This window comes from Clostridium sp. BSD2780061688st1 H5, from assembly GCF_005845155.1.
GTDB lineage: Bacteria > Bacillota > Clostridia > Lachnospirales > Lachnospiraceae > Claveliimonas > Claveliimonas intestinigallinarum.
Genome location: NZ_SPGT01000009.1, coordinates 57672 through 114336 on the forward strand (window position 1 = coordinate 57672; position 56665 = coordinate 114336).

Sequence of the window (56665 nt, forward strand, 5' to 3'; positions counted from 1 at the left end):
CCGCTGCGTGTCTGTCATAATCATAATAAATTGTTTCCGCATATCCTTACTCCTCTTTTGTCGCTTCATAGAATTCTTCCAGAAGGGCTGTCCGGAGCTTTTCTAGAAGTTCCCGGTTCTTCCCTCCCACCGGCCTGCCGTCAATCTCATCCGCATGCAGGCAGAGATTGCTGGAGCTGGTCACAATGACTTCCTGGGCGCTGAACAGGTCTTCCAGCGTGTAGGGTGTCTCGCTGACCGGGATTCCCAGTCTCTCGCACATCCTGATCAGATGAGCTCTCGCGATCCCCGGAAGGATCAGGTTGTCTGCCGGCGCTGTCACCAACTTCCCATCCCTGATAATGTGCACATTGCTGTGGGCACACTCTGTCACTCGTCCGCCCGGCCTGTAGAAGACCGCCTCCTGGCATCCTGCTTTTCGCGCCTTCTCTGATGCCATGCAGGAAGGGATCAGGTTCAGCGTCTTGATATTGCAGTGTAAAAAGCGGGTGTCCTCTGTGGTGATCAGCTTGATGGGCTTCTCCCCGTCTGAGATCTCCGCAGGCCGCAGCGTGATCCACAGATTTCCGGGGCCCTCGGTAAATACATGATTGCGTATCCCTGTTCCCCGTGTCACCTGATAGTAGACAAACAGGTTGCCCGTGTCCATCTTGTTCACCATCTCCTGGAGGATCTCTTTCAGCTCCTCTTTTGTCACCGGTACCTGGATATCCAGCAGCCCTGCGCTGTTGAAAAACCGGTCCACGTGCTCGTCAATAGCAAAGATCTTATAGTTCCTGGCCGGCCCCGCATCGTAGACGCCATCCCCGAACCAGCACACCCTGTCGTTCATAGGAACCGTCATCTCCTCCAGCTCGCCATATTTTCCGTTATAGTAGCCTAATGTTTTCATGGTCTCTTCTCCTCTGCTTTTTTCACATATTCTGCCCTCACATCCGCAGGAACAAGGGAGCCGCCTGTGGCCCAGACAAGGTGCGCCGCCTGTTCCATCCTCTCCTCAAGTCCCTGCTCCTTGAGATAAGCCCGACAGACCTCCTCTTTTTCTATCCTGGCCGGCCCCGCAAAAGCCGCGCAGGAGCTGGGCTCTATAAAGATCCCTTCCCGGTCCAGCAGTTCTTTCATATACACATAGAGCCGGTCATCCTGTACCGTCACCTCACCGCTCAGCAGGTGTTCCACTGTCTTGCCCACAAACTTTGACGGTCTTCCCACAGCCAGCCCGTCCGCCTCTGTCATGCCGGAAAGGCCGATATCTTGGACGCAGATCTCATTGTGAAGGCCTGTAGTCATGCCAAGGATCATGCAGCAGGCCTGGATAGGCTCCGCATAAAAGACATGCACGTGATCCCCGTAGATCAGCTTCAGGCCAAAAGTGATCCCTCCCGGCGCGCCGCCCACTCCGCAGGGAATGTAAACAAAGAGCGGATGCTCCCCGTCCACTTTGACACCTGCCGCCTCCAGCTGTCTCTGCAGCCGCAGCGCAGACACCGCGTAGCCCAGAAACAGGCTGACAGAATTTTCATCGTCCACAAAATAGCTGGCAGAATCTCTCATGGCCTCCTCCCGGCCCTTTTTCACCGCCGCTCCGTAGTCCCCGGCATACTCGATGACCTGTACGCCCTTTGAGCGGAGCAGGTCTTTTTTCCACTGCTTCGCATCCTGGGACATGTGGACGTACACCCTGAATCCCAAGACCGCGCTGATGATCCCAATGGACAGGCCCAGATTACCGGTGGATCCTACATGCACGGCATACTGAGAAAAAAATTCCCGGAAGGGCTCCCGGGCAAAGACTTCATAACTCTGCCCTTCCTCCAGCATGCCTTCCCTGATGGCCAGCTCCTCTGCATGTTTCAGGATCTCATAGATCCCGCCCCGGGCTTTCACCGAGCCGGCCACTGCCAGGTCCGAATCCATCTTCAAAAGGAGCCTCCCCTTAAGACCGGCTCCGTGCTTTTCATTCAGCCCGTCCTTCATCTTCTCTGTCTCCCGGATGGGGGACTCGATGAGGCCACCGTCCTTCTCCGTCTCCGGGAAGGCCCGGCGGATAAAGGGCGCAAACCTCTCCAGCCGCGCCTCGGCATCCCGCACATCCTCCATAGTCAGATCGATCTTTCTCATAGCCTCCTCTGTACTCTCAAGCAGCGGGTTGATCCAGGTCACTTCCTCTGCTTTCCGCAAGCTCCCCACGATGGGGGCTTTCTCTTCCAAAACATCTGTGCTTATCATGTTCTCCCCTCCTTTTACGTTTTCTTTCATTATAGATGCTGGAGCCTCTACGCACAACCAGCTCCACGAAATTCTATAGGAATAAAAGAGCGGCAGATGGAATTTCCATCTGCCGCCCGGCATTTCACCCTACAGATTAGTCCTGAATGTATAGCATACGCCTTTTTTCCCCGTAAATCCTGTATTTTTCTCTGTGATATTTCTATTTACACCATTTTTACACCACGCCCAGAAGAGAAATATGCTTCAGCGACTCCATATCAACAATCTGCTTGTTATGGTCATAATATGCCGTCGTCTCTTTATCGCTGTGCCCTACATACGATTGGATTGTTTCATAGGGTACACCATTCATTTTACATCTGGTCACAAACGTATGCCGAAAACAATGCGGCGAAAATGGCTTTAATACAAATGGCTCCCGCTTTTCAAAACCGGCAAGCTCTTCTTCCTGCAGGTTTGCTTTTAAAACAACGGATTTTATCGTTCTGTTCACATCTCCATACCGGACCGGCGCTCCCTGCTGTGTTGTAAATACCATATCATCAAATGGCGGAGTGGTTTCCCACTGTGAACCATAGAGCATACGGTTTCGCAGCTGCCTCTTCCGTACTCTTTTTAAAATCATTTCCGTTTCCGGCAGTAATGGGATGCATCTGTCACTTGTTGTTGTCTTTGGCGAGGTAAAAAAGAAATGACATGACTCATTTTCCCGAACTTTCCCATAATGAAGAGTTCTCTGTATATGTATCATTTTCTTATCGAAATCGATATCACTCCACTTCAGTCCCAGAACTTCCCCAATCCTTGCCCCCATCGAAAGACTTACGCAGAAAATGTCATAATGATAATATTCCCTGGCCACTTCCAGAAACATTTCCTGTTCCCGTTCAGTCAGAAATCTCGGCTCATATGTAACCTTTCTGGGCATGACCACCGCATCGCATGGATTGATCAGCATATATCCATTTCCAACCGCCTTCTTGAACATTTCGTTAAACAGGGATTTCAGCAATCGGATTGTCCCATACGTAAAGCCTTTCTCATCCAGCTCATTGATCAGTCTCTGCACATGATCCGCTCTGATTTCCCGAAGACGCATCATCCCCAAAACGTTCTTCTTACAGGGAGAAAACGTCTGACGGATCCGGAACAGTGTAGTGTCTTTCACCTTTCCTTCTTTATACAGTTTCAGATATTCTTCGAACCATTCCGCCAGTGAAATATTGCCTTCCGATGAAATTATCCCCTGTTCAGATTCATATCTTTCTTTTTCTAATCTGCGGCGCAACGCTTTTAAATCTCTCCCATAAAATGTATGTCGTTTTTTATAGCGGTCCACATAGCGTGCCATGTAATTGCCGTCTGCTCTTTGAGATATACCTGTTCCTAATTCTTTCCCTTTCAGATCCTTTCCCATAATTATTTACCATCCTTTCATTTTGAGAAAGAATGGAGTAAAAGCATGACTGCATTATACCATGTATTTACTCCATTTTCTGCCCGTTTTTGTTTATATGCCGGAAATGCTGTCTAAATGTTTTTCCAGCAGTTTGCGATTGGCATACAGTCGATTCCCTTTTCTGACGACATATGGACATTTGGGATGATTCAATTCATCCCGGACAGTGTTCTCGCCCCAGCCCGTATATGCCATCATTTCAGGAACAGTCAACAGTGCTTTTTCGCATATTTTTATCTGTTCTTTCAATCAAACAATCTCCTTTCACATAATCCCCGATAATGAAAAGAATACATATCTCTCATTTACTGTAATTCCAGGCACTTTGTCAGGCAGTCTTCAGGCAGTTAAAAGCTGCGATTATCCCTGATTTTCTGCCCTTTAGGCAGTTTAGGCGGTTTATTTTTACTCTTTAGAGAAAAAATAAATCATAAAATAAAAAAGAATTCATTTTTACCCGCCTGAAGTGCCTGAAACGCCTGGATTAATTTCCGTTACTCTGTGCGGATTGCCACGTAGATCCCGCGGAAACCGCGCACTGTCTTCCCGTTGCTGCCGGGAAGGTTCTTGTCATAAGTCAGCCCCAGTGACTGCGCATTCTCATTCAAATACTTCTTGAAAGTATTCTCCGCTCTGGGCTTTTCCAGATTATCCTCGCACCATTTACGATAGGCAAAATAGAGCTGTCTGGAGCTGGCATAAGTTCCTTCTTCCCTTCTCACGTATCCGGAAGAATTCAGAAATGAAATGATGCTATTCTCATTTTCCATCAGATCCAGCAAGTTCTTCTTTGCCCGGTCGCTGATGCTGAATTCAAATCCGTTCCGGATCAGCCTGTGAAGGCCTTCCAGACACCACAGCACGATTCCTTCTGCCTCCCGGATCAGTTTGTCCCCCAGATACCGGTCGTCCTTCCGGTCAGCGGGACGCTCTTTCGTCGTCAGGAGAATTTGTCTGCGGTAGAATCCGTAGGACTGATCATGGAGCGATTTCAGTGAACCATTCCCAAAGCAGATAATGCGCACATACAAAATCCCCTGTACACTTTGTTTCCCTTTCCTTTCCAGATCGATCTTATCTTCCATCGTGACGATGCTTTTAATATTGTTTGTGGAAGGCAGGGCTTCTGTCCTCATATCATCATCCATGAACAGAAGTTTTCCTTCCTGATCGGCACGGTTAAACCGGTCATTCTCCAGTTTCTGAATGCTGCCTGTATTCATGTTGTCTCCAAGGATTGCCCGGAGTACCCGTCCGATCCGGCTTTTCCCTTCACCGCCTTTTCCAATCATAAGAAGCATTTTCTGACCGCGGTTGCTGGGGATCATCACATATCCCATGAATTCCTGAAGTACCGGAATATCCTCTTTTTCCAACAGGTCATCCAGAAAAGCCAGCCATTTCTCCGGCGCCTGAGCGTCCGGATTATACCTGACCGGAAGCCGATTCATCGTCCATTCTTTTTCTTCTGAAAAATATCCGGCCAGATGATACGTCCCGTTGTAAAAATGAATCCTGTCTTCCCTGATTGGAGGTGTTTCACACTGACACATCAATTTCAGCGTGTTCAGAATACGCTCTACAGTTTTGGCAACATTGGTTTTCTGATAAAATCGGATCTCATCTAAAATTTCTTTTCGGACGGTTTCATCTTCAATTTCGCCATCCAGATCATAAAGTCTGCCGTGAATACATTTCCGTTCTTTCTTACAAAGCAGATATTCACAGAGGGCAATCTCATCAATCTTTTTTCCATCAAACCAGTCCGCAAATTCGGAAGACTCCGCAGTGTCCGATTTGCCCAAAAGTGTTTTCAGGGCTTCCAACTGTTCCGGCTTCAGACTTTTAAAGTCTTCCTGCATACCCCGCAATCTCCTTTCCGGCGGACAGCAGCAGTTCCACCCGTTCTTCCAGCGGTGAATACAGAAGAACATCCATCAGATACTCAACTCTGGTCAACCTGTCCAGAGCTTCGCAGAATCTGGAATCCCATTCTTCATCCGGTCTCTTTGGTGCATAGTGTTCTTTCCAAAACTGAAGCTGCTCCCGATACTGCCCGAGAATAGAAAAACAGATCTGTTCCAGTTTCCCGTAATTCTGCTCCAGGGACTCTGCTTTCACCTTCTTTTTGTGTTTTCCTCTGTCCGGCGGACGCTGTACCTCATACCGGATCCCAAAATCCTTTGCCAGTTTCTCGGCAGCTTGCCGGACAGATAATCCAAAATATGCGGATGTAAAATCAATCACATCCCCGTCCGCCTGACATCCGAAACAATGAAATCTCTGATCCATTTTCATGCTGGGATGTCTGTCTCTGTGGAACGGACAGCACGCCATCCCTTTTCCCGTCACCTTGATCCCGTAATATTCAGCTGCCTGCCTTGCAGTTACAGTGTTTTTGACTGCTTCAAATACGTTCATTCCATATCCCTTCCTTTCATTTATCGACAGTCTCTGAAAGGAAAAAATATTTTTCCCTTCACTTAACCCAACAGGGAGGGGACATTTTACAAGGGAAAACCACAACTCTTTTTTTAATATCGCGATAGAGTTCCATTAATAAAATCGAGTTCTATCTTGTGATTATTCTTCATTCACTAATGTATTTTGGAATAGGAATTATAAAAAGTTTGATAGATTTTTCAAAAATAAAGCCATCAGGTTTTAATTACCCAATGGCTATAATTATCTTACTATAACTCGTGTTCTAATTATTGCAATGAAAATGCCTGTTTCCTCTTCTAAAAAGTAAGTATGCTAATGCAATCTTTATCATCATTTGAAGATTCAAAAAGGAAGAATAGCGTTAGAATGGAAAAAATATATATTAATATTCTACTGTTCACAAAAATATAGATTAATCATGGAATGTGTGTTATGACTGTAATATGGAATTGTGAATCCTTTCATTTTCAGGCCAAGTGTCATAAATTTTTGAATAATCTCTTCTATTTCTACTGAGTTTGTAAGACTTTTCAATTTGTAATAATCATTTTTCTCAAAAAGATTTTCATTTATTTGAAAATAATACTTAATTTTGTATATCTTTTTTCCAATGTCTATTCCCAACATCATTGGCTCATATTCATTGGTTGATGCAATTTTAAAAATTTTTTTATTCTATCCATCTGTTCTTTATTAATCTTTCCTATTGTACCCATAAACTCAATAATACGAAAATACTTTTCTGTATCTGCAAAAGCAGAAACAAAATTTTCCTTTTTGTATATTTTCAGTTGATAATATACTTTTATATCACGAACAACTCCTTTTTGATCTATCTTGCAACCTAAGACACAAATAGGTTCTACTTCTGTCATTAATATATTTTTAATAAAATTATTTACATCAATTATAAGATGAGCAATATTTAAATCAAACTTTGCAAGCTGGATTATGTGTTTGATTTGCAGTTCTAAATTATCGGTTTGTTTTTCTTGACAACAGTTTGGATTAATTTTATATGAAATACGATATATGTTTTCGTCATAGTTTTTTTGGAAATCCAACTGCTTTAACATAGAATGATTAGCAAATGGATTATTAGGTAATTCCAAATCGGAGGGAAAGTTTTTCAAAAATCGGTAGCATTTATATTCAAAAGAGTTTCCCTTGTTTAAGTTAATTCCAACATATTCTAAGCTATGGTCACCATTTTTGCCATATTGTTCAATATCTTTTTGTATATTCTTAAAAAAATCCATGTACTATCTCCTTTGGCATTTGAAAAAGGAACCATTACAACGTAACAGTTCCTTAAATAAGTATTATCCTCTATAGCAGCAATCACCGGTCCATGACATGTCGTTTGAGTACTGACCTCCTGCCATGTCATTTTCATCCGTGGTGTCTACTACTACAGTAATCAATGGTAATTCAAACATACTATTTCCTCCTTTCATGTACATACTTTATATAAAACATAACATTTTATATAACTTTATCAAAACACAAAAATCTTTTATAAGCTAATTTACATACATCAATTGGAGGATCCAGGCTATTTCCTGTCTCTAATTCAAATTGAGCTGGACAATAATCACAATATTTTATATATTTACAGAATGCGCATTTATTCATTTGACTATTCTTCTTCAAAACAATATCTTTCAACATACGGTCAAATCCTTCTTCAAAAGAGATATTATGTAAATCATATCCATGGCGCCGCTCTTTTGCACAACCGTATAATATGCCCTGATACGTAATAAAGAAAGTATATTTCCCTAATTCGCAGAAGTACAAATAATCTTCTTCTTTCCTTTTTCGTCTTTCTTCTGTCCGTTCGCTATACTGTTCCTTGTATTTCTTCCATTTGTTTGTTTTTCTTTCTATTTCAATAATTTGATCTAATGACAATTGATGCTCTTTCGATTTTTGATTACCGTTATTTAATGGTCTAATATCTGTATGCACATTCAATACTTTTCCAACTTTGTTTGCGAAAGTTATCATTTCGTCAAGCTCGCAAATATTCTCTTTAAGAACTACTGTTTTTAAAGAGAACGGTATCTTATTCTCAGATAACATATAAATATTTTCTCGCACCTTATCAAAGCCATCTTTCATACCTGTTACTGTTTCATATGTTTTGTTTGTAATCCCATATAACGAAATATCTATGTTATAAGGTGTAAAGTTTTCGAACAGTTTTATGTATTCCTTATCTATCAACGATGCGTTTGTTAATATGCTAACTGTAATTCCTCTTTTACGAAAGTTTCTATATATTTCAGAAAATTGAGGGTGCAGCAATGCTTCTCCGCCAGTCAAATAGACATGCATAGTACCCATTTTTTCTAATTGCTCTGCTAACTGATTGGCAAATTCATATGTCATATAAGTCACGGGTTCCATTCCGTTATAACAGTGAACACAATGAAAATTACATGCACTCAGTATTTCAATACCTCCATTTATCGGTATTCGATTTTTTTTAACAAGACAATTTGTTATTTTCTGCAGCTCCTCTACCATCGATATCTCCCCCCCTAATTAATCCCTCTTTCACTAATTGATGTACATACGCATAAATCTCTTTTGCTTCAGTATCGTCAAAACTTCGATTATAACTTTTCTCAAGATGCATAATTAATTCCTGAAAAGAGCCGCCTGTATTATAGAATCCCCAAATTCTTGCCCCTGTTTCGTTCAATTGATATACCCATTTCCTATTTACACATTTACCCGACGACATAAGGAAGTACAATCCATTTATTTTTCTAAGAACATATTCATCATTTGTTTTATACACGCTAAAGCCTTCCCTTTCTTACATCGTTAATATTACTGATATGTTTTTACTTAATAAAAGAGCCTAACATCGGATCATAATATGGACATCCGGTTCTTTCTTCAACAATTCCATTTACTTCTTTTCGGCTACATTTAAATAAAGGTGGTTCAATATTATCATTGTATATTTTTGCATTTTTACATCCTAAACAACGTCGACCATTAACTGGTACTTTATTCATTTTTTCAATTCTCTTTTGCTCAGCCATTTCATATAGTATACGTTCTTGTTCCTCCTTTACACTTTCATGGCTAGATGAAGCTTCTGATACTAAATAAAAAATTATTAATCCGATAATAATAATAATGATGATACCTGACATTCTACATTCCCCCCAAAAGCAAACAAAATCAATTATTTTTCGACTTTGAAATTATATCATATTGTATTTATAAATGCAATCTGCATTTATAGTTTGTTGTTCCGGCAAAATACACCATTTATAATATACCGAAGTATAAGTTGGCGAGGTGAAAATATGCCACCTGAAATTGATTATTATAAAATTGGGCAACGCATTAAAACTGCCCGACTTGAAAAAGGATATAGTCAAGCAGAACTAGGTGCAAGGGTTGGGTGTTCAAATAACCACTTGAGTCATGTTGAAATAGGGCAAACAAAAATATCTCTTACAATGCTTCTAAAAATCTCCATAATTTTAGACAAAGATTTGGATTATTTTTTATTAGACACCCCATATGTAAAACGCGAAAGTATAATAAATACTGAAATTGTAAAAAAAATAGAAAAGTGCAATACGACAACATTAATAACACTAAGTAAGATTATTGATGCATTGTTAGAACAACAGAACATTTTAGTAACAGATAAATATTCAGAATAAAGTTTTCTAAAAATATATTTCTAATTTACACCAAATGATTTTCTTCAACGCCTTGTAATTACAAGCATGCCATGCTTTTGAGAATAAAACTTTAAAAATTTGAGATAGAAATATTTGCGTGATAATAAGAGCAAGATCCACCCGGTAATACAAAACAGAATTTCTGTCTTTTGTATGATCCGTGGTCGGCATCTTGTTGGGGATTACAATTTCCCCAAACCCTCGTTAATCAGCTACACTTGTAGCTGATAGTGTCTGCAATAATTTACCTCGGTAACTGTATTCAAAAACGACACCGAAACGCTGCAAAATCATCAGTCAGAACAATCGGCGGGATAATCCTAAGCTGACTATACCCGCCGTCAAAAAAGCTCATGTAAACCTATGAGAATTTTAAAAAAAGATACCGAAACACGACCCAAATTCCTGCCTGTCCACAAAGCTGAAAAACCAATAAATGCGAGGAAGACTAATACGACATTCCTATTTATTATTTGCTTTCCTCATATCTTTTTATCTTCCGCATCAGTCCTCTATAGATCGGATCCCTTAGTAATTTTATTTTGTTACAATTTATCGGATAGGCGGACATAAAATTAGGGTTTTCTGCAAAGAATTTTTTCTGTTCCTCATCCGACAGATTGATCATATACTCTTCATAGAAATCCATATCATCTCCAAGAATAAATTTTTCAAAACGCTCATATTGATCTTTTGTCCATTCCATATTTCCAAAACACATATTATTCCGGTTGAGTTTATTATATTGTTTCATCTGATTATCTGATTAATAATCCATCTACATCATTCTCTCATAAATTATAGTCTTTTTAATGACTATAGTCAACAAAACAACTACATACTATCCTTTAGATATAGGAGGTATGACATGATTGATTATAGTCCATTCTGGGAAACTCTAAAGAAATCAAACGAATCAACATATACACTGATCAACAAGCATCATATCTCCAGTTCTACGATAGATAAACTGCGAAAGAATAAACCATTAAATACTACAACGCTGAATGATCTCTGCCGTATCCTGGACTGCGACATTCAGGATATTTGCAAATACATTCCAAGCGACACAGATCAGTCATTGTAAAATTGAATTCTTAAACCAAAAATGCCCTGATAGATCTCTTCTTTAACAGATTCGTCAGGGTATTTCTGTTATTAAAAAATATAGTGATCATCTTATTTTGCCTTACTCCATTCTTCCCCACTGTTTTTACACCATGCTTATTCCATACACCAAATTTTACACCATTTTCCTAAAAAATCCCAAGAACTGTTAAGAACATATAAGACTTCCCGAATACAGAAAAAGCCCTTAAACACCGGATTTCCGGTATTTAAAGGCTTTTCTTTCATTCACTCATACTCGACTAATTAAATTAGTCCTGAACATATGGCATTAAAGCGATATGTCTTGCTCTCTTGATAGCTACTGTCAGAGCTCTCTGATGTTTTGCACAGTTTCCTGTAATTCTTCTGGGAAGGATCTTTCCTCTCTCAGAGATATATTTTCTTAACTTTGCTACATCCTTGTAATCGATCTCGTTGTTCTCTTTTCCACAGAACACGCAAACTTTTTTTCTTCTGCGTCCGCCGCCTCTTCTCTTGAAGCCGCCTTCAGGACGATTTCCTTTCTCGAAAGCCATGATGGTCTCTCCTTTCTATACACAATATGTCCTTAATTAAACGGTAATTCTTCGTCTATTCCATCTGGAATATTCATGAAGCCGTCACCGGCCGGTGCGGCTGGTGCCGGTTGGGGAGCTGACTGGAAACCGCCTGCATGTGCATCGCTTGCAGCTTTGCTCTCGGCAAATTCCTGTTCTTCCACTACAACCTCTGTTGTGTATACCTTCACGCCGTCCCTGTTGGTGTAGCTGCCCGTCTGGATACGCCCGCAGACAACGATCTTGATCCCCTGTCTGTAGTATCTCTCCGCATGCTCAGCCTGCTTTCCGAAGGCAACGCAGGAAATGAAATCCGCGCTCTGCTCTCCGTCACGCTTGAACCGGCGGTCTACAGCCAGTGTAAATCTGGCGATGGCCAACGGGTTCTCTCCCTGTGAGTATCTCACTTCCGGGTCTCTCGTCAAACGTCCCATCAAAATTACTTTATTCATTCTTCTACCTCTCTGTATACTATGCCTCTTGTTTTACGCATAAATATCTGAGTACGTTGTCCATGATGCGGATTCTCTGCTCGATCTCGCCTGGAACTGTAGCATCAGCTTCGAAGTGGACGAAATAGTAATAAGCTTCTTTCATCTTCTGAATTTCGTAAGCGAGTCTTCTCTTACCCCATTCATCAACGTCTGTCACATTGCCGCCGAAACGAGTGATCATCTCTTTCACCTTCTCGATGACCTGTGCTCTCTCTTCGTCTTCGATCTTTGCATTGACTACAACAGCTAACTCATACTTATTCATGTAGTTTGCACCTCCTTCTGGTCTTTTGGCCCCTGGCCTTCGCCGGGAGCAAGGATACCCTTCCGGACGATCTCCGGTCGGATACTGATATATCACGAGTTAATATGATAGCATATGAGCCTGCTTATTTCAAGCTTTTTTCCTCAAATCTTTTGTGTTTTTCTCCACAAGCTTTCTCGCGATCATGATCTGGTGCCCGCACCCGAGACACTTCAGGCGGAAGTCCGCTCCTACCCGGAGGATCTCCCACTCAAAGCTCCCGCAGGGGTGCTTTTTCTTCATCCTGACAATATCTCCCACTTCGTATGTGTACGGTGTCATCTTCCTTCCCCCCTCTCTCCTGGCTCATCCGACTTTCCCACACTAATCGATCTGCTCCTCGCTTTCCTTCACTCCCACAACGACCATCCTGTGCTCGTCGCTGGCCCGGGTACAGGTGGACAGCGTCACCACCGTGTCCTGGGTAGTCACCTCCACGCCCGTGTCGTAGGCGGATGCCTCCTTCGTATAGTCCAGGAAAGCCTGGTAGGCAGCGTCATCGGCAAAGTCCGTCAGGTACGTGTCCGATGTCTCCGTCACCTGCCCCGCCGCATAGATGTGGTAGGTGATCTCCCGCCCGTCCGGCGTATAGATATAGAAGTATGGATTGGCCTCCCAGAATGACTTCTCCTCGTATTTGGCCAGATCGTGGAACATGGAGCTGTCGTTCATGCGGTGCCCGTATACGATGGTATTCCTGTCATTAAAGTCCGGATTGTTGTAGGTGTTGACAAAAATAGCCCCCACCGTGTTGTCACTGGCAGAAAAAGTCTTATTCAGATAGGTGCTGTTGTCCGCCGTCTGGACCAGGGGATAATTGATCTGGGCCGGTTCCGGGGCAAAGCGGATCCATCCTACCGTGTCCGGATTGATCCCCAGCAGCGCGTCAAAATCCACTTTAAAACGGGGCTCCCCTTCCGCTGTCTCCTCCTCCGTGACAGCCAGCTCCTTCACCTCGTCGTACTCCTTGCGCCCCTCATAGTAGCCCGAGAGGATGCGGAAGAGCTGGAAGGCGGACACGCAGAAGACAATGATGGCCACCACCAGGATGATGTTGCTGACCAGGCGGCCCTTCCGTCCATTCTTTTTCTCGCCCTTTCCGGGAGTTTTCCCTTTCTTTTTCCCGGCGGCCGCCTTGCCTCCGGAACCAGCTCTTCTCTTCCCTTTAGCCTTCACCTGGTCCGGTGTTCGCAGATCCTCATCTTCCTCCAGATCGATCCAATCGTTCTCCCAATCTTCTTCCGGCCGTCTCTCCACCTGACGCGCAGCCCTTTCCCGGCTGCTGTCCCGGCTGCTGCCGCGGTTCCCGGCGGGGCCGGAAGAGCGCCTTCTCCCTCTATGGTAATGCTTCTTTTCGCTCAATGTCTTAACTCCTTTTCTCCATAAACACACGTCTTATTGCACGATGCCTGTTCTTTCCCAGTATAACACATCAAAAGATGTGCTTCTATTATTTTATATATTTTTAATTTCCAGTTTATTGACTTTGCAGGCGGCGGGAGTATGATTGCAGATAGGAGGATGAGAAAATGAAAGAAAAACTGATACGATTTATGGCCGGGCGCTACGGCTTTGACTCTTTTGGAAAGGCGACCCTGATCGCCGCTCTTATCGTGATGATCCTGTCCGGTTTATTCGAGAGCGCCATCCTGTCGCTCCTTTCCTGGGCTCTGATCATCTACACATACTTCCGGCTGTTTTCCAGGAACATTTACAGGCGCTCTGCCGAGAACCAGGCCTACCTGGCAAAGACACGCCGGATCCGCACCTGGTTCGCCACCCAGAAAAACCTGATGGCACAGCGCAAGACCCACCACATCTACAAATGTCCCACCTGCCGGCAGAAGATCCGGGTTCCGAAAGGCAAGGGCAAGATCGAGATCCGCTGTCCCAAATGCCAGACCCGGTTCATCAAGAAGAGCTGATAAAGATATCATGAAAGAAGGTACGTGCATATGTTGGATTATTTAGTTTTATACAACAGCCAGTCCGGAAACACAAAGAGCGTAGCTGCCGCCATCTTCTCCGCCCTGCCGGAGGGCTCCAGAGATCTGATCGACATAGACAGCGGCAAGCCCATCCCCGAGGCTTCCACTTATTTTATCGGCTTCTGCGTTCACAGAGGCTCCTGCTGCATAGAGGTGAGCGATCTGCTCAGCTCCCTGGAGAATAAGAACATTGCCCTCTTCGGCACCTGCGGCATGGGAAGATCCGCGGAATACTACAGCCTTATTGAGAAAAATGTCAGCGCATGGATCAACAGCAGCTGCCGCTACCTGGGCTGTTACATCTGCCAGGGAAAGATGCCCATGCAGGTCCGCCAGAAATACGAGAACATGCGCACCAGCGAAAACGCCCCGCAGGTAGACGGGTTTATCCGAAACTTTGACTGCGCCATGACTCACCCGGACCGGGAGGATCTGAAAAAGGCACAGGAATTCGCATTATCCTGCATTTCCCATGCCTCCTGTGTTTAAACAGATCTGCTGATTCATTTTATCAATCTGGCATGATCTTTTACCCCTTGATAGATCCCCCTGTCATTCCTCTAACGAGAAGTTTCCGGAAGACAAGCGCTGCAATGGCCGGCGGCAGAATGATCAGCATCCCCGCAGCAGCAGTAATTCCGTAAAGCACTGTGTCTTTTGTCATAAACTCCGAGGCCACAATGGCCGCCGGCTTTGTGTCAATATTCGACGCCAGGATCAGGGGAATCTGAAACTGACTCCAGGCGCTCAGGAACATAATGAGCATACTGGCACATATGATAGGATAGGACACCGGAAGTATGATCCGGAAAAATGTCCTTAGCCGTCCGCAGCCGTCCACAAGGGCGGCTTCTTCTAATTCCCTGGGTATCGTCGAAAAGTAATTGCTCATCAGCCAGATGCTCATAGGCAGAAAGGAGCTGGCATATACCATGCTCAGCCAAAAAGTGCTGTTGAGCAGTTCCATAGCCGAGAACATCCTGTATAGAGGAATGATAGTCGCAAACACCGGAATGACCATAGTAATCAAGATCGCGTTCTTGATGATCTTCTTCCCCCTGAACTCCATCCTGCTCAAAGTGTAGGCTGTGACTGCAGCCACAGGAATCCCGATGACAAGTGTACACGCCACTGCCTTCAGAGAGTTCTCAAGCCCTCGGAAAAGCCGGATATGCTGCTGACTGATAGAATCAAACAGCGTAAGATAGTTATCCCAGGTAATCTCGCTGGGGAACATGTTCATAGTGTTTTTAAACATCTCATACTCCGGTGTGACAGAAATCGAGAAGGCCCACACAAAAGGTCCCACTGTCAAAACAAGAAAGATAACCACCGCCACCCAGTAGAGAGGAGAAACTTTTTTCTTCAAAATTCCACCTCCCTGTTCAGACTTCTAAGATAAAAGAACCCAAGCACGGCCGCCATCAGCATAATCAGATAAGTAAGAGCGCTCCCCTTTCCAAAATCCAGAAAGGAGAAGGTCGTGAGATAACTCTCGATCAGAAGATTTTTCCCCAGATCTTTGTACCCTGCAAGGGCTACGATCTCGTCAAAAATATTGATGGCCGTGATCGATGCAGATGTAATGCCAATACCGATAAAAGGCATCATGAGCGGTGCCGTTATATATCGGAAGACAGTCACCCTGCCGCCGCCGTCTATCTTTGCTGCCTCATAGAGTTCTTCCGGGATAGCGTGCAGCCCCGAGAGGCAGACGATCGCACAGAACGGAATACTCCTCCACGCCACCACGATAGCCACGATCAGAAGAAGCAGCCACCGGTCTGTCAGCCACATAATGGGCTCTTCTATAAAATGCAGCCTGATAAGGAGCTTGTTCATAAAACCATATCCTGGATGAAAAATAAAACGCCATATGATCCCATTTACAATGGGCGGGAGCGCCCAGGGAAGGACGGCCAGCGCCATCAAAAGCCCCGATATCTTTGTATCCACATTGAGCAGAAGAGCCACACCAAACCCCAGGACTGTAGTCAGGATAACAACTACGACAAGGAGGAACAGAGTATTTTGCAAGCTATACATAAAAGAGTCTGAAGTAAGGACATCCACATAGTTGGACAGGCCCACAAAGTCTGTGTCCTCCGGGCTGGTCAGCTTCATCTCCTTTAAGCTATATGAAAATGTCATGATCGTCGGATAAAACACCAACACGCCCATTATAAGAATAATGGGCGCCAGTAATGCATAAGGTAATATCTTACTTCTTTTCAATTAATTCATTCACTTTCGCATTCATCGCATCAAATGCCTCCTGGGGAGTCTGCTCTCCGAGAACCATCTGATTAATGTTATTGTACATAGTGTTGCTCATCTCAGAATAGTAGGAAGGAACGCCATTGGGAAAAACAGACTTGATCAGGTCTGCCTCGTCCAGCATGGCCCCTGCATTTTCAAATGTGCCATCTTCTACCATTTCTGCCAAGACTGAGTTTCTTGTCGGAATGGAACTGTTGACTGCGTACATTCTCTTCTGGACATCTGCTGAGCTGTACCATTTAACGAACTCCTGGGCTGCTTCTTTGTTTTCTGAGAAGGAAGTAATTCCAACTGCTTCCGGAAGAGCCATTGTCTGCGGAGATGTTCCGTCTGTTCCCGGAAGAAGGATAGGAACAATGTTTCCGATCTCTGAGCACTGCTCAGGATCATTGCTGATACCCACAAACTTGGTAGGACCTACCATAAAGCTGGCCTCGCCCGATGTGATCTTGCGGTAGCAATCCATGCCATTGAAAGAAATAGATGCTGGATCCACAAATCCATCCTGCACAAGCTGGTTCTCAAATGTCAGAGCATCCATGACCGCTTCTTCATTCAGTGTATCGTCATCATTGAACACCTGGCCACTTCTTGAGAAGGCCATCCACATCATAGAAGTGGTGGCAGACTCATCCGCGTTCATCGGCATTGTGTAGGGATACTCTACGATCCCTGCTTCTTTGATCTTTTTCAGAGCATCATATACCTCATCCCAAGTCTCAGGAACTTCTGTAATTCCAGCCTGCTCAAAATGCTCTTTATTATAGTAGGCGATCCGGTAATCATTTGCATAAGGCACAGCAAGTATCTCACCATCAATGGTAAAGGTCTCAAGCGTAGGCATGTCCTCCTTGTCCTCATCTGTCATCTCGATAGGCTCCAGCCATCCCGCGCTGTTCATCTCTCCTACCCATGACCAGTCTACCTCGATCACGTCAGCTGCTGCCTCTCCGCCGCTGGCCGCAATAGACACCTTATCCCGGATATCATCCCAGCTCACCTCATTAAAAATGACAGAGATACCTGTCTCCTCCGTGAATTCTGCCAGCAGCTCATCTCCCGGGTTTGCCCAGTCAGGCGCCATAAAAGTGATTTCCTTACTTTCACCGGAAGAAGAGCTTTTCTCTCCGCTTTCACCGCTGCTGTCCGAGCCGCATCCTGCTGTCAGTGTCGCTGCCATAGCTGCACAGAGCAGCATGCTCACCAGTTTCTTTTTCATAATTGTATACCTCCTACCATACCTTTTTCTCTGGTATCAAAGAAAGTATAGCAAGCAGGGAATTGGGCGTCTAATCGTTTTTTCACATGTATGATCCCACTTATCGTTTTCATCAATATGTCCTGCGGGTTTACTCTCTCGTAAGCTTCCGTATCCAGTTCCCGTAGTGGGACTCCAGAAAGGCAGGCACGCATTTAAATATCTGGTCTGCGTTGAGGCAGCACACCACCACCGCCGGAGAAGCCTTCACCACAAAAGCCATAGCAAAGGACAGGGGGATGACGATCATCCAGATGCTGACCAGGTCCATCTTCACTACGAACATGGCATTGCCGCCGCCACGGATGATGCCGTTGTTGGTGGGCATCTGGTAGGACATACCCACACAGACCACGCTCAGGATGATGAGGAACGTATTCATCATCTCCATCGCCTCCGGGGACAGGTCATAGAGCGTCATAACGGGGATGCGGATCAGAAAGAGGAGCAGACCGGACACAAGGCCGATCACCACGAACATCCTCTGCATGATGGAGGAGTAATGCTTCACAAGAGGGATGTTGCCCGTCCCGATAGTCTTTCCCACAATGACCGACGCGGTGGAGGAAGCCCCCACAGACATGGATTTCACCAGCAGGAACAGGGTGGATGCCGCGCTGTTTGCCGCAATGGCAGCAGCGCTCATGTGCCCCAATATGACTGTCTGCAGAGCTGTGTTGAGCCCCCACAGTCCCTGCACCACCAGCATGGGCAGGCACACCCGGAAATAGTCTCCCGCCATCAGGCGGTCCGCCCGGAAATAATCTTTCAGCTGCAAATGCAGCTTTTTTTCTTTTTTCGCTATATAGACAAGGAGCACAGCGCACTCCGCGATCCTGGCCGCCAGCGTCCCTATGGCCGCTCCTTTTGCCCCCAGCTCGGGCGCTCCGAATCTCCCGTAGATCAGCACATAATTGATACAGCAATTGACGCAGAACGCCATGACCGACAGCCAGAAGGCGATCTTTACCGTCTCCACGCTCCGCATCGTGGCCAGCAGGATGATAGTCACCGCGAAGAAGACGTAGGTGTATTTTACGATCCCCAGATAGGCTGCCCCCTCCCGTATGATGGACTCTTCCGTGGTAAAGAGCCCCACCGCTCTGTGCGGAAAGAGGCTGACCGCCGCAAAAAGAACGACTGCTATAAACAGTCCCGCCCGCATGGCCACCGAGGAGATCTTCCGCATGGGCTCTGTCTGCCGTTTTCCCCAGTACTGGCTGCAGAAGATTACAAGCCCGTCCCCCAGAGCCAGAAGGAGCTGCTGATAGACAAACTGGATCTGGTTCACAGCCGCCACGCCGGAGAGGGCGGCCTCACTGTACCCTCCCAGCATCACATTGTCCGCCAGATTGACACTGATGGTCACCACATTCTGGAGCACCAGCATGATATAGATGGAAAAGAAATTTCTGTAGAATCCTTTTTCTGTTTTCATGCCTTCTGACCGCCTTCCCTCTCCTGGTTTCTTCTGTATTCCCCGGGCGTACATCCGATATATTTTTTAAACTGCCGGGAGAAATAATTCTGATTGGAAAATCCGTTCTCCAAAGCAACTGAATAGATGGACTTTTCCGAATTTCTCAGGCTTCTGCATGCATTGGTAAGTCGCACACCCATGAGATAGCGGTACACAGAGGTGCCTGTGTACTCGCGGAACAGCTGGTTCAGCCTTGTCTTGCTGTACCCGAACCAGCGGCACAGCCCTTCCAGAGTAATGTCCTCCCTGTAATGCTCTTCCAGATAGCGGATGATCTCTTTGGCCGTTCCAGTGGCAGTGACCGGGAACTGATGATGGTTGGCTATATAGTCCGCACAGACCCTGCACATGGTCACAAAAGCCCCGATCTCTTCCAGATCGATGCGCACCAGCTTTTTCACCCCCTCCGCTATCTCCTCCTCGCTCCCCAGGTTCATCTGCCTGGCTTTCTGCATCACCTCTTCCGCGGCTCCCTCCCGCTTTTCCAGCATCTGCCCGGTCATCATATACCCTGCCAGGCGCCCGTAGTGGTAGAGGGGGAACACTGCCTCATACAGCCCCATATGGCACCGGTAAATATGTACTTTGTGCTCCTCCCGCACCGTTGCAAAAGCCTCTCTGTTGTCCCGGCCGCATCGTTCACATCCCTGGGAGTTCCTGGTCACCAGGCTGCAAAAATAGGCGCCTGTATCCGGATACCTGGCAACAGAATGCCCCTCCAGGTCATACACGTCGATGAGGATGCCCGATATGGCATACAGCTGCTTTAAAATATCTTCCAGCGAAATGATCTCTGACATATTTCTTCCCCCTGCTCTTCCCGGACATGAATAGTATCTTCTGACATATGTGTCCGATTGTGCTAATCATAAACATATTATATATTGTTTTCCCTTTATCTTCCATATAATATATTTTTTGCGGAATATCCAAATGGACTTATATTTTTAAAACACGTGGAAAGGATATGATCTACTATGAACTTTATGCAGGATATGACAAAAGGATCTCCGTTCAAGCTTCTTCTGTCTTTTTCTATTCCCCTTCTTATCGGAAGTCTGTTCCAGCAGTTTTACACCATGGCGGACTCCATTATCGTGGGGAAATTTGTCGGCGCGGACGCCCTTGCTTCCATCGGCGCCTGCTCCTCTGTTATCTATTTGCTGTTTTCCCTTTTTCTCGGGCTTTCTGCCGGAATCGGGATCGTGATCTCCCAGTATTTCGGCGCTGGTGACGGCAGCACAGTGCGCAAAGGCATTGCCTGCTCTGTGTACATCCTGCTGGCAGCTTCTATTTTGCTGACACTGATCGGCCTTACGCTTGCCAGACCAATTCTCACCTTCCTTGGCACACCGGAGGAGATCATGCAGGATGCTGCCGTCTATTTCCAGATCACCAGCGGAGGGATCGTGGCCGTCGCCTTTTACAACGGCATCTCCTCCATCCTCAGAGCGCTGGGAGACAGCCGGACGCCTCTGATCTTTCTGGCTCTGGCCGCTCTTTTAAATGTGGGGCTGGACCTGCTCTTTGTCACGGTATTCCACATGGGTGTTGCGGGCGCCGCCCTGGCGACGGCCATTGCCCAGTTCTCCTCCGCCTGCGCCTGCCTTGTCTTCTCCCTGAAGACAAACTCGTATTTTCATATTAAAAAAGAGGAATTCCGTCCGGATACAGGCCTGATACGGCGGATGATGCACATCGGACTCCCCCTGGCGCTGCAGAACGCCATGATTGCCTTCTCCTGCGTCATGCTCCAGAGTGTCATCAACTCCTTCGGCACCATGATCATGGCTGTCTTCACTGCCACCAACCGCATTGAAAATCTGGTAAATCAGATCTACATAGCCGCCAACACGGCCCTGTCCAACTACACAGCCCAGAACCTGGGAGCAGGGAACACAGACAGGGTCCGCGCCGGCACCCGGTGCTGCATTCAGATCACTGTAGGATTTTCGCTCCTCATGGTCCTTGTCATGTACCTGTGTGGTCACATGTTCATGGGATGGTTTGTGGCCGACCGGCAGGTCATTGAGACCGGCGCCCAGGCCCTGAAGCTGATCAGTCTGTTTTTTGTCTTCTGGGGACTCCTCTACGTCTTCCGCGGCATTCTGAACGGAGCCGGGAACGCAGGGTTCGCCCTTGTCAGCGGGATCCTGGAAGTCGTTGGCAGAATGGGGTGCGCCTTCCTTCTCACCTCCATTCCCTTTATCGGACAGTGGGGAATCTGGCTGGCCGAGGGGCTCACATGGATCCTTGTATCCGCAGCCGGAGCCATCTGCTATTTCCGCGGAAAATGGACGCAGAAGAAACTGATAGCATAATTCTCCGCCTGAATTCTGTATGCCGCTCCTTCAACTTTTCTCACTTGATTGATTTCGTCCTTAAAATAAGGTACAATAACTTCAAACAGGAGAAAGGAGGCACACCATGGAAAATTACACAAATCTGCTGAAAAAATTAATCCCCGGACTTGTCCGTATTTTTCAGGATTCAATTACAAGTATCATCCTCTATGGCTCTGTGGCAAGAGGAACTCAGACAGAAGAATCAGATATTGACATCGCTGTCCTGGTCAGATCATATACCAAAGAGATGCACGAACAGATGACAGATCTTGTCGTAGACTTGGAATTAGAATATGACAAAGTCCTTTCCGTGCTCCTTATTGATCATGATAAATTTGCAGAGTGGGAAAATGTAATGCCATTTTATAAAAACGTGAAAAAGGAAGGGATTGTATTATGGCCGGCAGCATAAAAGATTTATCAAGATACCGGTATGAAAGATCCTCTGAAGAACTAGAAAACGCAAAAGCAATGTTGGAAACCGGTAAATATAAGCTTGCTCTTAACCGATCCTATTATTCTATTTTTCACGGTATGCGCGCAGTAAATGTCCTGGATGAATTTGACAGCAGCAAGCATAGCGGTGTCATTGCCCATTTTAATCAATACCATGTTAAGACAGGCGATTTTTCTAAAGAAGCATCGAAGATCATCCGAACATCTTCTGAAATGCGTGAACATGCTGACTACGAAGATTTTTTCGTTGCTTCCCGCCAGGATGCTGAGGAACAAGTTCAAAAAGCTCAAACATTTCATGAATTTATTACCAACTATCTACAGAAAAAAGAAATATTGTAAAGCAGTAAGTATCCCGTTTCCTGTCCTGACACAAAATCGTACAACTTCTTCTCAAATTTAAAGTGCTTCAAGCTCTTATAAACAAAGAGTTTGAAGCACTTTAAATTTGAAAGGCGCAGACCGGATTTGAACCGGTGAATCGAGGTGTTGCAGACCTGTGCCTTACCACTTGGCTACTGCGCCTGATACATGACTCCGACGGGAATCGAACCCGTGTTACCGCCGTGAAAGGGCGATGTCTTAACCTCTTGACCACGGAGCCAGATACGATATAGACAGTCAGCTCTCTCAAGCTGACTGTGAGATATCGTATCACACTCCGCTGTAAATTGCAAGGCATTTTTTTATTTTTATCCCTTTTCCTCCCACTTGCGCATTTTCAGTTTTAAAAGCGCAAGCGCTTTTCTGGCGTCCGTCTCTGTCACAGTATTTTCTGCCAGCATTTTCGTCTCATCTCCCGGCTGATCCATCCTGTCCAGCGCTTTGTAATAGCAGATCACGCCGTCCAGGTGGTCGTTTTGGACTACAAAGTCCTTTGCAGGGCACTGGCTTAAGACTGCCGTGGGGACGCCCCGCTTTTCCGTCTCCTCAATAGCATGCGCAAAATCCACATGATTATTCCCGATCCCATTGCAGGAGAAAATGGCGCCGTCCACCCGCATACATTCCAGTGAGACACCCACTCTCTCCGCCGAAAGATATTTGTCTTCGTTCTTATCCGGGGATCCTACAATCACGATCCCCCTCAGGTTGACGTCCCTGTCCTCCGACAGCACCTCCACCAGAGGATCTCTGTAATAGTGGAGCGTGGTCTCTTTCATGCTTGTACCTATACCCATAGTCTCCTCTCCTTTCCGCCAGGGTCTCCCGCCTAGTCCATTGCGTGCATAATGCCGTCACGGAATTCGTTGGGCGTCACCACCACCGGCATCCATCCCATATCAATGACAGAGCGTCCGCCCTCGTAGCCGCAGGGCTCATTTCCAAACAGCCTCGTGTCGTACACAGCCCCCTGCCCGGAGACTTCCTTGACGATCACCACATCCTTGCGGCCCGGCTCATAGGTCTCCTGGAACACGTGCTTTTCCGTGCACTTGTACCCGTTGAATTTCTTCATCTGTTCCCGGAAGATCTGGCAGAACACATCGCAGGCTCTGTGGATCGCCTCCGGACCGGGCCGGTCCGCCCAGGTCCCCTCCCGCAGCACCACGTCAAAGGAGATCAAAAGGTCACTCTCCAGGGGAGTCCCGGGCCTGCCCCACGCGATCTTGTCCCGCAGGATCCCATCGCTGGCGCCAAAATTGCACACCTGCCGGCCGGCCTCATCCACCCCTGTCAGGATCACATACACCCCCGTCAACGTGTGGGTAATCCCCTCTCCCACCTTTCCAAGCACTTTCGCGGAGAGAGGGATAACGTCCATCACCGTGTTGGTGTGCTGGTCATGCTCGTCGGGCCGGATGATCCGGATCGAAATGTCCTTGATCAGCGGTTCCTTCTCCCGGATCTTTTCCGCCACAGACGGACACACTGTCATATGCCCGTCCAGTGTGACCCGGTTTTCTTCCCCGTATTCCAACGAGGATATGTGGTAGGCCCTCACGGTAAGTCTTGTTCCTGTCTCCATCTGTCATCCCTCCTGTATTTTTTATAAATGTCCTTCTTCTCTGTAATATGTAAGGATCATCTCCACCATCCGGTCATAGCTGGCTACTCCGTCCTCCTGCCCGTTGGCCTTCAGATAACTGTCGTTGATCTGGTCCGACACCTCGGCCACCGGCGTGTCATACTTCGCCCAGAACCTGCTGTTGGCTTCCAGGTCCGCCTCCGCTTCCTCCGACAGCTCACTTCGCACTTCCTCGTAGGCATCCGGATCCACATCATAGAGCGCATTTGTACAGTAGATCCACCCCAGCATATAGCCGCTGTAGTTAAACTCCAGGCTGTCTGCCCGGGTGCTGGCCAGATATCCTATAAAATTCGCTTCCTGCTCCTGCATGAATCCTCGCAGGTGAGCCAGCTCATGGCAGGCTGTAAAAGGAATGTTATAGGCAACCATATCCGTATTGTAATTTGCCTCTATCGTAAAGGGCGAGTAAATCCCTGTCAGCTGCTGGACGGACAGGATCCAGGAAAATTCCAGGCCATTGGGCTGCGGATAGCAGCCCTCCAGGCAGGGGTATTCCAGTGCCAGCTTTTCCATTGCCCGCACAGCGTGGACAGACACATCCTCTGTCAGCACCATGATCCCGTTTTCATCCCGCTTTACCTGCTGCCCTGTCCGGTTCACCGCCGATGTCAGCTCCTCACAGACTGCCTCCAGTTCCTCCACCGTGGCCCCCTCCCACGTAAGCCCCGTCTCCTGCGCGAAGGAGCTCCTGTGATAGTTCACGCCGCAGAAAGCGGCATAGAGAAAGAATAAGATCCCGGCCGCCAGAAAGATCCCTGAGAAAAAGGCTGCCAGGGGCTCTCTCACATTCTTTCCCCGCCGGCATCTGTACACAGTCTTTATGATCTGCCACACAAGAAAGGCGATCAGCACATACAGCATAAACTCAGACGCAGAGAAGGCGAATATGCCAAAAAAACGACCCAGTGTAGCCACAAAAAAGGAGTAGACGTGAAGCGTGTACCACTGGGCAAACTCTCCGGATACTGAGGCGGCAAACAGAAGAAGAAACGCCGCAGCGAAAAGGACAATGCCCGCCACAGCCCGTCTCACAGCTGTCCCGTAAACATTGTTTCTCTTCTCGTCCCGTATTTCTCTCACCTTTCTCTCCTCTGTCCCCATGCCCGTCTCCTCTTTTGTCGCTTCATTTCCTGGTTGTAATCACATTATACACCCTCCTGTTACCACATAGTATAAAAAAAGCGGATAGCCCTCAAAAATATACAGAAAATTTTTGCCATTCCGCATTCCAGAGAGTATAATAACATGCATAGCCTATTAATACATTTTAAGAAAGGACATAACATACTATGAAACAGCCAAACATTCTGTTCCTGCTGGCCGATGACATGGGGCACTGGGCCATGAGGAACGCCGGGAACACAGACATCCACACCCCCAATCTGGACAGACTTGCCCAGAGGGGTGTAAAATTTGACAACTTTTTCTGTGCCTCACCGGTCTGCTCACCGGCCCGCGCTTCCATCCTTACCGGAACTATGCCCTCCTGCCACGGCATTCTTGACTGGCTGGACGGCGGCAGCATGGACAGAGCCTCCCTATCCAGGGAAAGTTTAGAATATATGCCCCACGAGACTATTCCCATCCAGTACACGGATCACCTCACCGCCTACACAGACATCCTGGCGTCAGGCGGCTACCGCTGCGCCCTCTCAGGCAAATGGCATATGGGAGACAGCATGACGCCCCAGCACGGTTTTTCCCACTGGTACACCATCGGCGGGGGCGGCGTCAGATACTTCAACCCTGAGACCATCGAGGACGGGGTCCTCTCCGAAAAGGAAGGATACATCACAGACCTCATCGGCGAAAACGCGCTGGAGTGCCTGGACAGGTTCTCAAAGGAAGACGCGCCTTTTTATCTGAGCGTCCACTTCACTGCTCCCCACAGCCCGTGGGAGGAGACGGATCACAAGAAGGAATATCTGGATCTGTACAGGGACTGTGATTTCAATGCCACTCCTGACCTTCCCTACCACCCCTGGCAGGTCTTCACCTGCCCCCACGGCCAGGGTGAGCGCCGCAAGGAATTACTGCGGGGCTACTACGCCGCCATCACAGCCATGGATCACCAGATCGGGCGTCTGATGGACCGCCTGGATGAGCTGGGGATTGCAGACGACACCATCGTTATCTTCACCTCCGACAACGGCATGAACCTGGGACAGCACGGCATCTGGGGCAAGGGAAACGGGACTTTCCCGCAAAATATGTACGACAGTTCTGTAAAGGTGCCTTTCATCGCCTCCTGGCCGGGGCATTTCGCGAAAGGGGCTGTGTGCAGTGAGCTGTTCAGCCACTACGACATCCTGCCCACTCTGTGCCATCTGGCCGGCTGCCCTGTGAACACAAAACAGGAAATCCCGGGCCACAGTTTTGCCCGATGGCTGGAGGATCCAGAGCTGGAAAGCAGCCGCCCTGTAGTCGTATTTGACGAGTACGGCCCTGTCCGGATGATCCGGGACAAAGAGTGGAAGCTGGTTCTTCGTTACCCCTACGGCCCCAATGAGTTCTACCACCTGACCGAGGACCCGGATGAGACTGAGAACCTGTTCCATGATCCGGCCCAGGAAGATCGCATTGTAGCCATGCGCCGCCAGATGGAAGAGTGGTTCCTTCGCTATTCAGACCCGGACCTGGATGCCAGAAAAGAGGGTGTCACCGGCACCGGACAGTACTGCCGGGCCGGAAGCCGGGCCCATCTCCTGGAGAAATACGGGCCAATGCCCAGACCTGTAAAAAATGAATAAAACAGGGGGTACCTCCGTGGCGCTGTCGCCACAGAGGTACCCCCTCTTTTGTTCTGCCTGCTTTTCTGTTTTTTATTTCCGCACCTGCTCCATCCGGATCACAGCGCCCCCGTTCCGTCTGGACTCCTCCGCCGCCAGCGCAATGTAGTGGCTCTCCAGAGAGCGCTCTACAGAAGAAATCGTGTCATCCTCTGACTGCTCGCCGGTGACAAAATCCAGGAACGCGCTCACCAGGCCCCTGTCTCCTCCTCCATGTCCTGAGAAGTCCTCTGCCATCCTGGAGACATCGATCAGCTCCGCGTCCTTCCCGAACGGAGTCACTTCTATTGTGTTAGCCCCCATGTCGGCAATGATCTGCCCTTTTGTGCCCATAAGCTTTGCATATCTGGAGCAGTCTGCCGTAAATCCGCACATTGTAAAGCTGACGGTCGATCCGTCCGTCATATTCATGTTTACCACCTGATGGTCCACAACATTATTGTCACAGCTTAAGTGTTGAGAAAAAAAGAGGCGCTGCCCCCTATCGGATAACGATAACGAGGCAGCGCTCCTGTTTTTTTATCTGGCCTCAGGCCGGATACACTCTTAACCTTTGATACCGCCGCCGGTAACACCGGAGATGATCTTCTCTGACAGGAAGACATACAGCAGCAGCGTGGGCAGGAAGACGATGACAACGGCTGCGAACAGGCCGCCCCAGTCTCCTGTGTACTGCATGGACGAAAGTACACTCTTAAGTCCGGGTCCTACAGGCATGATATCCGAGGACGATGCAAAGATCAGTGAGATAAAGTACTCATTCCAGATATTCATGAAGATGAAAATGCTGACCGTAACAATACCCGGCTGAGCCAGCGGGAACATGATCCTCCAGAATGTCATCATGGGCGTACATCCGTCGATGGCTGCCGCCTCCTCGTATGTCCTGGACAGGTTCTGGAAGAAGGTCATCAGGAATGTGGTTGTGTACGGGATCTGCATTCCTATGTACAGGAAGATAAGCAGTCCTCTGGAGCCGTTGATGCCAAGCTGAATGGAGATGGACATCAGCGGAAGTACGATCATGATGTTCGGGATACTCATGGCAATGAGGAAACCGGACCGGATCGGCTTATTTCCGAGGAATGTGAATCTTGAAAGTACATAGGCTGCCGGCGCACTGATAACAACCGCGCCTACCATGGTTGCAACAGCATACAGCAGTGAGTTCATGAAGAACGTGGAAATACTGTTTGCATTCCATGCATTGATATAGTTTTCAAAATGAAAGCCGCTCTCAAACTTGAAGACCTTGCCCTGCATGATCTCCGGAGCTGTGGAAAAGCTGGCTGCCAGGATCCACACCAGAAGGAAGATCGTGAAGAACACCCAGATGCCTACAATAAGATAACCGGGAATCAGTTTCACTTCTTTGCGAGGATTAAACGGCTCTCTGACCTTTTTTTCTTTTTCTTTCTTTTTTCCAAACATAAAAGCCATCCTCCTCTCTTAGAATTCCAGGTCGTCGTCTTTGACAAGCACGTTGACAAGTCCGAATACGACAAGCACGATCAGCGCCATCAGGATACCTACCGCAGCGCCCACGCCGGCATCACGGGCTGTACTTCCTGTTGTGCCGAACACAGCGTTGTACATGTACACAACCGGAGTGATAGTCGCGTTGTCGGACGGCATCGGTGATGCCCACATCTGTGACCACACGAAGAAGCCGACAATGCTGATGGTCCAGAATGTCATACATGTCTTGAACACGCCCTTGATCAGCGGCATAGTGATGAAGCCGAACTGTTTCAGCTTGTTCGCTCCGTCGATAGTGGCAGCCTCGTAGTAGTCCGCCGGGATCCTCTCAATACCACTGATGAATATCAGCATGAAATAGCCCACCGAGCCGAAGCAGAAGGCAATCAGCAACGACCAGAACTTCCACGATCCGTTCATGTAGTCGATCTTTGCCAGTTCTTCCAGTCCCAGAGCCTCAAAGAAGCTGTGAAGAAGACCGAATCGTTTGTTGAACACGTACTGGATCCACATAGTGGAGATAGCAACCGCGTTGATAATGTTGGGTACATAGATGACCGCACGCCAGAATGCTTTCGCCCGCACACCGCTTGTCAGGATGACAGCGAAGAGAAGTGCGATGATCATGACAGCGATACCGCCAATGACGTAAATCTTGATCATGTTGACCATAGATGTCTGGAAAAGCTTTGTCCCCAACAGCTTTTCATAATTCCCCAGACCGTTAAAGCTCCACTCGCTCATCGGGTCGCTGACGCCTTCCACATTAAAGAAGCTCATGATGACTGTACGGATGATAGGGTACAGGAACATGATGATGAAGAAGAGCAGCGCCGGAGTCAGAAAGCAGACGATCATTTTCTTATTCTGTTTCAAGAAGATGTCCCCCTTTCTCTCAGATTGTTTTCTGTAGTGCTAACAAAAAGCGGTATGGCAGACAGCATCTGCCTGCCATACCGGTGTAATTCCAGATTAATTACTGAGCATCAGCTAATGCCTGAACGAAATCATCCGGAGTGATGTTGCCCTGGATCAGTTTTACTACGTTCTCAGTAATAACAGGTGTAAAGTCAGCGTTTGACTCAAGACCAACTGCCCAGTCGTAAGCCTTTGTCATTTCCTTGAAGTAAGGCTCTGCCGCGGAGATTGCATCCGGCCACTCTGTGTTCTCTGTATCAGCAGGGATAGAGTTAACGGAAGAAGCCATCTCAAGGTCATAGTCGCCTGTAGCGATCATTGTTGCGAAGTCAAAAGCTTCCTGCTGCATATCGCTCTCTTTAACGATACCAAAGCCCTGTGCACCAACCATGGATGCCTCAGCTCCGTCTACACCGCCCTCAACTGACGGCCACGGGAAGAAGCCAAAGTCTACCTCTGTACCTGTGTTCTGAAGGATCTCGTTCGGGATCCAGGATGCGTTCAGGACCATGCAGCTCTCGCCGAAGCCGATCTCGTTCTGTCCATCCGGATACTGTGCCGGAGCGTTGGGTGAGAAGAATCCTTTTTCTACTAATGTAGCGATATCCTCTGCAGCCTTCTTAGCCTCCGGAACAGTTGTCCATGCGCCGTTGTTGAAGCACTCAAGAACTGCGTCCTGTCCGATGTATCTTGCCAGCTGGAAGCCATAGATCAGTGTTGCAGAGTCGGAGTTACATGTGATCGGGTTGTATCCTGCATCTTTAACCTTCTGGCATACATCCAGGAACTCATCCCATGTTGTCGGAACATCTGTCACGCCAGCTTCCTCGAACATAGCCTTGTCATACCATACACCTGTTGTGTATACCTGATAAGGTACTGCGTAGAGCTTTCCATCTCCCCATGATTTAGCCTTGTCAAGGATAACAGGCATTACATGGCTCTCAAACTCTTCCTCTCCCTCCAGTGTGGAAAGGTCTGTCAGATACTCCTGTGTGTTTCTTATAGTACGCATATAGTCGTCGTCGAAGAGGTCGATGTCCTCGCCGGCCTCAAGAGCTGTACCGATGAGAGTCTTCATATCACGGCCCTTCCACTCGATATTGATGTGGATGCCTGTCTCCTCCTCGTAAGCATCTGCTGCTTCCTGGATGACTTTTGCCTGGGGCTCTGTGGAGTTCCACATGGACCAGTAGGTCATCTCCTTGCCGCTGTCGCTGGAGCCTGAATCAGAGCTTCCGCTGTCGGAAGATCCGCATCCTGCTGCCAGTGTTGCAACCATGGCTGTTGTAAGTAATACACTCACAATTTTCTTTTTCATAATGTTACCTCACCTTCCTTAAAATATAGGGTTTTTAGTTCTGCTTTTTGGTTCGGGCAAAGCAGGCCCCGATATAAGGACGGACACCGGTATGCTCTTCATAGAAGTCCAGTCCGGCTTCCCCTTTTATCCATTTTTCAACATCTGCACTCTGCGCGTCCTTTGCCTCCCGGTCATCTTCCGGGATGTTGGCGTAGTTGCCGTACAGATTTCCGCAGTACTGCGCTTTCTCAGTCTGGTGATGCCAGTCCTCTGTCCTGGCCTCATCCCCTGCATTTATAATAAGATTATTCTCTACCAGCATTCCGCCCTCGGACATGTTGGTCCGGATAAAAGGAACGCTTTCCTGTATAATGAATATGTTGTTGTGAATGTGCGCGTCTATGTTTCGCACCGGAGTGACGACTCCCGATCTCTCTATGCCGTCATTGACGCTGATGTTATAGCGGAAAATGTTGTTGACACTCTCTCCCTCGCAGAACATGACACATCCGCCCTCGTTGTCGTGACTGTAGTTGTACTGGTAGATGGTGCCGTCCCCCGAGTCCGCGTCCCAGGCTTCCCCGTCCTGGTTGAAGTGTGTGTGCGACGCTTCGTTGTACTGGAAGAGCGCTGTCTTGCATTTCCAGGGCCATATGGCCGCCGCGACCATGCCTCCCCGCTCTCCTGCCTCGGTGTACACATCCTCGTTCATATCGAGGGCCACATGTTCTGATACATTGTACTGTACCAGTGGCCTGAAGCAGTACATGGGAGTGATGGCGTCTCCTCCGATCTCCCGGATGCGGTTGTGCTCAATAACTACATTGACAGAACCGTATGTTCTGACCACTTCGTCCGGCAGCTCCAGCGTGGTAAACCTGCCATGCTGGTAGGTATATCCGGCTGCGATCCCCCATCTTCTGCACCGCTCTACCCGGCAGTGGTGGATGTGAAGGCCATCGTATCTGGCAACTCCCGTCCGGCTCTCGTCGGCCGGCGCCAGGGCACTGGCATAAATGCCGCCGTTGTTCAGATGCTTGTCATATACATTCCCGTCTACATCGTGGACATACAGGTTATCCAGCTCAATCCCGTGAAGGGTTCCTCTGTCCTTTGCCACAATGCTGACGCCTGTCCGGTTCATCAGATCCCCCTGGTTGTACACCTCTCCCTCCCGGAGGGTGCTGTTGGTGATCTCAATGTTCCGCACCGTGATGTACTCCGCATCGTAGAGAAGCACTGCAGATGATACATACCCTTTCCACACGTGGGCCGGGCTGTCGAGAGGCGCTCCGTAGTTCTGATACCAAAGGCCGCTTCCCTCTGCCGCTATCACCGGCATCTCTCCCTGTCCATACGCATCTACTACAACAGGATGCTCCCTGGTGCCTCCCTCGTATATGTGGAGGTACTCTTCCTGGAAGACGGAGCCCCGCTCCAGAAGGATCATATCACCCGGCTCTCTTTTCTGTCCGGCTACTTTTCTCAGGCTCCGAAAAGGTGTCTCCTCTGACAAGCCATCGTTGTTGTCATCCCCCCGCAGGGTGCTGACGTAATAAATCTTCCTTCCGTCCATGTCTCCTCCTGTCCGCAATTTACTGCCTATGAACCTCTAAGCCGTCTGTCAGCTTATATCTGTATTATAGCTATCCCCTTTAGCCGTTTCTATCTTTCTTTTGCTCCTTTTTTATAGTTCTTGCTTTTTTTGTGCATTCTATTTACAAAAATAAATGTTTTTCGTCAACATTCACTACATTTTACACAATTACACGCCGCAGATGTTCGCCGCACTTACGATATTTTCCCACAAATTGCACTTTCCGGACGCATTTTTTCCCTCTTCATTGGTGAAATAAGGGAGTCTCTCCTCCTCAAGCTCCGGCAGGGATGGGATCTTTCCGTCCAGATAATCCAGGATACGCCTGCGGGCGGACTTCAGCCTGATCTCCACGCCGGCCATGCGCACATCCATCACCTCATAGCCGTTGGGCTTGAACTCCTCCTGCCACATCTGCTCTCTCAGCGTGTGCATTTTCTGCACTTTCTTCCTGAGATCCGGCATCTCCTTGTCTGCGATCCTTGCCAGGGTGTCTCTGTCACCGGACAGGTAGGCGCTGCGGATCTTCACTCCCAGCTCGCACTTCCCGGCGTCGATGCTGGCCAGAAGTCTGTAATACCGGAACATTTTTTCCAGTTTACCCGCACGCTTCTGTGCCTTTTTCAACAGCTTTGCCGTCTCCGCGTAATACACATCCAGCCCCGTTCCCGCATACTGCCCGTCGAAGACGCCGGTCAGGGGATCCTGATAGAAGATCTGCTTGGAGGGGTTGGCGAATCCCTCATTGTACACGCCAGTTCCCGGTATATGGTCCAACCTGTCAAAGAGGAGCATATCCTGGTAGGACTCGCCGCAGAGCATCTTAAACCAGCTTTCCATCTCCTCCGGATCTGTGGACTCGCCGTAGGCACATCTGCTGTAGAAAGCTGCCATAGGAAGCCCGGCCCGCATGGGCGTCTCAGCCCCGTTGTCCAGCCAGAGGGTGCAGAAGCTGTCTGTCACGCCCGTGTCCTCCAGGCCGAGAAAAGCCTTCTTCGTGGCGTCCATGGCCTGGGCATAGTTGGGCGCAAGCCCGTTCCAGATCCAGGCTCCCCCGGCAAAGCACACCTGATCTGTCAGTTTTTTGTGGAGCGTAGCCATTCTTGTGTATCTGTCCTCATCATGTCCCTCATAGTCCCAGTATACAAGAGTGACTCTCCGGTCCGGCTTCTCGCTGTCCGGCCACTCATAGTCTGCAGGCACATTGTAATAGTCTCCGCCTCCCGGCGTCACAAAGAACATATCGCTCCAGATCATGGGCTCCAGGCCGTATTTTTCACAGATCTCCATCACCCTGTCCAGATGCCTGCGGATCAGCTCTCCCTGCTTCACTTCCCCGTGGATCCTCCGGTAGTTTCCGTAGCCCAGGTAGAACGCCTCGTCCATGCCCAGGTGGATCCTCTTTGATCGGTACATATCCTTGACAGAGGCCAGCATGGCATCGATCAGCCGGTAGGTCCTCTCCTCCTCAGCCAGCAGGATGTCCGCATCGTCCCTGTATTTTTCCATGGCCGGCCAACGCAGGGCTGTACGCAGGTGAGCCAGCGTCTGGATGCAGGGGATCATCTCAATGCCGAACTGCGCCGCGTAGGCATCGCACTCCCGGATCTCCTCCTTCGTATACCTGCCCCTGAGGGCGCCGAAGCAGGGATATCCCTCCACCTCGTAGGTGTCCTCCGTGTAGAGGAGCAGCCAGTTCAGTCCCATGAGAGCCGCCTGGCGGATCATCTCCTTGACCGCCTCCACCTTGAGGACGCCGTTTCTTGAGCAGTCAAACATAAGTCCTGTGTTCCCCTGCGTTCCTTTGTTCTCCTCTCTCCACTTCTCTTTCCCCGCATGTTCCAGGGCCTTTCCCAGCGCCCGGAAAGCCTCGGGGCGCGTATGCCAGGAAATATACACATCTCTCCCCGCCTTTGCGACGCTGTATCCCTTCTCGTCAGTTCTTGTAAAATGGATGCAGAGATCTCCCTCTATCCCGTCTTTTGCCGTCTCGTGTCCTCTCTCCTCCAGTATGTCGCGGATCGGCTGTATCTGCAGACCTCCTGTGCGGTCCTCGGTTCCTCTGATCTTAATTCTCATAGTCTTCTCCTTTTCTTTTCACTTGCTTTTGCAGTGCAAGTATATTAAGATGATGGGGCAAAGGGCCTTGCCCTGTGACTAATGTTTTATCATGGTTTATATACGAATTCAACACAAAAAAAGCAAAGGAGATCTGCAATGAACAAAAACGGCTCTACATGGTACGACACAAACGGAGAACTGATCCAGGCCCACGGCGGCATGATTCTGGAGCACGAAGGGATGTACTACTGGTACGGCGAAAACAAGAACGGCGCCACATCCATCGCACCCTCAGGCGATATCCGGGTGGATTTTATCGGCATTTCCTGCTACTCCTCGCCGGACTGCATGAACTGGACATACGAGGGGCTGGCCCTGGAAGCCTCCGGCGAACCGGGACACGACCTCTACAAAGACAGAGTGGGGGAGCGCCCCAAAGTTCTGTACAATAAAAAGACCGGCAAATTTGTCATGTGGTTCCATCTGGACTCTGCCGACTACACAGACGCCAGAGCCGGCATCGCCGTCTCTGACACTCCCACCGGGCCCTTCCGCTATGTCCGCGGGATCCGTCCCAACCGCTCAGACTGCCGGGATATGACTCTCTTCTGCGACCGGGACGGGAAGGCCTACCTGATCCACAGTTCCGACTGGAACAAGACCCTGCGCATCTCCAGGCTCACAGATGACTATCTGGATGTGGACGGCGTGTACGGAAAAGCTTTTGTCGAGCAGGAGCGGGAGGCTCCGGCCCTTTTTGAGAAAGACGGCGTATACTACATGATCACCTCCGGCTGTACAGGCTGGGATCCAAACAACGCCCTCTTCGCCACATCCCCCACGGTCCTGTCCGGCTGGAAACTGATCGACAATCCCTGCGTGGGCGAGCATGCCCGCCAGACTTTCTTCGGACAGAGCACCTACATTTTCGAGAAAGACGGTGCGCACTATCTTATGCTGGATCACTGGAAACCCGAGAACCTGAAGGAATCCGGCTACAGTATCCTCCCCATTCAGATCCAGGACGGTCTGCTGACCATCCCCTTCCAGGAATACACAGATCTGTCCAAAAAATAGAGCAGAATTTATAAAAGGAGTGGCTGCCTAGAAGGCAGCCACTCCAAATTTTATCGCATTGTAGATATTGATTACAACGATCACCGCCATGAGAAAGATAAAGAGCCTGTCCACACCTTTCTCGCTGATCTTCTTGTTGATCCTGCTCCCGATGGTTCCTCCCAGGACGCCTCCTATGATCATGAAGACCAGGTAGACCAGCTCCACATCCGGGATCGTCCCTGTCACACAGGTCTGCACAAAGCTGGTAATCTGTGAGAACAGGATGATGTAGAGGGAAGAAAGAGCCGCCTCCTTGGTGGACATAGAAAAGAAGTACCCGAGCACCACCAGATTGATGGGACCTCCCCCGATCCCCAGGAAGCTGGACATGATCCCCAGCACAAGGCCGATCAGCACACAGAGCCAGATCTGGCGGCAGTGTTTTGTGCGGATCTTCTCCTTGCAGATCGTGTAGACCAGCGTGCCCAGCGTGATCACGATGAGGACCAGCGCCTGGGTCATGCCCACAAGGTTTTCATCCCCCACTGCGTTTTTCAGGCTCTGGAACATAGCCTTCCCGGCCACACCGCCGGCCGCCGCTCCCACAGCCAGGGCCGTAGAGATCCCCACATCCATCTTCGCCGTCCCGGCCCGCAGATTTTTCCAGACAGACACAAGGGACATGGCAAGCACTGTGCACCCCGACAGAAAGCTGATGCTGCTCACCCCCATGATCCCTGTGGCATCCAGCACCGGCTTAATAATAACGCCCCCTCCGATCCCGCAGATGGACCCTGCCGTGCAGGACAGGATGCTGACTGCAAAAAATATAAATACCATACCCATTTTCTTTTCTCCCTTCTATTCTGTCTTTTGATAATCTCCTCAGAATGCGGCGTACGCCGCACATTGTCCCTACATTATACTCTGTTTTTCTCTTTTCAGCCACAGAAAATCTCTCCTGCATTCGCCCCACCCGCTTGCTTTTCCCCCGGGAATGTATTATGGTAGATATAATTTCCCATAAGATTTGTATTTGCGAGATGAAGGAGAGATTATGAGACAACCAAATATTATTTTACTTATGACAGACCAGCTCCGCGGCGATGCTCTGGGCTATGCGGGACACCCGGACGTAAAGACTCCCTACCTGGACACCCTGGCCTCCCGGGGCGTTGCCTTTGACCGGGCCTACAGCGCCTGCCCAAGCTGCATCGCCGCCCGCGCCGCCCTCCACACCGGCATGGAACAGAGCCACCACGGCCGTGTGGGATACGAGGACAGCATCCCCTGGCGGTATGAGCACACCCTGGCAGGCGAGCTCACAAAGGCCGGTTACTACACCCAGTGTGTGGGAAAGATGCATGTCCATCCCCTGCGCAACTATCTGGGCTTCAACAATGTCGATCTCCACGACGGCTACCTCCATGCGGCCAGGTACGGAAACGTGCCATACCGGGAGTCACAGCTTGTGGCGGACGACTATTTCTACTGGCTGAAAAAGGAGCTGGGCGCCGATGCCGATGTGACGGACACAGGCATTGACTGCAACAGCTGGGTGGCGCGCCCCTGGACCCACGAGGAAAAGTACCACCCCACCAACTGGGTGACAGACCGGTGTCTGGATTTTCTCCGCAGGAGAGATCCGGACCAGCCCTTCTTCCTGATGGCCTCCTACCTGCGGCCCCACCCGCCTTTTGATGCCCCCCAGTACTATTTCGACCTGTACCGGGACAAGGATCTGCGTCCGCCTTTTGTGGGCACCTGGGAGAGCGATGAGTATCTCCGCCGGGAAGGGCGTATCTTTGACTCCAAGACTGGCCCGGCTGACAAAGAGCTGATCCGCCAGGCACAGATCGGCTACTACGCCTGCATCACCCACCTGGACCACCAGATCGGCAGGCTCATCATGGCTCTTGTGGAGCAGGAAGTGTATGATGACACCATCATCCTCTTCACCTCAGACCACGGGGAAGAGCTCTGCGACCACCACATGTTCCGGAAATCCCGCCCCTACGAGGGAAGCTGCCGTGTTCCCTTCTTTGTCTGGGCCGGCAAAAATGTCCATCTGGATCTTAAGCCTTCCAGCGTGTGCCACGGCGTGGTGGAACTCAGGGACGTGATGCCCACCCTCCTTTCTGCGGCAGGGGCCGATATCCCGGACTCCGTGGACGGCAAAGATCTTCTGCCCCTCCTGTCCGATCCCTCCGGGTCCGTACGGCCATGGCTTCACGGAGAGCACTCCTACGGAGATTTCTCCAACCACTGGATCGTCACGGAGACTGACAAGTACATCTGGCACTCCGCCACAGGTCGGGAACAGTATTTTAACCTGAGGGAAGATCCCCATGAACTGACGGATCTGATAAACGAAAGCACAGCAAAAGAAAGGATTTCCTTTCTCCGGTCCTGCCTGATCGAGTCCCTGAAAGACCGGCCTGAAGGATTTACAGACGGAAAAGTCCTGATTCCCGGCAGGCCCTATCCGGAGACAATGGAGCACACCCGAAACATCTGAGCAGAGGAGAGGACCTATGAGTCACAGACAATACGCTATCAAGCCCACAAACATTGACAAGCTGAATGCCCGTCTTCTGTCCGTTTCTCTGTCCAAGGACGAAAAGGACTGGCAGAGCGTTTTCCACACACATCATTTCACCGAGCTTTTCTTCGTGGTAAACGGGGAGGGGAACTTCCTCTTCCACGACGAAAAGTATCATATCCGAACGGGGGACCTGGTCATCATCCCCCCATACATGGAACACACGGAACAGTCTATCAAGGGCACTCCACTGGAGTACTATGTCATCGGAGTGGAGGGCATCTCCTTCCAGCCGGCAAACAAAAAAACCTGCGTACAGGTCTTCTGTAATTTCAGCAATAAGTCTCTGATCGCAGACCTCTTTGCGCAGATGCTCTACGAGGTGAGGAATCCCTCCTACGGTTCTGACAAGATCTGCCAGGATCTGCTGGAGATCCTGATCCTGCGCATCGTCCGCTATCAGCACGTGATCCCGGTGCCCATCACCTCCACCTACATGACAAAGGAGTGCGCCCGGATCAAAGAGTATCTGGACATCAACTACTCAGATCCCATCACGCTGGACACGCTGACAGAGCTGACCCACATGAACAAGTACTACATGGCTCACTCTTTCGCCAAGTACACCGGCCAGTCACCCATCCAGTACCTGAACCAGCGGCGGATGGAAGCTGCCTGCACACTGCTGAAGGACACGGACCACTCCATCTCTTCCATATCGTCTACGGTGGGCTTTTCTTCTCAGTCCTACTTTACCCAGGCTTTCCGCAAAAAGTACGGCATGACGCCCATCAAGTACCGGCAGCAGCACGCCGACGGCAGCCGTTCAAACGCAGGAGGGGGCATCTAAACAAGATGCCCCGCCATGTACTCCAGCCGTCCTATGGATTCCGCAAAGAACTTCTGGTACGTCTCACAGTAATAATTTCTCATCTTGCCCTCTTCCGGGAAGCAGTCCCTGCGGCAGCCGCCCCGGCACAGAGGATACCATCTGCAGGCCCGGCATCTGTCGTCCCGCCTGTCCGCCTCCTTGAAAAAAGGATGTCTCTTACTCCCGGCCTCTTCCGCCGCTATCTTCTGCAGTTTCACAAAGTCCGTATCCGGATCTTTCAGATTTCCCATCTGCCATGCGTCCAGCGCGTAAAAGTCACAGGGATAGACGGTCCCGTCGCTCTCCACCACGTTCTGCATGCTGCATCTGCCGTACATGCTGCAGGCCTCCGGCTGTCCGCCCCGGAGCATGGCCACATAGTTTTCAAACTGCCGGATGTACACCGGACGCCCCGCCATCCTGTCCTGACACCATAGGTCAAAGAGGGTCCCCAGAGCCTCCCCGTACATTGTGGGGGTCAGGGAGAAGGACGCCTCACCCCGCACTGTGCCCAGGGGATCCAGGCAGGGGATGTACTGCTGATGGTCAAAGCCCTTCCGCATGAAAAACCGGTAGATGGCTCCGATCCGGGGGGCTGTCTGGGCATTCAGCACGCAGAGCACATGGAAGGGGATCCCCAGTTCACGCATACGCTCCGCGCAGGCAAAAACCCTGGAAAAGGTTCCCTCTCCCGCCCGGTCCTTCCTGTTCTCGTCATGGGTCTTCCGGACACCGTCCAGGGAAAGTCCCACAAGGAAATTTTTTTCTTTCAAAAACTCAAACCATCTCTCATCCAGCCTGTTCCCGTTTGTCTGTATGGTGTACACCGCCTCCTGATCCGGCCTTTTTCTCTCCTCCACATATGCTGTAAAGTCTTCAAAAAAGGACAGACCTGCGAGTGTCGGCTCTCCCCCCTGAAAGCCGAACACGCAGGTCTGCGATGCCGCCAGTGCCTTGTCCACAACCGCGCGCATGGTCTCCCGGCTCATTTTCCCATGATCGCCCACAGCGCGGTTTGCTGCCTCATCCTTGTAAAAGCAGTAAGTGCAGTCCAGGTCACAGGCAGAGGAGACTGGCTTGATGAGAAGCTGAAGCTCTCTCATCTTTGTTTCTCCTTTATATCTTTTTCATCTTTTTCTTTTTAAATCTCGTACCAGTAGATACCGTTTGCCTCCAGGTCAAGGTCAAAACTTGTGCCGTCTCCCTTGTACACAGTCGTGCTCTGGGGCTCGTAGGTATTGTTTACAACGCAGTACTTTCCGTTCTTCACATAGGCATGCACTTCCACATTGTAGTTGGTGCTGAACCATTTGTGCAGCTCGCCCTCATCGTGGGATGCCCACAGGATGGAGCGGTACAGGAGACGGCTGTTCTCAAAGCTGTAGGGAAGTCCGCTGATGTAGACGCTGCGTCCCTTGCCAAAGTCATTGACAGCCAGCTGTACTTCTTTGTCATTCTGCTTCAGGATCGTAGTTCCCTCGTAAGCGTAAATATTTTTCTTTCCTTCACCGAAATCGATGTCGCCTTTGCAGTCCTCTGTGATGAAATGCTCGTGCTCATCCCAGTTATATTTGTCCACATTCAGAGTAAAGCCATTCTCTTCCTCCACGCCCATGACTGTGGCCAGCTGGAAGAAATGTCCTTCATGCTGGTGCGCTGCCGGCTCGCCGACACCGATGAAACCGCCGCCGTTGTAAATAAATTTCTTTACAGCAGTGATGATCTTCTCGTCTGTCCAGTTCTCTCCTCCGGTGTAGGCTGTATCTGCATCGCCCACGTTCAGGATCACGTCAATGTCATCCAGTATCTCCGGGTTGCTGCGGATATCGTCAAAGCTGATCCACTTCACATCGAACGGCGCTCCGCTGAGGGCCTCGATGATGCCTGCGTAGGAGTAGTTCTGCTTATAGTAGATGGCGTGGTGCACCATGTGGTTGCCCCATGCTCTCATTTTACCCCAGCAGTTCAGGACCGCCACTTTCTTCACGCAGTAGGGAGTGGTTCCCTTAATGTTGTCGTACAGTGTGCGGAACTCCTGGCACACGCTCTCCACATAGTCGATAAAATCCGGGAACTGCATAGCCAGCTTCAGGTATCCGCCGTAGCCGATCCGATCGATAGGGCTTCTCAGGATGGCGCGCCTTGCTGTCACCCAGTTGATCTTCGCCTCCTTCACCGGGTCTCCTCCCTCGTGGAATGTATCCGGGAAGAAGTAGGGAAGAAGACGTCCCTCTGTGTACTTCACGCCCTTGATATCGCTGATCAGACGCAGGGTAGATCCATTTCCAACGCTTCCTACAACCGCGTCAATCCCAACATTCTTGAACTCGTCCATGAAAGGCTCCATGCCGATCCAGTGGTCGCCCAGGAACATCATGGCTTCCTTGCCGCACTCGTGGGTGATGTCCACCATCTCTTTTGCCAGCTTTGTCACTTCTCTTCTCTGGAAATCCTGGAAATCCCGGAATTCCCTGGAGGGGATGCGGTAGGTGTTGTTCATGTAGCCCTGGTCGATGATGTACTCGGGACGGAACTTGTAGCCCACTTCCTTCTCAAACTGCTCCAGGATGTAGGGGCTCACAGATGCGGAATATCCGTACCAGTCTACATATTTCTCCCTGGCCAGCTCATCAAAGATCAATGTGAACTGGTGGAAGAAAGTGGTGTAGCGGATCACATCCACGTGAGGGTTCTCCGCGATGAACCTGCGCAGACGCTCCATGGAGTAAGCCTTTGTCTTTGGCTGGCGCACGTCAAAAGTGATCTGCTTCTCAAAATTGGTCCAGCCGTTTGTCACTGCATTGTACATATGGACCGGATCCCACATAATGTAGGCCAGGAAGCTGACTGTGTAGTCGTGGAAGGCCGCTGCGTCATGGATGGTCACATCCCCGGTCTCCCCGTCATAGCTCCATTTTTCCACCGGCACGACTTCCCCTGTGGTGCGGTCGATGACTTCCCACCATCTGGTGATATCATCATGGTCGTTCACTTTCAGCATATCCGGGTAGAGATGGTTCATCAGGTGGATGGAAAGCTCGCTCTCCACCGCTGTGTAGAACGGCGTCATGATGTACATCTGCTGGATCTCGTCCGGATTGGCCTTGGCCCATGCATTGTCCTTTCTTGTTGTGTAATATGTGGAGTAAACCTTCGCGTCCACGTTCTTCAGCTCTTCCGGATAATCCGTCCCGTCACAGTCACGGATAGCATCGGCTCCCCAGCGCTCTACCAGCTCCAGTGTCTCCGGCACAACGTCAACGTCTGTAGGTATCGTAACTCTTCCTTTTGTCTGCTCCTTCACTTTTTTCTCCTTTCTCTCATACAATCGTTTTTAGTTTCTTTCCCTGCACAGTCTTTGTACATTTTACTTAAAGTAAGCATATTCGAAAATAGGAAATCCGTCAATTTGCATGTTGCTTACATTTTTAGGATTCTTGCTTTGATTAGAAAGCGCAGACCATTGTTACTAAAATCGTAATCAAAAAAACCAGATGCTCCGCATCAGCCAATCGGAACATCTGGCTCTCTCTTTTATTAAAATTCCTTATTCTTCGCAATCAGCACAGACTGGCTTCCCATGTTCACCACGATCTCTCCATCGATCACGTGAATCTCGTCGAACTCCATGGTGTACCCCTCCTCATAGGAGTAAATCACCCTCCTCATGCTGCTCTTCATGGGCACGCCGATCACCCACACCGGCACCCGCACTTCCCGCAGCTCACTGCTGTGGTTGATGACAATGACAAACTGATCCGTGTCGTTAAACCTCCCGTAGGCCAGGACATTGTCCTGCTTCACCAGCCACTGGAGGGAACCTGTGCGGAACACCTCGTAATTCTTGTGTATGCGGATCAGCTCCCTGTGGTAGTCAATGAGTTCCTGATCTTCCTTTCCCCAGGGGTAGGTCCTTCTGCTGTCCGGATCTGTAAACCCGCACAGCCCCGCCTCGTCGCCATAGTAGATGGTGGGCGCTCCCACCCAGGTCATCTGGATGGCCACCGCCTCCCGCATCACAGGCAGGCTCACATACTCCTCCGCCTTCTCCGGCCCCAGGCTGCCGATTCTTCCCACCATATGATTGGTTCTTGTCAGGAACCGGGAGTGGTCGTGGTTGGACAGCTCATTCATGGCCACCTGCTGAGAGGGAGTGAGCATGTGGGACATATGGTGAAAAATAGAGCGCACAAAGCTGTCCGCGTTACCGTGGAGCTCCTCCCTGTCCTCATCACTGTGCTTCTCCATCCCGGTCAGGAACCAGGTAACAGGCTCCATGAAGGCGTCATAGTTCATAACAGAGTCCCACTCATCCCCCGCAATCCACTCTTTCGGGTCCCCATAGTGTTCCGCCAGGATCAGCGCATCCGGTTTGGCCTTCTTGACCTCACGCCGGAATTTCTTCCAGAACTCGTGATTGTACTCTATGCTGTGCCCCAGATCCGCCGCCACGTCCAGTCTCCAGCCGTCCACATTGTAGGGGGGAGACACCCATTTGCGTCCGATCTCCAGTATATAGTCCTCCAGCTCCTTTGAACCCTCGTAGTTGAGCTTAGGCAGAGTATCATGCCCCCACCAGCCGTCATAATTTCCGTTGTAGGGCCAGTGCTCGTCTCCGCTCTGGAAAAATTCAAAGAAATCCCGGTAGGGGCTGTCCGCGGAGACATAGGCTCCCTTTTCATACCCCTCCTGGCCCTCGTAGATCCGTTCCCGGTCCATCCACTTGTTAAAAGAACCACAATGGTTAAAAACGCCGTCGAGGATGACTTTCATTCCCCTCCTGTGAAGCTCCTCCACAAGCTTGATAAAAAGCTGGTTGCTGGCTTCCAGGTTTTTCCTGTCCGTCACCCTCTTCTGATATTTCGTCGCATATACATTTTCCTTCACGCCCACCGGGAGAGGCTCCCCGCCGTCCTCTACGATGACACCAAAATGCGGGTCAATGTAGTCGTAGTCCTGGATATCGTACTTGTGGTTGGACGGTGAGACAAACAGGGGGTTAAAATAGATGACCTCCACTCCCAGATCCTGGAGATAATCCAGTTTCTCCATGACGCCCTTCAGGTCACCTCCGTAGAAGCGCCGCACGTCCATGGCCGCCGGGTATTCATTCCAGTCCTTCACATGTTCCACAGGTTCTCCGATATAGATGTACTCTCCGTCTTCCACATCGTTGGATGGATCTCCATTGCAGAAACGGTCCACAAAGATCTGGTACATGACCGCGCCCTTGGCCCAGTCGGGGGTACTAAATCCAGGAGCGATCTGGAACTCATACTCCTCGATCTTCTCCCTGGTGGCGCCAAACTGGTTATAATACCAGACTTTCTCCCCGGCGCGCACCCTGAAGCTGTAGTACAGATTCTCTTCACCAAGCTCCAGGGACACTGCATAGTAGTCAAACACCCCGGATGTGCTCCGCTTCTCCATCTCGTACTCTCTGCCGCCCGTCAGCAGGCAGACACTGTCCGCATCGCCTGCTCCGGTGCGGAACTGCAGTGTGACCTGCTGTCCTGGCAGTGGTTCCGGCGGGAAAACGTAATTTCCTGTTCCGTCGCAAAATAATGCATGTATGTTCATTCTATCGCCGCCTGACTTTATATTTCTGAAACCTCAATCCCTTCAAATAAGGACTCGAATTCCTCTCTTGTTATCTTTTCCTTCTCAAGGAGAAGCTCTGCGCACTTCTCCAGCACATTCTGGTATTTCCGGATAATATATTTGGCCCTTCTGTAGCACGCATCAATGATGTCTTTGACCTCCTGGTCAATGGTGCTGGCCACCTGCTCGCCGTATCCTCTTGAGGTGTGGGCCAGATCTCGGCCAATAAACACCTCATCGTTGTCATTGTCATAATTGACAAGCCCCAGCTTCTCGGACATACCGAATTTTGTGACCATGGATTTGGCAAGGCTGGTTGCCTGCTTGATATCCTGGGACGCTCCGGTGGTGATGTCGTCGAAGATCTCCTCCTCTGCCACCCGGCCTCCCAGAGCCACTGTGATATCCTGGAGCATCTTGCCCTTTGTGTTGAACATCTCATCCTTCTCTGGCAAAGGCATGGTGTAGCCGGCTGCCCCCGTCCCTGTGGGGATGATGGACACACTGTACACAGGCCCCACATCCGGCAGGACGTGGAAGAGGATGGCGTGGCCCGCCTCGTGGTAGGCTGTGATCTTCTTCTCCTTGTCTGAGATGACGCGGCTCTTCTTCTCCGCTCCGATGCCCACCTTCACAAAGGCCTTCCTGATATCTGACTGCTGCAGGTAGACTCTGTTCTCCTTGGCCGCCAGGATAGCCGCCTCGTTGAGCAGGTTTTCCAGGTCCGCACCCGTAAATCCGGCTGTGGTCTGGGCGATCTGCTTCAGGTCCACATCGTCTCCCAGGGGCTTGCCCTTGGCGTGCACCTTCAGGATCTCCTCCCTTCCCTGCACGTCCGGCCGCCCCACGACCACCTTCCTGTCAAAGCGGCCTGGCCTCAGGATAGCCGGATCCAGGATATCTACACGGTTGGTTGCAGCCATGACGATGATGCCTTCGTTGACGCCAAAGCCGTCCATCTCCACAAGGAGCTGGTTCAGCGTCTGCTCTCTCTCATCGTGGCCGCCGCCCATGCCGGTTCCCCTTCTGCGGGCAACCGCATCGATCTCATCAATGAAAATGATGCAGGGCGCATTTTTCTTGGCGTCCTCAAACAGGTCGCGGACACGGGACGCTCCCACGCCCACGAACATTTCCACAAAGTCGGAGCCGGAAATACTGAAGAAGGGAACCCCCGCCTCCCCCGCCACGGCCTTTGCCAGCAGAGTCTTTCCTGTCCCCGGAGGGCCCACCAGGAGCACGCCCTTGGGAATTCTGGCTCCCACCTGGATATATTTCTTCGGCGCCTTCAGGAAATCCACGATCTCCTCCAACTCCTCCTTCTCCTCCTGCAGGCCTGCCACCTGGGCGAAAGTGATCTTCTTATCCTGCTCCGTACTCATCCTGGCCCGGCTCTTGCCAAAGCTCATAGCCTTCGCGTTAGCCCCGCCGTTCTGTCTGTTCATCATGAAGAAGAACAGGAAAAATGCCGCCAGTATGAGGAGCACCGGGAAGATGTTTGTCATAAACCAGTTTTCCTGGGGCACATCTCTGAGCGTGTAGTCCACGCCGTGCTCAGCCAGATAATCCTGTGCCTTGTTGACGTCAGAGACGTAGACCAGCTTCGCCTCGTCCCCCTCCTGGGCGTCATTTACCGTCACCTCCAGCCGTCCTGTCGGCACATTCCGGTTCTGGATGATGGTCACCTCTGAAATCTCTTCATTTTCCACCAGGCTCTCAAAATCCTGGTATGTGATCTGCTTATCCCGCTGATCGATCTGATTGGTGAACCAGAGCGCTGCAAACAGCAATATCACGCACACAAGCAGTGTGGCGCCGCTCAGGCCCCTGCCTCTTTTATCGTTCAAATCTCTGCTGCTCCTTTCTACTCCACACCTTCCACAACTCCGATGTAGGGAAGGTTTCTGTATTTCTGTGCATAGTCAAGGCCGTATCCCACGACAAATTCATCCGGGATGTTAAAGCCCACATAGTCCACTGTCACCGGCTTCACTCTCCGCTCCGGCTTGTCAAGAAGCGTGCAGAGTTTCATGCTCCTGGGCCCTCTCTTCTCCAGAATCTGGATCAGGTAGGACAGCGTCCGCCCGGAGTCAATGATATCCTCCACAATGAGCACATCCTTGCCCTCCAGCGGCTCATCCAGATCCTTGGCAATCTTCACCACGCCGCTGGACGCCGTTCCATCGCCATAGCTGCTGACACTCATGAAATCCATGGAAACCGGGACTGTGATCCTCTTGGCCAGCTCACACATAAAAAACACGCCGCCCTTGAGGACGCAGATCAAATGCACATGCTTTCCCGCATAGTCCTCGCTGATCTGTTTTCCCAGCTCACACACTCTCTTCTCAACTTCTTCTTCTGACACAAGCTCTCTGATTGTCTCTGCCATCGTATTTTCCTCCCTTGTCTGTCGTGACTTCATCTATCCTTATTTCAAGTATCTTCCTCGTCTGTCCGGTCACCTCGTACCCCAGCCCTCCCCGATATCCGATCACCCACAGGATGCGGCTGCCGTCCGCCGCCAGAAGGATGCTGTCCCTCTCCTGTGACGGGATCTTCTCATTGATAAAATACCGGTTGAGCTTCTGCCTGGCCCCATCCCTGTCTATCACAAGATAGTCGCCGGGGCGGCGGGTCCTGATAATAACACTATTTTTTATTATATCATAATCAAACCATTTCGTGTAGGGTGTTTTGGGAATTGCCTCCTCTATCGGGCCTTCTATGTCCGCCGGGTCCAGGATGCGCATCTTTATCTTCCCGCTCACCCCTTCTCTTTGGTCCTCCCCAGGGGCCTGCCAGTCCGCACTGACCACCCGCACCCCCTCGTAGCACCGAAACGCCTTCATCCCATAGGGGAGGCTGAGCCTTCTGCCCACCTGCCTGTCAAATAGTTCCTCCAGATCCTCGAAGTGGACGGTCTCCAGATCCTTTTCCCTGCCGCTGACCTGCCCCAGCACCCGCTTTAAAAGGTAGGGCCGCAGCGCCCTGTCTGTCCCGGCAAATCCCGGGCCGTCTATGACCACTTCTCTCCCCCGGCCATCCGCTCCTGTCCGAAGGGTGGTCAGGCGGGCAGCCGCCTCCCCGGTCTGCCTCTCCACGTACTCCCAGAGCTGCGCCATCTGCTCCGCAGTCCCGCACACGTGATCCACGAACCTGGGATTGACCTGCTCCTCCATATATGGAATTATATGATTGCGGATACGGTTCCGTGTATAAGTATCCTCATAATTTGTGGCATCCATACAATAAGAAATATTTTTTTCAGCCAGGAACTCCTCGATCTCCTCCCTGGACACCTCCAGGAGGGGACGGATGTATTTCCCGGAACAGGGTCGGATCCCCCCCATCCCTCGCAGGCCGGTGCCCCGGGCCAGATTGAGGAGCACAGTCTCGGCATTGTCGTTTTTGTGGTGCGCCAGGGCGATCCTGTCGGCGCGCCACCTCCCCGCAGCCTCCTCAAAGGCCCGGCGGCGGGCAGCGCGCCCCGCCTCCTCCTGGGTCATCCCTTCCTCCCGGGCCATCCGGCACACATCCACGTGCACGGTCTCCAGGGGGACCTCCCAGCTTTGGCACAGCTCCTCTACGTAGGCCTCGTCCGCCGCGGCGGCCTCCCCCCGGATGCCGTGGTTCACGTGGACGGCCCGTATCTCCAGGTCATACTCCTTTTTCAGCTCCAGAAGCACACAAAGCAGGCATACGGAGTCCGCTCCTCCCGATATGCCTGCTATGACTACATCTCCTTTATCCAGCATCCCATGCGCCCGCGCATAGTCCCTTATCTTTTCATACATGTCCTTTTCCCTCTGCCCCAGGGCAGGCCTCTTCGCCGTCTATCAAATATATGATGTTGGGGTCAAAAGCCCCCAACTACGATGCCTACGGATTGTTCCGTGCTGCGCACTCTCACAATCCTACCCAATATTCGCATATCGTGGGATATACATCCCACTTTTATGCTCATATCGGGGCGGGTCCCAAGGTCTTTCACCCACTTATGAGCAAGCTCATGTGGGCTTAGACCTTTTGACTTTTGACCCTGGCATCAAATATATAATACTATAAATAATCCGGAGAAAAAATGCAAGCTCTCCCGCACTTTCCAGCCTTTCCGCGCTTTCCTGCCTTTCTATGCTTTCCTGCCGCCTCATACCTTCCACAGCCCCACTGCCAGAATGGTCATATCATCCGCCGGCACCTCCCCGGACATCTCCAGCACCTGCTCCAGCAGATAGTGGGCCAGCTCTCCGGGATTGCTGATGCTGGTGCCCCCGATAAGGGCCGACAGCATAGCCTCCTGGTTCCCCACCGGCAGAGCGTCCAGCACCCCGTCCGTCACCATGATGACAAAATCCCCGTCCGCAAGCTGCCGGCAGGTTCTCTGGATCTCCAGCTCCTGGAGGACTCCTATGGGGAGGGTCGTGGAGCTGATCTTCTCCACCCCGCCTCCGGTCCGTATAAAGGTGGTGGATGCCCCCGCCTTCATGAGCTCACAGGTTCCCTGATACAGGTCGAAGACGCACATGTCCACCGTGGAAAAGCACAGCTCCTCTCTGCCTGCCACCAGGGCTGTGTTCATCATCTGGACGGCGGTCTGGGGCGGAAACCCTGCCTCCAGCAGCTCCTCCAGCATTTCCACCACCATGGCGCTCTCCTGGAAAGCGTGCTCCCCGGAGCCCATGCCGTCGGAGAGGACCACCCCCTCTTTCCCGCCGGGCAGCTGGGTCATGGCAAAGGTGTCCCCGGAGATCTTCTGACAGCCCTTCCCGATCTTGGCCACCCCCTGGATCGTCTGAAAGGCAGGCCCCTCCATAAACACGAGGGTGCCATAGTTCTCCGTGACCACCGGGCACTCCCCCTTCACCAGCAGCATCTGCCGCCCCAGGCTATAGGACAGCGCCTCCGCCGCCTCCCTGGAGGCCACACACTGTCCCTTGGGCGCCCGAACCGTGAGATGAACCTCGTACCTGCCCTGCTTTGTCACGAAAAACACGCTGGACAGAAGCTTCAGCCCTCTCTTCTTCAGCTGGGCCTTCACCTTTCTCTGCAGATGATCATCCACGCAGATCCCCGCGTCCAGCTCCCGGGCCGCGTGCTGTACAAGATCCGCGAAGGCGTTCATGGACGCGGCGCATCCCTCCCGGTTCAGCACCAGCTTCCGGTTCCACACCATTTTCTGCTTCTCCGCCTGAAATACCTCCAGGGTCTCCCGCAGGAAACGGGGCGCCTTCACGCACTGTTTCTGGATCTTTCTCTTCAGCTCCACATTCAGCTCCGCCCCGTACTCCTCGGCGGCGGCCATGATCTCGTAGACCATCTGCCTTGTCCTCTCCCTGCCCTCTCCCAGGCAAATACTCTTCCTCTCGCAGCCCTGGCAGACCTTCTCCGAGACAGCGCAAAGCATCTCGTCGATCTCCTCGCCCGTCAGCGTCCGGCGTCCCTTTTCCAGTCCCAGAAACGTCTCCGACAGGTGCTTCAGGGACCCGGCAAATTTGTCCATCTGTATCACATAGGGATTGACAAAAAGCTCCCTCTCCTTAACCTCGCTCATCTCGATACTCCCCCGCGCCCCAGGGAGCCCGACAGGGCCTCCCGGGAAACAAAAAAGCTTTGGGACTCTTTCCCAAAGCTTTTCTTTTGCATACTTATTTTTGTTCTTATTTTGATTTGAAAATGATCTCGTTCTCATGGACCAGCCCCAGCTTATCCTTCGCTATCTGCTCCACGTACTCGTCTGTACCTACGTACTCTTCCAGCTTCTCGATCTCCTCCGCGCGGTCCTTCTCTGCCTGGATGTCCTTCTCCAGCTCCTGCTCCTGCTCTATGTAGGCGCTGTTCTTGGCCCGCAGCTCAATGCTGCTCACCGAGACAATGACCGCCAGGAGCAGGATCACCGCACTGATGCCCAGCATGCTTCTCCTGTGCTGCTGCACCTGTTTTTTCCGGCGTCTTGCCCTGTTCTTTTGTTTGATACTTCCCATATTAATTACTCACCCATCTTGCCAGCTGTGTCACTGGTTATTATCTTTAATCTTATCTTTTTTCTCCCGTTTATTCAACCATTTTCACCGAATTTTCCCATTCTTTTCGCATACAATTTTTTTCGCAATTTTCCCGGAATTTTCGACATGCGGGAGAAAAAAAAGCTTCCCAGCACAACACCTAGTATAAAATACCACCTGATGCTACCACTAGTGGTATGGTGAATTTGCACAAACATGTAGAGCGCCGTCCCCAGCCAGAAAAAAAGGTCCTCCGCAGCAATGGCCGCCGGGGTGTGGCGGATGATCCTCCGCAGCGCGCGCAGGCACGTGTAGACGCTGCACACGGTCATTCCCGTCAGCACTGCCTCCAGGAATGAAAGGCCTTCCACCTCTATCCCGTACATGCGTCACCTGAACAGCCTGCTCAGTATATTTTCTCCGGTCTTGGCTGCCGGGTGCACCTCCGAGTAGGCCACGCTGTCTATGGTTCCGGACAGATCCACCTCCCCCTTCTCCAGGCTCAGCCTGTTCACATGCAGGTCAGAGCCCTTGACCATGAGCATCCCCTGCTCGGTCTCCAGGAGGATCTCGTTTAAGTCAAAGGAAAGGACGTCCAGGACGCCTGTCACCAGGCTGGTCTTCCGGTTATTCACAACAAGCTTGTGCGCTCCCCGCGCCTGTTTTTCTTCCATTGCCATCACAACCTTTCTTGATAATCATATGAAAGGCTGTCTGAGATTATTACAGATATTTGAACAGATCCTTGGCCTCCTCCTTTTTGGACGTGTCCTTTATGTCGAGAACCTCCACTTTTACGGCCTTTGTGCCGAACTGGATCTCGATGACATCTCCCGGCTTTACCTTCGTGGACGCCTTGGCCGTGGCCCCGTTTACCAGAACCCTGCCCGCGTCGCAGGCCTCGTTGGCCACAGTGCGCCTCTTGATCAGCCTGGAAACCTTCAGAAATTTGTCAAGTCTCATACTTCACCTTCCTCTCCCCCTGATCTCCGGGGGCCTGCTGCCTCGCGCTCCCCGCTATCGCAAAACGGCACTACAGCCTTCTCCCGCCGCAGTGCCGTCTTCTATTCCGAAGTATCCGTCAGAATGAGTCTGCGCACATCCTGTCAGATATTCTACATAAATCGCAACAAGCCCTATGCGTTTACAGCATCCTTTAAAGCCTTTCCGGCTTTGAACTTCGGAGCCTTGCACGCCTCGATCTTCATTGTCTGGCCTGTCTGAGGATTTCTTCCCTCTCTTGCAGATCTCTTGCTCACTTCAAATGTACCGAAGCCTACAAGCTGTACCTTCTCCTCTTTCTTTAACTCCTCTGTCACCACATCGACAAAAGCCTTTAAAGCCTTCTCAGCATCCTTCTTGGATATCTCTGCATTTTCAGCAATAGCTGCTACTAATTCTGTTTTGTTCATGGAAAACTCCTCCTTCGACTTATGATAGAACCCTTATCTTATTCTATTCAGCATATTATGCGTCCTGCTCGTATCCCGCAGGGCCGGCGGGACGTCTTTCAATAAAGTTATACAGGTTTTCCCTTTGTTTGTCAAGGGAAAATCCCCGAAAAACCCGGTATTTTCAAGGTTTCCGGGGCTTTTACAGAGAAAATGAAAACAGCTGCTTAAGGAACCTGCGCTTCTCCTCCGTCTGCGCCACCACCGTCTTCAGCTTCTCCACATTTTTCGCCGGGATCCAGGCCTTATTGGAACAGTAGTAGGAGTCCGCCAGCTTCCAGAATTTTTCCGGGTAAATGAGGCGCACCTTCAGGTACTCCACCTCCGCCTCCGCAAGGGGTCGTATGGCGCTGTAGGCGTCCAGCATGTGGTTTCCCGTCTTTACGTTCCACCCGTGCTTCTCCATGGCTTTCCGCAGGAAATAGTAGAGATCCTCCATCTGGATGCCCACCCTGCACCTGTCAAAATTGGTGGTGGCATATCCGCCCGCCATGACAAGGATATTGTGATAATTATAATCCCCGTGGATCATGGTATTATTCTGCACAGAGTCCTTCCATATTTTCCCAAAATCCAGGCGCTCCAGCTCCCCCGAGGCCCCCAGGGCCCACTCGAACATCCCCTCAAAGCACCGCAGGAATTCCAGCTCAAACTCCCCTTTTGGCGACTGCGCTCTCATAAAGCGGCGGATCTTTTTCAGCTCCCGGTTGTGTCTGTCATACTCCTTTTTCAGCCCCTCCGGCTCCCCGGGAGAGCCGTCCTCCTCCGCCTCCGGGCAGGGCGGTACCTGCCGCATAAACCGGTGCAGGTGGGCCAGATTAGCAGTCCCCTCCAGGAGCTCCCGGCTTTTCCGGATATCGCACTCCCGCCCTCTGAACCACTGCTTCAGTATATAGGTCCGCCCCTCGGGGGAGGTGGAGAGAAGGTCGCCCTCGCAGTTGGCCACAGGCAGGTCTGTCCGCATACTCCCCTCCCGGTACAGATGGAGTCCCACATGCCGCATCAGGAGGGCATGACGCCTGGACACCCCCGCCTCCCGGAGCAGAAAAAGTCCCTGGTCTGTATCACAAAAAAACGCACCCCTTGTTTTGCGGGTGCTCTTTACATTGATTGGATATTGCTCCAATATACTCAATTCGTAATCCTGCATATTACCGTCCCCTGCACTCTTCCAATATCATGTTCTGTTTAATGTATGACAGCGGAGACGGTAATATGCCTGTTCCTCTTTTACTTCTTTTTCTCTTTCGCCAGAGCCAGCAGCCTCTCCTTCCCGTTGAGCTCCGGCTCCCGGATCACGTCCTCCAGGAGCCCCTGAAGGATCTCCCCCAGCTCCTTTCCCGGCCGGAAGCCGGCCTCTATGAGATCCCTGCCGTTGACCGCCAGGTCCTTCAGCGTGACGCAGTCGCGGCGTTCAAGAGCCTCCCTGTAGAGTCTCTCCACCCCCTCTATGTCCGCCAGCTTCTCCTCCCGGCGGTACGGGCTCTGGGCCAGCACGTCCGCCCGGCGCACCTCCAGGTACAGGGGGAAAAGATCCAGGCCGATCCGGTTCATAGCCCTCCTCACGTATTTCCCCTGGACCGGCATCCGGTAATCATGGTACTTCACAAGGGTCGCCACGTTTTTCAGCGTCTCATTGTCAAACTTCAGGCGGCGCATGACCTCCCTCGTGATCTCCTCGCTGCGCAGGGCGTGCTTTTTAAAGTGGGCAGTCCCCTCCTCATCCACAGTCTTCAGATCCGGCTTCCCCATGTCGTGAAACAGCATGGTGAGCCGCAGCACCTTGTCCGGCCGCACGTTCAGAAGAGCGTGGAGAGTGTGCTCACCTACCGTGTACATGTGGTGAGGCGTCTCCTGGGTGGTGGCCATGATCCTGTCGAACTCCGGCAGGAACCAGGCGGTAATCCCCAGCTCCCAGGCGGTTCGAAGCATATCCGGCCTGCCGGACAGGAGGATCTTCAGAAGCTCCGTCTGGATCCGCTCCGCGCTGATCTTCTGCAGCGTGGGGGCCAGCGCGCGCATCCCCTCCCGTGTCTCCTCCTCCAGTTCAAAGCCCAGCTGGGCCGCAAAGCGAACGCCCCGCAGGATCCGCAGGGCGTCCTCCTGAAACCGCTCCCTGGCGTTACCCACACAGCGGATCACGCCCCGCTCCAGATCCTCCAGGCCGCCAAAGATGTCCACCAGCCCCTCCTCGTCGCTGTAGGCCATGGCGTTGATGGTGAAGTCCCGGCGCAGCAGATCCTCCCGCAGATTTCTCGTAAAGGTCACCTCCGTGGGGTGGCGGCTGTCCTCGTAGGCTCCGTCAATCCGGTAGGTGGTCACCTCAAAGCCCTCCCCCTCCAGGAGCACGGTCACGGTCCCGTGCTGGATCCCGGTGTCAAAGGTTCTGGAAAACAGCTCCTTTGTCTGCTCCGGCAGAGCGGAGGTGGTGATGTCCCAGTCCCCGGGCTCCCTCCCCAGGATGGAGTCCCGGACGCACCCGCCCACGGCCCAGGCTTCAAAGCCCGCGCCCCGCAGCGTGCGGATGATCTCTTTTACCTTGTCCGGCATGGAAATGTATATCTTTCTGGCGCCATTCATATCTATCAGTCCTTTACCCTCTGTTATCATGTCTCTATCATAGCCCATTTCCCGTTTTAGGCGCAAGACAAGGGGCGGAAGTTTTTGTCCTTCCGCCCCTGTATCCTGTCTTTTCTGTATGGTTTCTCCCGCTTTTTCCGGGCTCTGCCCAGGAAAGCAAAAGGCGGGGATTAGTAGGATTTGCCCCAGTATGCCATGTGCTTGGCCGGCTTGCCGCACCAGATACACTTGTCGGAGATGAACTCCTCGTCCTCGATAAGGCATCTTGTGGCAGCGCCGCCTGTGGCGTACTTCACTTCGCCCTCGCACTCCGGATCTCCGCACCAGCAGGCCTTTACAAAGCCTCTGTTGGCCTTGAACTTCTCCACCATCTCATCCATGGTTGTGGCTGTGTCGATGTGGTCGTTCAGGAACTTCTCGGCCTTCTTGTACATATCCTGCTGGATGGTCTCCAGGATCTCACGCAGCTTTCCTGCGATCTCGTCGAGAGACACAACGATCTTCTCTCTTGTATCCCTGCGGACTACCACTACCTGGTTCTTCTCGATATCCTTCGGTCCGATCTCGATACGTGTGGGGATACCCAGCATCTCCTGCTCGGAGAACTTCCAGCCTGTGCTCTTGTCGGAGTCGTCGATCTTTACCCTGTATCCGGCTTTCTTCAACTCATCCAGCAGTGAGAAGGCGCGGTCCAGCACTCCCTCCTTGTGCTGTGCGATGGGGATGATGCGGCACTCTACAGGAGCCACGTGAGGCGGCAGAACCAGTCCGCTGTCATCGCCGTGAACCATAATGATGGCGCCGATACTTCTTGTGGACCATCCCCAGGATGTCTCGTACACGCTCTGGAGCTGGTTGTTCTTATCCAGGTACTTGATGCCGAAGGCGTCCGGGAAGCCGCTTCCGAAGAAATGGCTGGTGGCTGACTGGAGCGCCTTTCCGTCGTGCATCAGAGCCTCGATTGTGTAGGTGTCCTGAGCGCCGGCGAACTTCTCATGCTCTGCCTTTCTTCCGGACACGAAGGGGATCGCCAGCGTCTCTCTGTAGCAGTCCTCATATACGTGGAACATCTGGATGGTGCGGGCCTCTGCCTCCTCGTATGTGGCGTGGATCGTGTGTCCCTCCTGCCACAGGAACTCTCTTGAGCGAAGGAAGGGCCTTGTTGTCTTCTCCCAGCGAAGCACGGAGTTCCACTGGTTCCACACCTTGGGAAGGTCTCTGTAGGATTTGACAGTCTTTGCCCAGAGGTCGCAGAACAGTGTCTCAGACGTAGGACGGATGCAGAGGCGCTCCTGCAGTCTCTCCATGCCTCCGTGTGTCACCCAGGCTACCTCAGGCGCAAATCCCTCGATGTGATCTGCCTCCTTCTCCAGAAGACTCTCCGGAATGAGCATGGGCAGGCATACATTCTCCACACCTGTCTCCTTGAAACGTCTGTCCAGATCCGCCTGGATCAGCTCCCAGATGGCGTAGCCGTTGGGAAGGTAGTTCAGACATCCCTTTACGCTTGAGTAGTCGCACAGCTCAGCCTCCCGAACCACATCTGTGTACCACTGCGCAAAGTTCTCATCGCGGGAAGTGATATTTTTTACCAGTTTCTTTTCATTTGCCATGACTTTTTTCTCCTTTTTTTCTCGATTTTTCTGCGGAGGACTTCTGATCCTGGGAAATAAAAAATCGCCGGACCTCTCGTCTCCCCGAAAAAGGGACCGAAAAGTTCGGCGGTACCACCCTAATTAACTGCAGCCCTTCTGCAGTTCTCTCTGGCTGTCATTAACGCTGACATGACGCTGTATTTTCATACAGAGGCTCCAAGGTAGGTTCATGATACCCGTATACAGGGAACTCTCAGCCGCAGGATCCCTTCTCTGTGTGCACCGGTCTTACCATTACTATTCCTCTTCACTGCCAGTCCTGCCTTCCGCAGCCATCACTGCCGGCAGGTATGCTTTTGTCTGAATATATCAGTTAAACAGAATTTTAGCGAATACAGTTTTATTTGTCAAGGGGTGAATTTTCCGCCGGCCCATCTGCCTTGAGCCCCTGCGGCCGAAATGCTATAATAACTCCAAATTGTTTTATTACAAAAGGAAGGAGGGACTGAAAATGTCTCAGACCCACACCATACACCCACACCCGGGCCAGAGCCCCCAAAGCTCCTGGAGTATCCTCTACGAGGACGGGGACATCCTGGTCTGCGCCAAGCCCCACGGCCTGCCCGTCCAGAGCCGCCGGGCGGGCTCGCCGGACCTG

Annotated in this window: 57 protein-coding genes, 2 tRNA genes, 1 pseudogene and 1 other annotated feature (2 of these 61 only partly in view); of the genes and pseudogenes, 12 read left to right on the forward strand and 48 right to left on the reverse strand. The window is 50.8% G+C overall.

Annotated elements, in window-relative coordinates:
• The 11 genes from FGQ86_RS07495 to FGQ86_RS07545 form a co-directional block, all read right to left on the reverse strand.
• On the reverse strand, positions 1–42 hold the 5' portion of the coding sequence (locus FGQ86_RS07495) for a sulfatase-like hydrolase/transferase (RefSeq protein WP_076780247.1). 1437 nt of this gene lie to the left of the window's left edge; the window shows 42 of its 1479 coding nt (coding positions 1–42); it begins with the start codon at positions 40–42; the stop codon falls past the left edge of the window.
• Between the two features lie 4 nt (positions 43–46).
• Positions 47–892: an aminotransferase class IV gene (locus FGQ86_RS07500; RefSeq protein ID WP_076780244.1), complete on the reverse strand. Its 846-nt coding sequence runs from the start codon at positions 890–892 to the stop codon at positions 47–49.
• Positions 889–2229 (reverse strand): D-serine ammonia-lyase, encoded by a 1341-nt coding sequence (locus FGQ86_RS07505; protein WP_138303354.1) that lies wholly within the window; start codon positions 2227–2229, stop codon positions 889–891. Before FGQ86_RS07505 ends, FGQ86_RS07500 begins: the two co-directional genes overlap by 4 nt.
• A gap of 217 nt (positions 2230–2446) precedes the next feature.
• A complete protein-coding gene (locus FGQ86_RS07510; protein ID WP_138303355.1) occupies positions 2447–3649 on the reverse strand; it encodes a site-specific integrase in 1203 nt (400 codons plus the stop codon).
• A gap of 93 nt (positions 3650–3742) precedes the next feature.
• Positions 3743–3940, reverse strand: a complete 198-nt coding sequence (locus tag FGQ86_RS07515; protein ID WP_243127189.1) for an excisionase — start codon at positions 3938–3940, stop codon at positions 3743–3745.
• A gap of 245 nt (positions 3941–4185) precedes the next feature.
• Positions 4186–5553 (reverse strand): phage/plasmid primase, P4 family, encoded by a 1368-nt coding sequence (locus tag FGQ86_RS07520; RefSeq protein WP_138303356.1) that lies wholly within the window; start codon positions 5551–5553, stop codon positions 4186–4188.
• Entirely contained in the window at positions 5537–6112 is a 576-nt protein-coding gene (locus FGQ86_RS07525) for a CHC2 zinc finger domain-containing protein (protein WP_138303357.1), read from the reverse strand. The genes FGQ86_RS07520 and FGQ86_RS07525 overlap by 17 nt, the downstream gene beginning before the upstream one ends.
• Before the next feature lie 650 nt (positions 6113–6762).
• Positions 6763–7395, reverse strand: a complete 633-nt coding sequence (locus FGQ86_RS07530; RefSeq protein WP_138303358.1) for a hypothetical protein — start codon at positions 7393–7395, stop codon at positions 6763–6765.
• A gap of 226 nt (positions 7396–7621) precedes the next feature.
• Positions 7622–8668 (reverse strand): radical SAM protein, encoded by a 1047-nt coding sequence (locus tag FGQ86_RS07535; protein WP_138303359.1) that lies wholly within the window; start codon positions 8666–8668, stop codon positions 7622–7624.
• Complete coding sequence (locus FGQ86_RS07540; protein ID WP_138303360.1) at positions 8628–8945, reverse strand: PqqD family protein; 318 nt, start codon at positions 8943–8945, stop codon at positions 8628–8630. Before FGQ86_RS07540 ends, FGQ86_RS07535 begins: the two co-directional genes overlap by 41 nt.
• 46 nt (positions 8946–8991) lie before the next feature.
• Positions 8992–9309, reverse strand: a complete 318-nt coding sequence (locus tag FGQ86_RS07545) for a hypothetical protein (protein ID WP_138303361.1) — start codon at positions 9307–9309, stop codon at positions 8992–8994.
• A gap of 156 nt (positions 9310–9465) precedes the next feature.
• Between FGQ86_RS07545 and FGQ86_RS07550 the strand changes: the two genes are divergently transcribed.
• The gene (locus FGQ86_RS07550) at positions 9466–9831 is read left to right on the forward strand and encodes a helix-turn-helix transcriptional regulator (RefSeq protein WP_138303362.1); all 366 of its coding nucleotides are present in this window, start codon (positions 9466–9468) and stop codon (positions 9829–9831) included.
• Between the two features lie 889 nt (positions 9832–10720).
• Positions 10721–10939, forward strand: a complete 219-nt coding sequence (locus FGQ86_RS07560; protein WP_138303364.1) for a helix-turn-helix transcriptional regulator — start codon at positions 10721–10723, stop codon at positions 10937–10939.
• Positions 10940–11231: 292 nt separating this feature from the next.
• On the opposite strand, the gene rpsR is transcribed toward FGQ86_RS07560, so the two are convergent.
• The 5 genes from rpsR to srtB all read right to left on the reverse strand — a co-directional run bounded on the left by rpsR (position 11232) and on the right by srtB (position 13679).
• Positions 11232–11498 (reverse strand): 30S ribosomal protein S18, encoded by a 267-nt coding sequence (rpsR, locus tag FGQ86_RS07565; protein WP_033126215.1) that lies wholly within the window; start codon positions 11496–11498, stop codon positions 11232–11234.
• A 32-nt stretch (positions 11499–11530) separates the two neighbouring features.
• Positions 11531–11971, reverse strand: a complete 441-nt coding sequence (locus FGQ86_RS07570; RefSeq protein WP_087174398.1) for a single-stranded DNA-binding protein — start codon at positions 11969–11971, stop codon at positions 11531–11533.
• A 19-nt stretch (positions 11972–11990) separates the two neighbouring features.
• A complete protein-coding gene (gene rpsF / locus FGQ86_RS07575; RefSeq protein ID WP_087174397.1) occupies positions 11991–12278 on the reverse strand; it encodes a 30S ribosomal protein S6 in 288 nt (95 codons plus the stop codon).
• A gap of 129 nt (positions 12279–12407) precedes the next feature.
• A complete protein-coding gene (locus FGQ86_RS07580; protein WP_087174396.1) occupies positions 12408–12599 on the reverse strand; it encodes a DUF951 domain-containing protein in 192 nt (63 codons plus the stop codon).
• 42 nt (positions 12600–12641) lie between these two features.
• Positions 12642–13679: a class B sortase gene (gene srtB / locus FGQ86_RS07585; RefSeq protein WP_243127190.1), complete on the reverse strand. Its 1038-nt coding sequence runs from the start codon at positions 13677–13679 to the stop codon at positions 12642–12644.
• Between the two features lie 167 nt (positions 13680–13846).
• Here srtB and FGQ86_RS07590 point away from each other — a divergent pair, with 167 nt between their 5' ends.
• Both FGQ86_RS07590 and bilS read left to right on the forward strand, forming a co-directional pair.
• Positions 13847–14242, forward strand: a complete 396-nt coding sequence (locus FGQ86_RS07590; protein WP_138303365.1) for a hypothetical protein — start codon at positions 13847–13849, stop codon at positions 14240–14242.
• 30 nt (positions 14243–14272) lie between these two features.
• Positions 14273–14794, forward strand: coding sequence for a flavodoxin family protein BilS (bilS, locus tag FGQ86_RS07595; protein WP_052084062.1), 522 nt, complete (start codon positions 14273–14275; stop codon positions 14792–14794).
• A gap of 40 nt (positions 14795–14834) precedes the next feature.
• On the opposite strand, the gene FGQ86_RS07600 is transcribed toward bilS, so the two are convergent.
• From FGQ86_RS07600 to FGQ86_RS07620, 5 genes are all read right to left on the reverse strand, one after another.
• Entirely contained in the window at positions 14835–15674 is an 840-nt protein-coding gene (locus tag FGQ86_RS07600) for a carbohydrate ABC transporter permease (RefSeq protein WP_076780240.1), read from the reverse strand.
• Positions 15671–16456, reverse strand: a complete 786-nt coding sequence (locus FGQ86_RS07605; RefSeq protein WP_330601314.1) for a sugar ABC transporter permease — start codon at positions 16454–16456, stop codon at positions 15671–15673. The genes FGQ86_RS07600 and FGQ86_RS07605 overlap by 4 nt, the downstream gene beginning before the upstream one ends.
• 70 nt (positions 16457–16526) lie before the next feature.
• Positions 16527–17804 carry a sugar ABC transporter substrate-binding protein gene (locus FGQ86_RS07610; protein ID WP_033126208.1) on the reverse strand — a complete coding sequence of 426 codons (1278 nt, stop codon included), beginning with the start codon at positions 17802–17804 and terminating at the stop codon, positions 16527–16529.
• A gap of 130 nt (positions 17805–17934) precedes the next feature.
• Positions 17935–19281, reverse strand: a complete 1347-nt coding sequence (locus FGQ86_RS07615; protein WP_138303366.1) for an MATE family efflux transporter — start codon at positions 19279–19281, stop codon at positions 17935–17937.
• Complete coding sequence (locus tag FGQ86_RS07620; RefSeq protein ID WP_052084060.1) at positions 19278–20123, reverse strand: PocR ligand-binding domain-containing protein; 846 nt, start codon at positions 20121–20123, stop codon at positions 19278–19280. Before FGQ86_RS07620 ends, FGQ86_RS07615 begins: the two co-directional genes overlap by 4 nt.
• A gap of 177 nt (positions 20124–20300) precedes the next feature.
• On the opposite strand from FGQ86_RS07620, the gene FGQ86_RS07625 reads away from it, so the two are divergent.
• The 3 genes from FGQ86_RS07625 (at position 20301) to FGQ86_RS07635 (ending at position 22466) form a co-directional block, all read left to right on the forward strand.
• The gene (locus tag FGQ86_RS07625; protein ID WP_033126206.1) at positions 20301–21644 is read left to right on the forward strand and encodes an MATE family efflux transporter; all 1344 of its coding nucleotides are present in this window, start codon (positions 20301–20303) and stop codon (positions 21642–21644) included.
• Between the two features lie 106 nt (positions 21645–21750).
• Positions 21751–22080, forward strand: coding sequence for a nucleotidyltransferase domain-containing protein (locus FGQ86_RS07630; RefSeq protein WP_033126205.1), 330 nt, complete (start codon positions 21751–21753; stop codon positions 22078–22080).
• A complete protein-coding gene (locus FGQ86_RS07635) occupies positions 22065–22466 on the forward strand; it encodes a HEPN domain-containing protein (RefSeq protein WP_076780231.1) in 402 nt (133 codons plus the stop codon). The genes FGQ86_RS07630 and FGQ86_RS07635 overlap by 16 nt, the downstream gene beginning before the upstream one ends.
• Positions 22467–22577: 111 nt before the next feature.
• Here the strand turns inward: FGQ86_RS07635 and FGQ86_RS07640 are convergent.
• The 5 genes from FGQ86_RS07640 to FGQ86_RS07660 form a co-directional block, all read right to left on the reverse strand.
• Positions 22578–22649, reverse strand: a tRNA-Cys gene (locus tag FGQ86_RS07640).
• 7 nt (positions 22650–22656) lie between these two features.
• A tRNA-Glu gene (locus FGQ86_RS07645) sits at positions 22657–22728 on the reverse strand.
• 88 nt (positions 22729–22816) lie between these two features.
• Positions 22817–23305 (reverse strand): glycine/sarcosine/betaine reductase component B subunit, encoded by a 489-nt coding sequence (locus FGQ86_RS07650; RefSeq protein WP_033126204.1) that lies wholly within the window; start codon positions 23303–23305, stop codon positions 22817–22819.
• A gap of 32 nt (positions 23306–23337) precedes the next feature.
• Positions 23338–24093, reverse strand: a complete 756-nt coding sequence (prdD, locus tag FGQ86_RS07655) for a proline reductase cluster protein PrdD (RefSeq protein WP_033126203.1) — start codon at positions 24091–24093, stop codon at positions 23338–23340.
• Positions 24094–24114: 21 nt separating this feature from the next.
• Positions 24115–25257: a DUF3810 domain-containing protein gene (locus FGQ86_RS07660; RefSeq protein ID WP_138303367.1), complete on the reverse strand. Its 1143-nt coding sequence runs from the start codon at positions 25255–25257 to the stop codon at positions 24115–24117.
• Between the two features lie 188 nt (positions 25258–25445).
• Between FGQ86_RS07660 and FGQ86_RS07665 the strand changes: the two genes are divergently transcribed.
• On the forward strand, positions 25446–26906 hold the full coding sequence (locus FGQ86_RS07665) for a sulfatase-like hydrolase/transferase (protein ID WP_138303368.1): 1461 nt from the start codon (positions 25446–25448) through the stop codon (positions 26904–26906).
• A 72-nt stretch (positions 26907–26978) separates the two neighbouring features.
• Here the strand turns inward: FGQ86_RS07665 and FGQ86_RS07670 are convergent, their stop codons facing one another.
• The 6 genes from FGQ86_RS07670 to FGQ86_RS07695 form a co-directional block, all read right to left on the reverse strand.
• Entirely contained in the window at positions 26979–27350 is a 372-nt protein-coding gene (locus FGQ86_RS07670; protein WP_243127192.1) for a hypothetical protein, read from the reverse strand.
• 141 nt (positions 27351–27491) lie between these two features.
• A complete protein-coding gene (locus tag FGQ86_RS07675; RefSeq protein WP_033125825.1) occupies positions 27492–28385 on the reverse strand; it encodes a carbohydrate ABC transporter permease in 894 nt (297 codons plus the stop codon).
• A gap of 9 nt (positions 28386–28394) precedes the next feature.
• Complete coding sequence (locus FGQ86_RS07680; protein ID WP_138303369.1) at positions 28395–29300, reverse strand: sugar ABC transporter permease; 906 nt, start codon at positions 29298–29300, stop codon at positions 28395–28397.
• Between the two features lie 100 nt (positions 29301–29400).
• Positions 29401–30663, reverse strand: coding sequence for an extracellular solute-binding protein (locus tag FGQ86_RS07685; protein ID WP_138303370.1), 1263 nt, complete (start codon positions 30661–30663; stop codon positions 29401–29403).
• Positions 30664–30697: 34 nt separating this feature from the next.
• Positions 30698–32221: a polyhydroxyalkanoate depolymerase gene (locus tag FGQ86_RS07690; RefSeq protein WP_195639064.1), complete on the reverse strand. Its 1524-nt coding sequence runs from the start codon at positions 32219–32221 to the stop codon at positions 30698–30700.
• Positions 32222–32410: 189 nt separating this feature from the next.
• Positions 32411–34321 (reverse strand): beta-N-acetylhexosaminidase, encoded by a 1911-nt coding sequence (locus FGQ86_RS07695; protein WP_138303371.1) that lies wholly within the window; start codon positions 34319–34321, stop codon positions 32411–32413.
• A gap of 138 nt (positions 34322–34459) precedes the next feature.
• Here FGQ86_RS07695 and FGQ86_RS07700 point away from each other — a divergent pair, with 138 nt between their 5' ends.
• Positions 34460–35380 (forward strand): glycoside hydrolase family 43 protein, encoded by a 921-nt coding sequence (locus tag FGQ86_RS07700; protein ID WP_138303372.1) that lies wholly within the window; start codon positions 34460–34462, stop codon positions 35378–35380.
• Positions 35381–35407: 27 nt separating this feature from the next.
• On the opposite strand, the gene FGQ86_RS07705 is transcribed toward FGQ86_RS07700, so the two are convergent.
• On the reverse strand, positions 35408–36208 hold the full coding sequence (locus FGQ86_RS07705; protein WP_330391207.1) for a sulfite exporter TauE/SafE family protein: 801 nt from the start codon (positions 36206–36208) through the stop codon (positions 35408–35410).
• Between the two features lie 211 nt (positions 36209–36419).
• Here FGQ86_RS07705 and FGQ86_RS07710 point away from each other — a divergent pair, with 211 nt between their 5' ends.
• Together FGQ86_RS07710 and FGQ86_RS07715 are read left to right on the forward strand one after the other, a co-directional pair.
• Positions 36420–37880 (forward strand): arylsulfatase, encoded by a 1461-nt coding sequence (locus FGQ86_RS07710; RefSeq protein ID WP_033125820.1) that lies wholly within the window; start codon positions 36420–36422, stop codon positions 37878–37880.
• Positions 37881–37896: 16 nt separating this feature from the next.
• Complete coding sequence (locus tag FGQ86_RS07715) at positions 37897–38754, forward strand: AraC family transcriptional regulator (RefSeq protein ID WP_138303373.1); 858 nt, start codon at positions 37897–37899, stop codon at positions 38752–38754.
• Here the strand turns inward: FGQ86_RS07715 and FGQ86_RS07720 are convergent.
• The 15 genes and pseudogenes from FGQ86_RS07720 to proS all read right to left on the reverse strand — a co-directional run bounded on the left by FGQ86_RS07720 (position 38751) and on the right by proS (position 56025).
• Positions 38751–39878 carry a radical SAM protein gene (locus FGQ86_RS07720; RefSeq protein WP_138303374.1) on the reverse strand — a complete coding sequence of 376 codons (1128 nt, stop codon included), beginning with the start codon at positions 39876–39878 and terminating at the stop codon, positions 38751–38753. The two genes, FGQ86_RS07715 and FGQ86_RS07720, sit on opposite strands and share 4 nt — an antisense overlap.
• 38 nt (positions 39879–39916) lie before the next feature.
• Positions 39917–42079 carry a 1,3-beta-galactosyl-N-acetylhexosamine phosphorylase gene (gnpA, locus tag FGQ86_RS07725; protein WP_076781144.1) on the reverse strand — a complete coding sequence of 721 codons (2163 nt, stop codon included), beginning with the start codon at positions 42077–42079 and terminating at the stop codon, positions 39917–39919.
• Positions 42080–42312: 233 nt separating this feature from the next.
• Complete coding sequence (locus FGQ86_RS07730) at positions 42313–44355, reverse strand: glycoside hydrolase family 13 protein (RefSeq protein ID WP_138303375.1); 2043 nt, start codon at positions 44353–44355, stop codon at positions 42313–42315.
• Between the two features lie 17 nt (positions 44356–44372).
• Complete coding sequence (ftsH, locus tag FGQ86_RS07735) at positions 44373–46172, reverse strand: ATP-dependent zinc metalloprotease FtsH (protein ID WP_347562494.1); 1800 nt, start codon at positions 46170–46172, stop codon at positions 44373–44375.
• A 68-nt stretch (positions 46173–46240) separates the two neighbouring features.
• Positions 46241–46768, reverse strand: a complete 528-nt coding sequence (gene hpt / locus FGQ86_RS07740; protein ID WP_033125814.1) for a hypoxanthine phosphoribosyltransferase — start codon at positions 46766–46768, stop codon at positions 46241–46243.
• Complete coding sequence (gene tilS, locus FGQ86_RS07745; protein WP_138303377.1) at positions 46725–48173, reverse strand: tRNA lysidine(34) synthetase TilS; 1449 nt, start codon at positions 48171–48173, stop codon at positions 46725–46727. Before tilS ends, hpt begins: the two co-directional genes overlap by 44 nt.
• 353 nt (positions 48174–48526) lie before the next feature.
• Complete coding sequence (locus FGQ86_RS07750) at positions 48527–49930, reverse strand: SpoIIE family protein phosphatase (protein ID WP_138303378.1); 1404 nt, start codon at positions 49928–49930, stop codon at positions 48527–48529.
• Between the two features lie 106 nt (positions 49931–50036).
• The gene (locus FGQ86_RS07755; RefSeq protein WP_138303379.1) at positions 50037–50360 is read right to left on the reverse strand and encodes a septum formation initiator family protein; all 324 of its coding nucleotides are present in this window, start codon (positions 50358–50360) and stop codon (positions 50037–50039) included.
• Between the two features lie 74 nt (positions 50361–50434).
• Positions 50435–50767 carry a spore cortex biosynthesis protein YabQ gene (yabQ, locus tag FGQ86_RS07760; protein WP_033125810.1) on the reverse strand — a complete coding sequence of 111 codons (333 nt, stop codon included), beginning with the start codon at positions 50765–50767 and terminating at the stop codon, positions 50435–50437.
• Between the two features lie 3 nt (positions 50768–50770).
• Positions 50771–51055, reverse strand: a complete 285-nt coding sequence (gene yabP, locus FGQ86_RS07765) for a sporulation protein YabP (RefSeq protein WP_033125838.1) — start codon at positions 51053–51055, stop codon at positions 50771–50773.
• A 49-nt stretch (positions 51056–51104) separates the two neighbouring features.
• Positions 51105–51344: an RNA-binding S4 domain-containing protein gene (locus FGQ86_RS07770; RefSeq protein WP_033125809.1), complete on the reverse strand. Its 240-nt coding sequence runs from the start codon at positions 51342–51344 to the stop codon at positions 51105–51107.
• A 173-nt stretch (positions 51345–51517) separates the two neighbouring features.
• Positions 51518–51808: pseudogene (locus FGQ86_RS07775) on the reverse strand (HU family DNA-binding protein); the annotation flags it as partial.
• Positions 51809–51974: 166 nt separating this feature from the next.
• Positions 51975–52982, reverse strand: coding sequence for a MarR family transcriptional regulator (locus FGQ86_RS07780; RefSeq protein WP_033125807.1), 1008 nt, complete (start codon positions 52980–52982; stop codon positions 51975–51977).
• 80 nt (positions 52983–53062) lie between these two features.
• The gene (locus FGQ86_RS07785; protein WP_138303380.1) at positions 53063–54412 is read right to left on the reverse strand and encodes an HD domain-containing protein; all 1350 of its coding nucleotides are present in this window, start codon (positions 54410–54412) and stop codon (positions 53063–53065) included.
• Between the two features lie 170 nt (positions 54413–54582).
• Positions 54583–56025 carry a proline--tRNA ligase gene (gene proS, locus FGQ86_RS07790; RefSeq protein ID WP_138303381.1) on the reverse strand — a complete coding sequence of 481 codons (1443 nt, stop codon included), beginning with the start codon at positions 56023–56025 and terminating at the stop codon, positions 54583–54585.
• A gap of 88 nt (positions 56026–56113) precedes the next feature.
• Positions 56114–56327 (reverse strand) — a binding site (T-box leader).
• Between the two features lie 191 nt (positions 56328–56518).
• Between proS and FGQ86_RS07795 the strand changes: the two genes are divergently transcribed.
• On the forward strand, positions 56519–56665 hold the 5' end (the start) of the coding sequence (locus FGQ86_RS07795) for an RluA family pseudouridine synthase (protein ID WP_138303382.1). It continues 570 nt past the right edge of the window; the window shows 147 of its 717 coding nt (coding positions 1–147); the start codon lies at positions 56519–56521; its stop codon lies off the right edge, out of view.

Excerpts from the sequence above, each read along its gene's own strand:
- FGQ86_RS07500 (WP_076780244.1), bottom strand. The coding sequence starts at position 892 with ATGAAAACATTAGGCTACTATAACGGAAAATATGGCGAGCTGGAGGAG.
- FGQ86_RS07505 (WP_138303354.1), bottom strand. The coding sequence starts at position 2,229 with ATGATAAGCACAGATGTTTTGGAAGAGAAAGCCCCCATCGTGGGGAGC.
- FGQ86_RS07510 (WP_138303355.1), bottom strand. The coding sequence starts at position 3,649 with ATGGGAAAGGATCTGAAAGGGAAAGAATTAGGAACAGGTATATCTCAA.
- FGQ86_RS07520 (WP_138303356.1), bottom strand. The coding sequence starts at position 5,553 with ATGCAGGAAGACTTTAAAAGTCTGAAGCCGGAACAGTTGGAAGCCCTG.
- FGQ86_RS07525 (WP_138303357.1), bottom strand. The coding sequence starts at position 6,112 with ATGAACGTATTTGAAGCAGTCAAAAACACTGTAACTGCAAGGCAGGCA.
- FGQ86_RS07530 (WP_138303358.1), bottom strand. The coding sequence starts at position 7,395 with ATGGATTTTTTTAAGAATATACAAAAAGATATTGAACAATATGGCAAA.
- FGQ86_RS07535 (WP_138303359.1), bottom strand. The coding sequence starts at position 8,668 with ATGGTAGAGGAGCTGCAGAAAATAACAAATTGTCTTGTTAAAAAAAAT.
- FGQ86_RS07545 (WP_138303361.1), bottom strand. The coding sequence starts at position 9,309 with ATGTCAGGTATCATCATTATTATTATTATCGGATTAATAATTTTTTAT.
- FGQ86_RS07550 (WP_138303362.1), top strand. The coding sequence starts at position 9,466 with ATGCCACCTGAAATTGATTATTATAAAATTGGGCAACGCATTAAAACT.
- FGQ86_RS07560 (WP_138303364.1), top strand. The coding sequence starts at position 10,721 with ATGATTGATTATAGTCCATTCTGGGAAACTCTAAAGAAATCAAACGAA.
- rpsR (WP_033126215.1), bottom strand. The coding sequence starts at position 11,498 with ATGGCTTTCGAGAAAGGAAATCGTCCTGAAGGCGGCTTCAAGAGAAGA.
- FGQ86_RS07570 (WP_087174398.1), bottom strand. The coding sequence starts at position 11,971 with ATGAATAAAGTAATTTTGATGGGACGTTTGACGAGAGACCCGGAAGTG.
- rpsF (WP_087174397.1), bottom strand. The coding sequence starts at position 12,278 with ATGAATAAGTATGAGTTAGCTGTTGTAGTCAATGCAAAGATCGAAGAC.
- FGQ86_RS07580 (WP_087174396.1), bottom strand. The coding sequence starts at position 12,599 with ATGACACCGTACACATACGAAGTGGGAGATATTGTCAGGATGAAGAAA.
- FGQ86_RS07590 (WP_138303365.1), top strand. The coding sequence starts at position 13,847 with ATGAAAGAAAAACTGATACGATTTATGGCCGGGCGCTACGGCTTTGAC.
- bilS (WP_052084062.1), top strand. The coding sequence starts at position 14,273 with ATGTTGGATTATTTAGTTTTATACAACAGCCAGTCCGGAAACACAAAG.
- FGQ86_RS07605 (WP_330601314.1), bottom strand. The coding sequence starts at position 16,456 with ATGACATTTTCATATAGCTTAAAGGAGATGAAGCTGACCAGCCCGGAG.
- FGQ86_RS07610 (WP_033126208.1), bottom strand. The coding sequence starts at position 17,804 with ATGAAAAAGAAACTGGTGAGCATGCTGCTCTGTGCAGCTATGGCAGCG.
- FGQ86_RS07615 (WP_138303366.1), bottom strand. The coding sequence starts at position 19,281 with ATGAAAACAGAAAAAGGATTCTACAGAAATTTCTTTTCCATCTATATC.
- FGQ86_RS07620 (WP_052084060.1), bottom strand. The coding sequence starts at position 20,123 with ATGTCAGAGATCATTTCGCTGGAAGATATTTTAAAGCAGCTGTATGCC.
- FGQ86_RS07625 (WP_033126206.1), top strand. The coding sequence starts at position 20,301 with ATGAACTTTATGCAGGATATGACAAAAGGATCTCCGTTCAAGCTTCTT.
- FGQ86_RS07630 (WP_033126205.1), top strand. The coding sequence starts at position 21,751 with ATGGAAAATTACACAAATCTGCTGAAAAAATTAATCCCCGGACTTGTC.
- FGQ86_RS07635 (WP_076780231.1), top strand. The coding sequence starts at position 22,065 with ATGGCCGGCAGCATAAAAGATTTATCAAGATACCGGTATGAAAGATCC.
- FGQ86_RS07650 (WP_033126204.1), bottom strand. The coding sequence starts at position 23,305 with ATGGGTATAGGTACAAGCATGAAAGAGACCACGCTCCACTATTACAGA.
- prdD (WP_033126203.1), bottom strand. The coding sequence starts at position 24,093 with ATGGAGACAGGAACAAGACTTACCGTGAGGGCCTACCACATATCCTCG.
- FGQ86_RS07660 (WP_138303367.1), bottom strand. The coding sequence starts at position 25,257 with ATGGGGACAGAGGAGAGAAAGGTGAGAGAAATACGGGACGAGAAGAGA.
- FGQ86_RS07665 (WP_138303368.1), top strand. The coding sequence starts at position 25,446 with ATGAAACAGCCAAACATTCTGTTCCTGCTGGCCGATGACATGGGGCAC.
- FGQ86_RS07670 (WP_243127192.1), bottom strand. The coding sequence starts at position 27,350 with ATGACGGACGGATCGACCGTCAGCTTTACAATGTGCGGATTTACGGCA.
- FGQ86_RS07675 (WP_033125825.1), bottom strand. The coding sequence starts at position 28,385 with ATGGCTTTTATGTTTGGAAAAAAGAAAGAAAAAGAAAAAAAGGTCAGA.
- FGQ86_RS07685 (WP_138303370.1), bottom strand. The coding sequence starts at position 30,663 with ATGAAAAAGAAAATTGTGAGTGTATTACTTACAACAGCCATGGTTGCA.
- FGQ86_RS07690 (WP_195639064.1), bottom strand. The coding sequence starts at position 32,221 with ATGGACGGAAGGAAGATTTATTACGTCAGCACCCTGCGGGGGGATGAC.
- FGQ86_RS07695 (WP_138303371.1), bottom strand. The coding sequence starts at position 34,321 with ATGAGAATTAAGATCAGAGGAACCGAGGACCGCACAGGAGGTCTGCAG.
- FGQ86_RS07700 (WP_138303372.1), top strand. The coding sequence starts at position 34,460 with ATGAACAAAAACGGCTCTACATGGTACGACACAAACGGAGAACTGATC.
- FGQ86_RS07705 (WP_330391207.1), bottom strand. The coding sequence starts at position 36,208 with ATGGGTATGGTATTTATATTTTTTGCAGTCAGCATCCTGTCCTGCACG.
- FGQ86_RS07710 (WP_033125820.1), top strand. The coding sequence starts at position 36,420 with ATGAGACAACCAAATATTATTTTACTTATGACAGACCAGCTCCGCGGC.
- FGQ86_RS07715 (WP_138303373.1), top strand. The coding sequence starts at position 37,897 with ATGAGTCACAGACAATACGCTATCAAGCCCACAAACATTGACAAGCTG.
- FGQ86_RS07720 (WP_138303374.1), bottom strand. The coding sequence starts at position 39,878 with ATGAGAGAGCTTCAGCTTCTCATCAAGCCAGTCTCCTCTGCCTGTGAC.
- FGQ86_RS07730 (WP_138303375.1), bottom strand. The coding sequence starts at position 44,355 with ATGAACATACATGCATTATTTTGCGACGGAACAGGAAATTACGTTTTC.
- hpt (WP_033125814.1), bottom strand. The coding sequence starts at position 46,768 with ATGGCAGAGACAATCAGAGAGCTTGTGTCAGAAGAAGAAGTTGAGAAG.
- tilS (WP_138303377.1), bottom strand. The coding sequence starts at position 48,173 with ATGTATGAAAAGATAAGGGACTATGCGCGGGCGCATGGGATGCTGGAT.
- FGQ86_RS07750 (WP_138303378.1), bottom strand. The coding sequence starts at position 49,930 with ATGAGCGAGGTTAAGGAGAGGGAGCTTTTTGTCAATCCCTATGTGATA.
- FGQ86_RS07755 (WP_138303379.1), bottom strand. The coding sequence starts at position 50,360 with ATGGGAAGTATCAAACAAAAGAACAGGGCAAGACGCCGGAAAAAACAG.
- yabQ (WP_033125810.1), bottom strand. The coding sequence starts at position 50,767 with ATGTACGGGATAGAGGTGGAAGGCCTTTCATTCCTGGAGGCAGTGCTG.
- yabP (WP_033125838.1), bottom strand. The coding sequence starts at position 51,055 with ATGGAAGAAAAACAGGCGCGGGGAGCGCACAAGCTTGTTGTGAATAAC.
- FGQ86_RS07770 (WP_033125809.1), bottom strand. The coding sequence starts at position 51,344 with ATGAGACTTGACAAATTTCTGAAGGTTTCCAGGCTGATCAAGAGGCGC.
- FGQ86_RS07780 (WP_033125807.1), bottom strand. The coding sequence starts at position 52,982 with ATGCAGGATTACGAATTGAGTATATTGGAGCAATATCCAATCAATGTA.
- FGQ86_RS07785 (WP_138303380.1), bottom strand. The coding sequence starts at position 54,412 with ATGAATGGCGCCAGAAAGATATACATTTCCATGCCGGACAAGGTAAAA.
- proS (WP_138303381.1), bottom strand. The coding sequence starts at position 56,025 with ATGGCAAATGAAAAGAAACTGGTAAAAAATATCACTTCCCGCGATGAG.